The following is a 57671-nucleotide window of genomic DNA, read 5'->3' as shown; positions in this document are numbered from 1 at the left end:
TGGCGGCCAGGGCCGCGTCGCGTTCCAGCTGGGCGGGCCCGTCGGGCAGATGGTTCAGCACCTCGCGGCCCCGGCTCATCAGCTGCACCTGCGAGGCCCGGGGCCTGCGGATCCTCTCGTAGCGGGCCAGCGCCTCCGCCGCCGTCTCACGGGTGGCCTCGCGCAGGCAGATCGCGAGCACCACCGCGTCCTCGACCGCCTGGGCGGCGCCCTGACCGAGGAAGGGCAGCATCGAGTGGGCGGCGTCCCCCAGCAGGGTCACCCGCCCCGACGTCCAGCGTTCCAGGGGAGAGCGGTCGTACAGGGCCCAGCGCTTGGTCTCGGTGGCCGCGGCGATCAGCCCTCTCAGCCGAGGGTCCCAGGTCTCGAACTCGCCCCTCAGGTCCTCAAGCCGCCCGTCGGCCGTCCACGACTCGACGCGCCACTCGCCCGCGGGCACGATCGCGACGACGTTGATCAGCTTTCTGTCCCTGATGGGATAGTGGACGAAGTGGCGCCCCGGCCCCAGCCAGAGTGTCTGCACCCGGCGCACCGCCAGCTCAGGGGCCCGCTCGGCGTCGATGAGGCACCGGTAGGCGCAGAGCCCGGAGAAGCGCGGGGGCTCCTCGTCGACGATCGTGGGCCGGACCGCCGAGTGGATGCCGTCGGCGCCGATCACCGCGTCGGCGACCACCGTCGCCCTCGCGCCTGTGGCCGTGCCGAAGGTCAGCTCGACCCCGTCGGGGGCCTGCCGTAGCACCTCCAGTCGCCGATCGGTCCTGATGACGTCCTCGGGCAGCGCCCTCAACAGCATGTCGAGCAGGTCGGCGCGGTGCGCGACGTAGAAGTCGCTGCCGTACAGCCGCCGGCACTCCTCGCCCATCGTCTGGGAGGCCAGCACCCGGCCGTCCTCCCAGCGCCTCAACTCCCAGGCGGCATCCATGGGGACGGCGAAGGAGGCCAGCCGCTCGCCGAGCCCGGCCCGCACCAGAGGGCGGACCATGTTGGGGCTCACTCCGATCCCCGCTCCCACCTCGCGCAGCTCGGCGGCCTGCTCGTACACGACGGCCTCGACACCGGCCTGCCGCAGGAGCAGGGCGGCGGTCAACCCGCCGAGACCTCCGCCGACAATGGCGACCTTCACTCAGGGGCTCCTCTCGTCGGATGGCGTCTCACCCCGAGGTACCGCTGTGCTCCCGGGGCGGCGTCCCGATGCTCCCGGCGATGTGAACCGCGGCGACTTCGAACGCGTCCGTACGGCACTCCCGGCTCACCCGGAGATCTTCGTCCATTCCATCCCGATCCGGTAGGGGGAAGGAGCTGTCGATCATGGCGAGGCGAGGTCCGGTGGTGGTTCCACGCGCCTGCCCCCGCCCCCGTTGGTCCCTGTACGCCCTCGTGCGTGTGGTGCGCCCGCGCCGCGCGATGTGACGAACGTGTTCGCCGTATCGGGGTTTGAACGCCTCAGTCGAGGAACTGTCGATGTATGGACGCACTCGCGCATGTCGACGCCTACTGGCGCGCGGCCAACTATCTGTCGGTCGGTCAGATCTACCTGCTGGACAACCCGCTGCTGACCGAGCCGTTGCGGCCCGAGCACATCAAGCCGCGGCTGCTGGGACACTGGGGGACCACTCCGGGACTGAACTTCTGCTTCGCCCACCTGAACCGGATCATCACCGAACGCGACCAGGACATGATCTATATCGCCGGTCCGGGCCACGGCGGCCCGGCGGCGGTGGCGCATGCCTGGCTGGAAGGTTCCTACACCGAGTGCTATCCCGACATCTCCCGTGACGGGGAGGGGATGCGGCGGTTGTTCCGGCAGTTCTCCTTTCCCGGTGGCATTCCCAGCCATGTGGCGCCCGAGACGCCTGGTTCGATCCACGAGGGCGGGGAGCTCGGGTACGCGCTGGTGCATGCCTACGGGGCCGCGTTCGACAACCCGGAGCTGGTGGTGGCGTGTGTCATCGGGGACGGAGAGGCCGAGACCGGGCCGCTGGCGGCCAGCTGGCACTCCAACAAGTTCCTCGATCCAAGCCGTGACGGCGTGGTGTTGCCGATCCTGCACCTGAACGGCTACAAGATCGCCAATCCCACCGTGCTGGCCCGTATTCCGGAAGAAGAGCTCCTCGCGCTGATGGAGGGGTACGGATACCGTCCGCACGTGGTGGCCGGGGACGAGCCCGAGGCGATGCACGAGCTCATGGCCCAGACGCTGGAGACGGTCTGGGAGCAGATCGCCGACTACCGGCGGGGACGGACCGACCGGCTACCGATGATCGTTTTGCGGACGCCGAAGGGGTGGACCGGCCCCAAGCGGGTCGACGGCCTGCCGGTGGAGGGCACCTGGCGCTCGCACCAGGTGCCGCTGTCGGGGGTGCGCGACAACGGCGAACACCTGGCGATGCTGGAGCAGTGGATGCGCTCGTACCGGCCGCAGGAGTTGTTCGACGCCGACGGGCGGCCGGTGGCCGAGATCCTGGCCACAGTGCCCGAAGGGCCGCTGCGGATGAGCGCCAACCCGCATGCCAACGGCGGCGAACTGCTGCGACCGCTGGCGTTGGGCGATTTTCGCGAGCACGCGGTCAAGGTCACCTCACCGGCCACCGCCAGCAGTGAGCCCACCCGGGTGCTGGGTGAGTTTCTGCGCGACGTCATCGCCGCCAATCCCGAGACCTTCCGGCTGATGGGCCCCGACGAGACCGCCTCCAACCGGCTGCAGGCGGTCTTCGAGGTCACCGACCGCGCCTGGAACGCCGAGATCCGCGATGGGGACGACCACCTCCAGGCGGGTGGCCGGGTGATGGAGGTGCTCAGTGAGCACCTGTGTCAGGGCTGGCTTGAGGGCTACCTGCTGACCGGCCGCCACGGGTTGTTCAACTGCTACGAGGCGTTCATCCACATCATCGACGCGATGTTCAACCAGCACGCCAAGTGGCTGGAGTCCTCGCGGAAGATCGGCTGGCGTCGCCCGGTGGCCTCGCTGAACTATCTGCTGTCGTCGCACGTGTGGCGCCAGGATCACAACGGTTTCTCCCACCAGGACCCCGGCTTCCTGGACGTGGTGATGAACAAGAAGGCCGAGGTGGTGCGGGTTTATCTGCCGCCGGACGCCAACACGCTGCTGTCGACGGCCGATCACTGCCTGCGCTCGCGCGACTACGTGAACGTGATCGTGGCGGGTAAGCAGCCGGTGCTGGATCTGATGGGGATGGACGAGGCGATCGCCCACTGCACCCGAGGGCTGGGCATCCTGGAGTGGGCCAGCACCGACGCCGGCGTCGAGCCGGATGTGGTGCTGGCGTGCGCGGGCGACGTGCCCACCCTGGAGACGCTGGCGGCGGCCGCGCTGCTGCGTGAGCATCTGCCCGAACTACGGGTCAGGGTGGTCAACGTGGTGGACCTGATGCGGTTGCAGCCGCCGTCGGAGCATCCGCACGGCATGTCGGACGCGGACTTCGACACGGTGTTCACCGCTGACCGGCCGATCATCTTCAACTTCCACGGCTATCCGTGGCTGATCCATCGTCTGACGTATCGGCGCAACGGTCACGAGAACATCCACGTGCGGGGTTACAAGGAGGAGGGCACCACGACCACGCCGTTCGACATGGTCATGCTCAACGACATCGACCGGTTCCATCTCGTGATGGACGTCATCGACCGGGTTCCCGGGCTGGCCGAGCGGTCGGCGCACCTGCGCCAGCACATGGTCGACGCCCGCCTGACCGCCCGCGCCTACACCCGCGAGCACGGTGAGGACCTGCCCGAGATCCGCGACTGGACCTGGCCCCACTAAAGAACCCGCCCCGGTGCCCCGCGTCCGCCCTGGGACGGGTGCGGGGCACGAGATGGCAGATCATCGTCGCGCGCAGACCATAAGTCCTCCTGTTCAGGGACTTTCGCCGCTGACGCCCCCAGGACCGCCTTGCGATGCTCGTCGTGAGGAGGTGCGTCATGAAGGTCAGGGAAGTCATGGGCGGCACGGCGATCGCGGTGCGGCCGGAGGCGACGTTCGCCGAGATGGTCGACGCCATGCGACGCTTCAAGGTCGGCGCGCTCACCGTCATCGACGCCGACGATCATCCCATCGGCGTGGTCTCCGACGATGATCTTCTGCTCAGGGAGACCGATTCGGGCGCGCGCGCCGGCGGCGTCTTCGACAGTCACAAAAGACGCCAGGAGCACCGTAAAGCCGCGGGCGGCACGGCCAGGCAGATCATGACCACCCCCGCGATCACCATCACGAAGGACGCCGCCGTCCGGGACGCGGCACGGCTGATGCACCGGCATCGGATCAAGCAGCTACCGGTGATCGACGCGGTCACCGGGCGTATCACCGGCACCGTTCACCAGAGCGATCTGCTCAAGGTCTTCGCCCGCCCGGCCGAGGAGATCGAACGCGAGGTCGCCGAGGTCCGTGACCGGCTCGCCGTCGCCCCGGAGGCGATGAGCGTGGCCGTCGAGGCGGGGGTGGTCACGCTGAGAGGGCAGCTCCCCTTCCGGTCGCAGATCGCGCCCCTGGTCGCGGCGGTCGGCGAGATCGAGGGTGTCCTCGAGGTCGAGAACGCCCTCACCTGCCGATCCGATGACCTCGTTCCCGTTCCGCCGTTCCTGTGACAGGGGTGAGACCGTGACTCCTCCGCTCCCTTCAGGGAGCGGCTTCTCGTTAAGCCGCTCGCGCGACGTCGCGAAGGGCAAGCCCTGCCCTGAGGATGTTGGTCGCCGCGTTCACGTCGGCGTGCGCGGCATGCCCGCACGATACGCACCGGAACTCGGCTTGGGTGGGGCGGTTGCCCTTCGTGCAGTGCCCGCATCGGGCGCAGGTGCGGGAGGTGTTGGCGGGGTTCACCGCGATCAGCTCTCGACCGGCGCTTTCAGCCTTGTCCGCGAGGATCGTCAGGAACACCCCCCAACCCGCGTCCAGGATGCTGCGATTGAGACCGGACTCGGCCGCCACGTTACTGCCGGGCGCCTGAGGCGTGCCGGACGCCGAGCGGGTCATGTTCGCGATCCGCAGGTCCTCGTGCACGATCACGTCGTAGTCGCGAACCAACGCGAGGGCGGCCTTGACGCGGGCGAAGAACGCGGCGAACGCCTTGTCCAGGCGGCGCAGGGTGGCCTGCTGGGAGACCGTATCGAATACCGGAAAGAGGCGACGCGGAATGCGCGAACCTGTCAGGCCACTACACACTCGGGCCTGGACGGCCCTCCCGCTCCCGATTCCCCCGTCGCCTGAAGGCGACGGTCCCCTCGGGAGGAACTGATGGACAAGGGGAAGATCATGAACGTCCGCACCGGCGAGGAGATCACCTCGGTGATCCGCACGGCGCTTCAGGCCGCCACGTGGGCACCGTCGGTGCACAACACCCAGCCGTGGTCCTTCGGTGTCGACGGCGACGAGATCGCGTTGCGCGCCGACAGCGACAGGAAACTGCGGATCGGTGACGCCGCCGGCCGGGAGATGCTGATCAGTTGTGGCGCGGCCCTGATGAACGTGCGGCTCGCGCTGCGCGCGCTCGGCTACGAGCCGCACGTGCGTGTGCTGCCCGACCCCGACCGCCCGGCGCTGCTGGCCACGATACGGCCGGGAGCGGCCATACCCGCCGACGAGAGCGCCCGGCTGTTGTATGCCGAGATCGAGCGTCGCCGCACCCACCGGGCCGGTTTCACCGAGCTGCCCGTCCCGGAGCGTCTTGTCGAGACGCTGGTGGCCGAGGCGGACGGTGAGGGGGCGCGGCTGACACCGGTCCGCTCCGAGGCGGCGATCCGGGTGCTCGCCGCGATCACCTGCGCCGCCCAGGACGTGCAGTCGCAGGACCGGGCGCTGTCGCTGGAGCTGATCCGCTGGGCGCGGCCGCCGGGTAGCGCCCGCGCGGACGGGGTCCCGGCCGAGGGCTACCCGCGCACTCCCCGGCGGACCCGCCCGCACTTCGCCCAGCGTGACTACACCCACGGCCATCCCTGGGGCAGCGAGAGCGACCAGTTCTTCTCCGTCTCCACCGGTGTCGTGGCGGTCCTGACCACGAAGGGCGACTCCCGCGAGGACTGGATCACGGCCGGTCAGACGTTGCAGCGCGTCCTGCTGCGCGCCTGCGCCCACGGTCTCAGCGCGGCCTTCCACACCCAGGCTCTGGAGATTTTTCACCTGCGGGAATTCCTGCGTCAGGAGTTGTGCTCGCAGGAGTACCCCCAGATGATCATGCGTCTGGGCGTCACCTTCGACGAGGGCAAGGGAGTCCGCCGGCCGGTCACCGACATGCTGGAAGAACGCTGACCGAACCGCGAGGCGGTCAGGAAGGCCGTGGATGCGCGCCTCGGGCGGCGTCGCCTTTCCCGGGTCGCGCGGGGTCACCGGCAGGCGTGCCGTGCCGCGAAGCCACCCTCGAGGGCCGGGCAGTGGTGATCGTCGGCGCTCACCCGGCCCGGTCGACGCCCCTGTGCACCCGAGCCGCGCGGTCGACGAGCTCACGCAGTGCGCTCTCGTCGACGTCGTCGAGCCTTTTCAGGTAGAGACAACCTTTTCCGGCTTTGTGAGGACCCAGCCGGGTGAGCACCGATGCGTATCGCTCCTCGAACCCGCCGATCAGGTAGACGACGAGATGCTGCTTTCGCGGCGAGAAGCCCACCAGAGGCCAGTCGCCCGTGCGCCCGCTCTCGTAGGTGCGATGGTAGCTGCCGAAGCCGACGATGCTCGGGCCCCACATCACCGCGGGCTCACCGGTCACCTCGCACAGGACCGCGCGCAGGCGCTCCGCGTCGGCTCGCCGGCGTTGGTCGGGGACCGTGGCCAGAAAGTCGTCGGCGCTCACGCCGGTCGGAACCGTCACCGGCTGTTTCGATGTGGCCATGGAGGCATGCTGCCACGCCGGTGCGACAAAAACCTCGTGAGGTACCGGGACCGCCGCAAGGCCGGCTTCCCTGTGACAATTGGTCTCATGGACAAGATCGCTCAAGCTCTGTCCGAGGTCGGGCCTCGCCTCAAGCGGCTCAGGATCCAGCGTGAGATCACCCTCGCCGCGCTGTCCGAGGCGACCGGGATTTCGAAGAGCACGCTGTCTCGCTTGGAGTCCGGGCAGCGCAAGCCGAGCCTGGAGCTGTTGTTTCCCATCGCCCTGGCCCACCAGGTGCCGCTGGACGAGTTGGTCGGCACGCCCGAGGTGGGCGATCCCAGGGTCCGGCTCACGCCTCGCCGCGCGCACGGCCGGATCGTGGTCCCGCTCACCCGTCAGCCGGGGGGCATCGCCGCCTGGAAGATCCTCGTTCCCGCGGACCAGACCGAGCCCGATCCCAGGGTTCACGACGGCTATGAGTGGCTTTATGTGCTCTCCGGGCGGTTGAGGCTCGTGTTGGCCGACCATGACCTCGTGCTGGTCGCGGGTCAGGTCGCCGAGTTCGACACCCGGCTCCCGCACTGGTTCGGCAGCGCGGGGGCGGGGGCGGTGGAGATCCTCAGCCTCTTCGGCCCCCAGGGGGAGCGCATGCACGTCCGCGCCCAGCCCCGGGCCAAAGGATAGCGCCGCACGGGAGGGTCTCTCCGTGCCGGTGGAGCGGAGGGCGGGTGCCGACGAGAAGAGAGGGAGGCCGGCGAATCGAATTGTCGCGGTCGAGGCCGTCGGTGGCCGTCGGCGCTTCCCGGGAGCCGCCCGGCGGGCACGGTCGGCTCGGGACGCACGGCCGGGCTCCCGTCGCACGATTCCGGGTGAGACTTTTTGTTAGCGTTAACACCTCGCGTCGGTTTTCACGCCACCTTCTTGGAAAAGTACGCCCTTGGGAAAACGTCTCGCGAAGGAAGGATGCGTGCCGCCGGGTGGCGGTGCGGCCATCGCGATGCGGGAGGCGGCCCGGTTACTGATATGTTTCAAACACGAGTTTTGTCGTTAACGTAACCGCTGTCAATACCCATTTTCCGCTCTCCGGTCTCGTGGTGGAGCCGAACCGGTATCGGGGTGGGGTGCGGAGCGCATGCCCGTGGCGGTCGGCGGAGAGCCTCGCGACCGCCGCCCCGCGTCGCCGCCCCTCGCGCGTTTTCCGGTGTTTCCGGTGGGCGGTGTATCCCGGTCCTGCTCCGTGTCCAGGTCGGCTCTCCCGGAGCCGGGAGTCATGGTGAGTAATGTCCTCGCCTGTGGCAGTGGATGGTCGAGGTCTAGCAGAGCCCAGGTTTCCGGTGTGATTAGACCGTAATAAGGCGACCGCTTGACGGCACGGTTGTTAGCGTTCACAGTCTTGTCCAACGCAAGATGAGGAGCGGCCGTGCAGACAGGTGTGGAGCTCCAACCGCCGGTAACGGCCGAGGCGAGCATGTCGCGCCAGACGGTCGCCCGGCTACACAACGGACCTTCGGGCGCGTGGGAGAAAACACGCGACCGGAGACTGCGGAACTGTGAAGTGGTGTGGTATCGACGTGCCGTCATAGCAGGTCCAGGCGTCGGGCGTGGTGCGCGGACATCCATCGCGTGCCCTCGATCGCCTTGCGGGTGAGCGGCACTTCGTCGACGCGGCCGTCAACCCGGACGACCGGCGCCAATCATGGTCCTCCGTTCAAATGTTAACGCTCACATAGAAGGACATCCCCCCATGTTCCGAAAGATCTCAGCGCTCGTCCTGGCGGGCGTCATGGCCGCGGCGATGACAGGTTGCAGCAGTACGGAAGGACCGGACACCGCCGACGCCGGCGGCGCCGGAGCCGGTGCCAACGACACGATCGTGATGGGCTTCTCCCAGGTGGGTGCCGAAAGCGGGTGGCGCACCGCCAACACCAAGTCGGTGCAGGAGTCGGCGAAGAGCGCCGGCATCGAGCTGAAGTTCTCCGACGCCCAGCAGAAGCAGGAGAACCAGATCAAGGCGATCCGGTCCTTCGTCCAGCAGAAGGTCGACGTCATCGCGTTCTCGCCGGTGGTGGAGTCCGGCTGGGACACCGTGCTGAAGGAGGCGCAGAACGCCAAGATCCCGGTGATCCTGACCGACCGGGCGGTGGACTCCGCGGACAAGACCCTGTACAAGACCTTCCTCGGCTCCGACTTCGTGGAGGAGGGCAGGAAGGCCGGCCAGTGGCTGGTGGAGGAGTACAAGGACTCCACCGACCCGGTGAACATCGTCGAGCTCCAGGGCACCACCGGCTCGGCCCCGGCCAACGACCGCAAGGAGGGCTTCGGTGAGGTGATCGCGGCCGACTCGAAGTTCAAGATCGCCGCTTCGCAGACCGGTGACTTCACCCGGGCCAAGGGCAAGGAGGTCATGGAGGCGTTCCTGAAGTCCACCCCGGACATCGACGTGCTGTTCGCGCACAACGACGACATGGGGCTGGGTGCCATCGAGGCGATCGAGGGCGCGGGCAAGGTGCCTGGCAAGGACATCAAGATCATCACCATTGACGCCGTGAAGGACGGGATGCAGGCCCTGGCCGACGGGAAGATCAGCTACATCGTCGAGTGCAGCCCGCTGCTTGGCCCCCAGCTGATGGACCTGGCCAAGAAGGTCGTCGCCGGTGAGCAGGTCCCCGAGCGCGTGGTGACCGAGGAGACCACCTTCACCCAGGAGCAGGCGAAGGAAGCCCTCCCCAACCGCCAGTACTGAGCCGCCCACCTGGGAAAGAGAGGAGAGCGCGGCATGGACCAACCGGCACCGATCGTACGGATGAGCGGAATCGGCAAACGATTCCCCGGCGTCAAGGCCCTGGATGATGTCGGCTTCCGTTTGCTGCCGGGCGAAGTGCACGCGCTGATGGGAGAGAACGGCGCGGGGAAGTCGACACTGATCAAAGTCCTGACCGGCGTGTACGGCGTCGACGAGGGCGAGATCGAGCTGGCCGGGAAGCCTGTCGCCTTCTCCAGTCCGTCCGCCGCCCAGCAGGCCGGTATCAGCACGGTCTACCAGGAGGTCAACCTGTGCGGGAACCTCTCGGTGGCGGAGAACATCTTCGTGGGCCGCGAACCCCGCCGTTTCGGCCGCATCCGGTGGCGGGAGATGCGCCGCCGGGCCGAGGAACTGATGGACGGCCTGGATCTGCACATCGATGTGTCGGCGCCGCTGGCGTCGTGCTCGCTGGCCGTCCAGCAGATGGTGGCGATCGCCAGGGCGGTCGACATCGAGGCCAAGGTGCTGATCCTCGACGAGCCGACCTCCAGCCTCGACGCCGGCGAGGTGGCCCAGCTGTTCCGGGTGATGCGCCGGCTGAAGGAAAAGGGCATCGCCATCCTGTTCGTCTCGCACTTCCTCGACCAGATCTACGAGATATCGGATCGCATGACGATCCTGCGCAACGGGAAGCTCGTGGGGGAGTACCTCACCCGCGAGCTCTCCCAGGTCGACCTGGTCGCCAAGATGATCGGGCGGGAGCTGGCCGATCTGGAGAAACTCGAAGGAAAGCCGCCCGCTCGGGTCGCGGAGCCGCTGGTGGAGGCGAGCGATCTCGGGCGGGCGGGCGGTGTCAACCCCTTCACGCTCACCATCAGGCAGGGTGAGGTGATCGGGCTGGCCGGGCTGCTCGGCTCCGGCCGTACCGAACTGGCGCGCCTGCTGTTCGGCGCCGACCACGCCGACAGCGGCTCGCTGCGGGTCGAGGGCAGGCGGATCGCGCTGCGCACACCGAGGGCGGCGATGAACCATAAGATCGCCTTCTGCTCGGAGAACCGCCGGGCGGAGGGACTCGTCGACGAGCTCACGGTGCGGGAGAACATCGTCCTCGCGCTGCAGGCCGCGCGCGGCTGGAGCAGGCCGTTGTCCCGGCGCAAGCAGGACGAGCTGGTCGCCAAGTACATCGCCACGCTGAACATCCGGCCGGGTGATCCCGAGCAACCGGTCCGCACCCTCAGCGGAGGCAACCAGCAGAAGGTGCTGCTGGCCCGGTGGTTGATCATGGAACCCCGGCTGCTCATCCTTGACGAGCCCACCCGGGGGATCGACGTCGGTGCGAAGGCGGAGATCCAGCGGCTGGTCGTCGAGCTGTCCGACGGTGGCATGGCCGTGCTGTTCATCTCCGCTGAGCTGGAGGAGGTCCTGCGGCTCAGCCACCGGGTCGGGGTGCTGCGCGACCGTACGCTGATCGCCCAGCTCGACAACGACGACGCGCTCACCACCGATGTCCTGATGCAGAAAATCGCGAGTGGAGCACCGGTATGAGCCCTGTGGGAAACGGCGCCTTCGGTGCCCTCGGCGCGCTGACGCGGCACCGGCTGCTCTGGCCCGCCGTGATCCTGGGCGCGTTGCTCGCGCTCAACGTGGTGTTCACCGACAACTTCCTGAACGTGCAGATGAGGGACGGCCACCTCTACGGCAGCCTCATCGACATCCTCCGCTTCGGGGCGCCGCTGATCCTGGTCTCGCTGGGCATGACGCTCGTCATCGCCACCGGCGGCATCGACCTGTCGGTCGGATCGGTGGTGGCGATCAGCGGGGCGCTGGCCTGCATGCAGATCAGCGACCTGGCCGATCAGAACGCCGTCGGCGGGGTGCTGTCGGCGATCGGCCTCACGCTGTTGGTGATACTCGTGCTCGGGGCCTGGAACGGGTTCCTGGTGGCCGCCATCGGCATCCAGCCGATCATCGCGACGCTGATCCTCATGGTCGCGGGACGGGGTCTGGCCCAGCTGATCACCGACGGGCAGATCATCACGATCAACAGCAGCCCGTACAAGCTGATCGGCGGCGGCTACTGGCTCACGCTCCCGTTCGGCATCCTCATCGTGATCGCGCTGATCGCGCTGACCGCCTTTCTTACCCGGCGGCTCGCATTGGGCATGTTCATCGAGTCGGTCGGCGGCAACGCCGAGGCCAGCAGGCTGTCCGGGATCCGCTCCCGGGGCGTGCTGATCGTGGCATACACCTTCTGCGGGCTGTGCGCGGGCATCGCGGGTCTGATGATCAGTTCCAACGTGTCCAGCGCGGACGGCAACAACGCCGGCCTGTGGATCGAGCTGGACGCGATCCTGGCCGTCGTCATCGGCGGCACCTCGCTGGCGGGGGGCCGGTTCTCGCTCAGCGGCACCGTGCTGGGGGCGCTGATCATCCAGACCCTGACCACCACGATCTACTCGATCGGCGTGCCGCCCGAGACGACGCTGCTGTTCAAGGCCCTCGTGGTGACCATCGTGTGCCTGCTGCAGTCGCCCGCCTTCCGGCAGAAGGCGTTCGGGTGGAGCAGACGTCCTGCCCCACCGCCTCCGGTTCCCAAGGAGGAGCCCGGCCGCCCCTCCGCGGGTCCGGGCGCCGTCGCCGAGCAGGCGCGGGAAGAGGGCGGGCAGGCAAGGGAAGAGACTGTGAGGAACAGATGACGACGGACACCATCACGGCCGGTCCTGCCGGGCGGCTCGCGATCCCCCGCAGGTACGTTCCGGTCGCGGTGACCGCGGGCCTGCTCATCGCGATGTTCACGGTCGGCGGCATCCGGTACGAGGGGTTCGCCAGCGGCCAGGTGATACTCAACGTCTTCGTCGACAACGCCTTCCTGCTCGTCGTCGGCGTCGGCATGACGTTCGTGATCCTCGCCGGCGGCATCGACCTGTCGGTGGGCGCGGTGGTGGCGCTGTCCACGATGATCACGGCCAGTCTCGTCACGAACCAGGGCTGGCCGGCGCCGGTGGTGATCGTGCTGGTGCTGGCCGTCGGCGCGGCGCTGGGAGCCGGGATGGGGGCGATCATCCATTACTTCCAGGTCCAGCCCTTCATCGCGACCCTCGCCGGGATGTTCCTGGCGCGCGGTCTGTGCTACACGATCGGCACCGACTCGATCCCGATCACCGACGGTCTCTTCACCGCCTTCGCGCAGACCAGGATCGACCTGGTCGGAGAGATGTGGATCTCGCCCAGCGTGGTGATCGCCACGGTGGTGGTGCTGGTCGCCGCGTACGTGCTGCACTACACGCGTCTGGGCCGCACGGTCTACGCCGTCGGCGGCAGCGAGCAGTCGGCGCTGCTCATGGGTCTTCCTGTGGGACGGACGAAGATCGCCGTCTACACGATCAGCGGGTTGTGCTCCGCGCTCGGCGGGATCCTGCTGTCCTTCTACATGCTGTCCGGGTACGGCCTGCACGCCGTCGGCATGGAACTGGACGCCATCGCGGCCGTGGTCATCGGCGGCACGCTGCTCACCGGCGGTTCCGGGTATCTCTTCGGCACCGTTCTGGGCATTCTCGTCCTCGGCCTGACCCAGACGATCATCAGCTTCGAGGGAACCCTCAGCTCCTGGTGGACCAAGATCTTCATCGGCCTGCTGCTGTTCGCCTTCATCCTGCTGCAGCGGCTCATCGGCGTCCGGCGGACCTGAGACTCGGCACGGCCGTCCAGGACCCCGGACGGCCGTGCCCGACTCTGCGTCCTCCTCCGGCGCGCAGGCGCGGGTCCTGGCCCGGGGAGCCGACGGCGGCGCGGAAGGCGGCTTCACTCCAGAAGCTGGCGGGCCAGCGCCTCGCCCCACCACCGCTCGACGCGGCCGGGTGACCAGCCGCGCTCGACGGTGAGCGTGGTGTAGACGTCGACGTTGCACAGGGCCGCATAGACATCGACGGCGGACCGTACGTCCAGGCCGCTCCGCAGGACGCCGTCCGGCCAGGAGGAGAACACCAGTATCCGGGTCTCATCGCCTCGCCTGCGGCCGTCGTGGTAGGCCGTCGCCAGCTCGGGCTCGGTGCGGGCCGCCTCGCGTACCAGCGCGATGACGTCGCCCGCGCGTTCGAACAGCCGCCGGTCGTAGGCGGCCATCGCCGCGAGTTGCCGCTCGGGGGACGCGGTCGAGGACTCCAGCTCTTGCAGCATCCGCGAGGCGTCGGCCGACAGGTCGGCCGAGTCCGCCAGCGCCCGGGTGAGCCCCGCCTTGTTCCCGTACGCGGCGTAGACCGTCGGTGTGGAGACTCCCGCCTCGCGGGCGACGTCTCGCACGGTGGTCGCCGCCCACCCCTGGGAGACGAACAGCCCGCGGGCGGCGCGGGCGATCTCCGCCCGGGTCTCCCGCGCCTGCGTCGCCCGGCGCAACGAGTCGTAACGGCGCCGGTCCGGCTCTGCGCTCACTGGCTTCCTTCAATCATTTTACGCTGCTTATAATGAATAAATGTTACGTCAAACGTTCGGAGGGGCCGCCCTGGGCTTCTCCCGGATCACCGGTATCGCCGCCCTCGGCTTCGCCGGTGCGATCGTCCTCGCCAACGCGATTATGGTCCCCGCGGGTCTGCCGCTCACCAGTGCCGAGATCGGCGAGGTCAACGCGTTCTTCGGCGCCAGGGGCGACGCCGTCGCCGTCGCGTCCGCCCTCACTCCCGCAGCCTGGCTCCTGGCGACCCTGTTCGGCGCGGGCGCGGTCTCCGCGCTGCGGCGTTCGGAGCGCGACCGGGGCGAGGCGTGGTCACTGCTCGGATTCGCCGGCCTGGCGCTGCAGAACGCCACCTTCGCCGCGGTGATCGCGATCCGCCTCGCGCTCACCTCGACGGCCGCGCCCGGCAATGCCACGACCGGGGGGTTGTGGGTCCTGCACGACGCGCTGTTCACCCTCAACGGCACGTTCCTCGCGCTCGCCCTCATCGGCCTGTCCGTCGCCGGCCTGCGCGCCGGTCTCATCCGGCCGTGGCACGGCACCCTGGGGCTGACAGCGGCCGCGCTGCTGTTCGGCTCCGCCACCCTCACGCCCCTGATCATCGACCACGCCGGTCCCCTCGGTCTCCTCGGTCTCGCCGGTTGGCTGATGTGGGTCGTCTGGATCATCGCGTACGGCCTCACCCTGATCCGGCTGAACCCCGCCCCGTGACGTCGCGGCGAGCGGTGCGGGTGCGGGCGGACCGGCGGTCGCCCGGTCGCGCAGGTCGCCCGCGGCTTCGGTCGTGCCCAGAACGGTTCGCGGCGCGCAAGCGGCTCTTTCGTCCCGTACGGGTGCGGCCACCGGAACCGGGCCCGGCTCGACGGGCCGGTGAACGAGAGGGCTTTGACAGGAAAGTCGCGGATAAGCATACTCGGATGCGCAATAGTGAACGAAAGTTCGCACAGCGAACGCATGGCGGGACGGAGTGTCGTGCGCAGGGACAAGGTGGTCGCCGACGCCGCGGAGGCGCTGGCGGATGTGCGTGACGGCGCGTCGTTCGCGGTGGGCGGGTTCGGCCTGAGCGGCATCCCGAACGTGCTGATCCAGGCCCTGTACGACACGGGCGTACGCGGCATCGGCGTGGTGTCGAACAACTGCGGAGTGGACGGCGGCGGCCTGGGCGTCCTGCTCGCGGCCGGGCGGATCGGCCGGGTGACGGCCTCCTACATCGGTGACAACAGGGAGTTCGCCCGGCAGTATCTGAACGGGGAGCTGGAGGTGGAGCTGACCCCGCAGGGCAGCCTGGCCGAGCGGCTGCGCGCGGGAGGCTGCGGCATCCCCGCCTTCTACACCCCGGCCGGAGTCGGCACGCCGGTCGCCGAGGGCGGGCTGCCGCTGCGGCACGGCCCGGACGGCTCGGTGCTGCTCGCCTCGCCGCCCAAGGAGGTGCGCGAGTTCGGCGGACGGGACTACGTGCTGGAGTACGGCATCACCACCGACTTCGCGCTGGTGCGGGCGGCCAGGGGAGACCGGTACGGCAACCTCGTGTTCAACAAGGCCGCCGCGAACTTCAACCCGCTGGCCGCGATGGCCGGCCGGGTCACGATCGCCGAGGTCGAGGAGCTGACCGAGCTCGATCCCGACGAGGTCCACCTGCCAGGCGTGTTCGTCCAGCGCGTCGTGCGGCTCACCCCGGAACAGACCGCCGACAAGGCCGTCGAACGGCGCACCACCTCCGCTCCCGCGCCTCGGGAGGAGGACGCCTCATGAGCTGGAGTCGTGACCAGATGGTCGCGCGCGCGGCGGCCGAGCTGCGCGACGGCGACTACGTCAACCTCGGCATCGGCCTGCCCACCCGCATCCCCTCCTTCCTGCCGGCGGAGGTGGACGTGATCCTGCACTCGGAGAACGGCATCCTGGGCGTCGGCCCCTACCCCGCTCCCGACGACGTCGACCCCGACCTGATCAACGCCGGCAAGGAGACCGTGACCGTGCTCGCGGGCGCGTCGTTCTTCGACTCCTCGCTGTCGTTCGGCATGATCCGCGGTGGTCACATCGACGTGGCGGTGCTGGGCGCGATGCAGGTCTCGGCCCGCGGCGACCTCGCCAACTGGATGGTCCCCGGCAGGCTCGTGAAAGGCATGGGCGGCGCGATGGACCTGGTCCACGGTGCCCGCAGGGTCATCGTGATCATGGAGCACACCGCGAAGGACGGCTCGCCGAAGATCGTCGAGGAGTGCTCGCTGCCCCTCACGGGCAAGGGGTGCGTGCACCGGATCATCACAGACCTCGGAGTCCTCGACGTCACGGGGGAAGGACTGGCGCTGGTGGAGACCGCGCCCGGGGTGAGCCCGGCGCAGCTGCGCGATCGTACTGGCGCGCGGGTGAGAGAGTGAGGACGGTCTTCGCCGAGGACGCCGTACGCGCACCGTCCGGCCGTCAGGACGCCGACGATCCCGCCGCGCACGCCACAAGGACCCTCGCGTCCGGCTCCGGCCGGGACCCGGCCCTCGTTCCCGGAAGGTAGGAGTTCATGTCAACACCGCCCACGCAGGCCGACATCGACCGCGAGATCGCCGAGCTCCGCGAGCTCCGCGAGCCCCGCGAAGCCGGGGAGAGACACCACCCGTCCCGCGACTACGCCCCCTACCGCAGCACCGCGCTCCGTCACCCCGGGCAACCGCTGATCGCGCTCAAGGACCCGGACGCGGCCGAGCTCACCGGGCCGGTCTTCGGCGTCACCGACGTCACCGCGCTCGACGCCGACCTGACCAGGCAGCATCTCGGCGAGCCGCTGGGCGAGCGCATCACCGTGCACGGCCGCGTCCTCGACAGGAACGGACGCCCGGTGCGCGGCCAGCTCGTGGAGGTATGGCAGGCCAACGCCTCCGGCCGCTACCCGCACCAGCGCGACGACCACCCGGCCCCGCTCGACCCCAACTTCACCGGGGTCGGCCGCTGCCTCACCGACGACGACGGCGGCTACGCCTTCACCACGATCAAGCCCGGCGCCTACCCGTGGCGCAACCACGTCAACGCCTGGCGTCCCGCGCACATCCACTTCTCCGTCTTCGGTACCGCCTTCGCCCAGCGCCTGGTCACCCAGATGTACTTCCCGAACGACCCGCTGTTCCCCTACGACCCCATCCTCAACTCCGTGACCGACGACCGAGCCAGGCAGCGCCTGGTCGCCGCCTACGAGCACGACCTGTCCGTCCCCGAGTGGTCCCTCGGCTACCGGTGGGACATCGTCCTGGACGGCCCCGCCGCCACCTGGACGGAGGAGAGCCGTTGACCTCCTCCCCAGGGCCGAGGCCCGGGGCCTCCGCGCTCAAGGAGTTTCGATGAACCCGACCCCCTCGCAGACCGTCGGCCCCTTCTACGGCTACGCGCTCCCGTTCCCCGGCGGCGGCGACATCGCGACCGGCGGGATCATCGTGCACGGCTACGTGTACGACGGCGCCGGCGCCCCGGTGCCGGACGCGCTGCTGGAGTTCTGGCAGGCCGCCCCGTCCGGCGACCTCACCGGCGCGCCGGGCACGTTGCGCCGCGACGCGGTGAACGGCGCGGTCCTCGGCAGGAACGGTGTCGACTTCACCGGCTTCGGCAGGGTTCCCACCGACGCCGACGGCCGCTGGACGCTGCGCACCCTCGTGCCGGGCAACGGCTACATCAGCGTGTGCGTGTTCGCCCGCGGCCTGCTGCACCACCTCTACACCCGGATCTACCTCGCCCACGACGCCTTCCTCGACTCGATGCCGCCCGAGCGCGCGCACACGCTGCTGGCCACGCCGGAGCGAGAGGGCGTCCACCGCTTCGACGTCCACCTGCAGGGCGAGAAAGAGACGATCTTCTTCGACCTCGGCTGAACAGCGGCCGCCCACCGCGAGCGAGTCCGTCCGCCGCGCCGTGCGCGACGTCGGGCGTGTGGAGCGCCCATCCACCGCGAGCGAGTCCGTCCGCCCTGCGGTGCGTGACACCCGGCGCGGGAAGCACCTCCACGGTCATGGCGCCGGTGCCGGCGGGGTCGCGTGTCACCCGCGACCCCGCCGGCGCCGCGCGATCAGAGGGACCTGTACATGATGTGCAGTCCGACGTAGCCCTTGTCCGGATGCTCGAAGCCCTCCGGCAGGGTCGCCAGCACCTCGAAGCCCAGCGAGCGCCACAGTGCCACCGCCCGGGTGTTGGTCTCCACGACGGCGTTGAACTGCATCGCCCGATAGCCCTCGGCGCGCGCCCACTCCAGGACGTGCTCGCCCAGGGCCCGCCCGACGCCGCGCCCGGCGTGGCCGGGGTCGACCATGAAGCTCGCACTGGCGATGTGCGAGGCGGGCCCCATGTGGTTGGGATACATCTTGGCCGAGCCCAGGACGGTCCCGTCGGCGTCGACGGCGACGACCGTGCGGCCCGGAGGTTCGGGAAACCACAGCTCCCGGGCCCGCTCCTCGCTGACGTCGCGGTCCCAGGTGTAGGTCTCGCCGGCGGCCACGATCCGGTGCAGGAAAGGCCAGATCGCCGGCCAGTCGCCGGACGTCGCATCTCTGATCAGCATGACGCCCAGCATGCTGTTCGAGGTGGTGGAGCCACAAACCGTTTTTCGCGGAAAAGCGGGAAGGCGAGGGCGGCCCGGCGGCGGGCACCGCGCCACCGCTTCCTCCGCGGCATGGGCGGCCGTCTCACCGGCCACCCGTCGCCGTGATCGGCTCTGTGCGCCGGGTCCGCAGGGCCCAGCGCACGGCCGGTCCCATGGCGAGGCCGGCCAGCAGGAAAAGGCCACCGAGCACCAGCCAACCCGGAGTTCCCCAGGTGAGGATCAGCGTCGTGAGCAGTAGGGGGCCGAGCATCCTGGCGACCGCCGCACCGGACCCGAAGAAGCCCTGGTACTGGCCCTGCCTGTCGGCGGGGGCGAGATCGAATCCGATCTCCCAGGCGCCGGAGGCGTGCGCCATCTCGCCGAACACCTGAAGACAGGCCGCGAGGAGCAGGACGAACGCGGCGGCCCACGCCGAGGACCAGGCCGACGACAGGGCGAACACCGCGCACGCGGCGAACAGCACCGCACCCGCCCGCCGCACGGACCGGGAGGCGGTCTCCAGATCCGTGACCCGCCGGGCCACCCGTACCTGGAACAGCACGACGCCCAGAGTGTTGAGGACCAGCAGGGCCGAGACCGTCCAGTTCGGGGCCTCGGTCCGCTGGACGATCCACAGGGGGATGACCAGGCTGAGCAGTGGCATGTTCAGCAGCGTGACCATGTTGAGCAGGGAGATGAGCGCGTACGGCCTGTCCCTGAGCACCGCCAGTGCCGGTTCGCCCGCCGGTGCGGCCGCGGTGGGCGGCACCGGGGGAAGGCGGAGCAGGATCAGGGCCGAGAGCAGGAAGCTCAGCGCGTCCATCGCGAGGACCGCCAAATAGGCGGCCCGGGTGTCGAGGTGCAGTGCCACCCCGCCGAGCGCGGCGCCTACAGCCAGCCCGGCGTTCGCCGTCGCCTGCAGGTGGGCCCGGATCCGGGTGCGCCGCTCCCTGTCCACCAGGCCGGCGAGCAGCGCCTGCCTGGCCGCGGCGAGACCGCACTGCGAGGTCGCGTACAGGCAGGCGACCACCACGAACAAGGGAAAGGAGTGGACGAACAGAAACGAGCCCACCGAGGCGGCGGTGGCGACGGCGAGCAGGACCGCCGTGCCGCGAGGTCCACGGCGGTCGGCGAGGTGGCCGAGCGGGACCCCCGCCACGAAGCCGACGGCCCAGCCGAGTGTGAGCGCGAAGCCGACCTGGGTCGGCGAGAGTCCCACGATCCGGATGAAGTAGAGCGCCGAGCACACGTAGTACGCGCCGTCCCCGATGGAATTGGTGAGCTGTGCGAGGGCGAGGACTCTGGGCGGCCCGGCAGGGGGCATGATCCGGCTGAACACGGGACTCCTCGGTCGCTACGTGGCCGACATGGCTCCTCGCCGGCCCAGGGGCAACCATATGGAGCCGATTGACCCCGCATAAGATCCAATATGAGGGCAACTCATTGGGCCAATACGAGAGGGCGAGATGGACTTCCACGTGAGCCTCACCGGGCGCGGCGACCTGTCCGCCCGCATCTACCGGCAGCTCCTGGACGCCGTCCTCGACGGTCGCCTGCGCCCGGGGGAGCGCCTGCCCGCGACCCGGGAGCTGGCGCGGCGGCTCGACGTGTCGCGCAACACCGTGGCCGTCGCCTACGAGCGGCTGGCCGCCGAGGGGATTCTCGTCGGCCAGGTCGGGGCGGGCACCTTCGTGTGCACCGAGCCCCTCACCGGGCCCCTCACCGGGCCCCTCGCCGGAGTCCGCTCGAGGAACGCTCCCGCGGGCGGCGTACGTCCCCGCCGCCACTGGCGCCTTGAGACCGCACCGCCGGCCGAACCGGAAGGGGAGCCGGTCTACGACTTCGGGGTGGGCGTTCCCGACGCGCAGCTGTTCCCGCTCGAAACGTGGCGCAGGCTTGTCACCCGCGAGTTGCGCCCGGCGCTGGCGCGCTCCGCCGGTTACGGCGATCCCTCAGGACACGCGGGACTGCGAGAGGCGCTCGCCCGCCACGTCGGCGTCTCCCGCTCGGTGCGGGCGAGCGCCGACGACGTTCTCGTCACGCAGGGAGCCCAGCAGGCACTCGACCTGATCGGCCGCGTCATGATCGAGCCCGGCTGCCGCGTGGCCGTCGAGGAGCCCGGCTACCCTCCGGCCAGGCTGCTGTTCGAGTCGCTGGGCGCGCGGGTCGTCGGCGTCCCCGTCGACGGGGAGGGACTGGACGTGGCGGCCCTTCCCGACTCAGCCCGCCTCGTCTACGTCACGCCGTCCCATCAGTTCCCGCTGGGGATGCCGATGTCCCTCGGCCGCCGCGCCGCGCTGCTCGAATGGGCCGGGCGGCGCGGGGCCGTGGTGATCGAGGACGACTACGACAGCGAGTTCCGTTTCGAGGACCGTCCGCTCGAACCGCTCCAAAGCCTCGACCGCGGCGGTCACGTCGTCTACGTCGGCTCCTTCTCCAAGACGATGCTGCCGATGCTGAGACTGGGCTTCCTGGTCGCCCCCGCCTCGCTCCAGCCCGCCCTGCGCGCCGCCAAGCGGCTCACCGACTGGTGCGGAGACCTTCCCAGCCAGGCGGCGCTGGCCGCTTTCATCGGCGAGGGCCTGCTCGGGCGGCACGTCCGCAAGGCGACGCGCGAGTACGCGGCCCGCCGCGAGCGAATCGTCACTGTCCTGCGGCGTGACCTTCGCGACTGGCTGGAGCCGGTTCCCTCCGCCGCCGGCCTCCACCTCTGCGCCTATCTGACCCCGGCCGCAGGGGCCGACACGGCCCCTGTGAGGGCGTACGCGCGAAAGGCGGGTATCGCGCTGCAGGACCTCGCCCCCTACTACGGCGAGACCTCCGCGCGGGCGGGACTGCTGCTCGGGTACGGTTCGATCCCCACGGAGAGAGTCGAACCTGGTCTGAGGCTGCTCGCCGAGAGCTTCCGCGAGACGCGGAGGTCCCGGTGATCGGCGCAGGAGAACGTGGGGTGTCCGGCCGCTGACACGGTCCGCCGGATCCTGGCGCCGAGTGCCGGCGTCATCCGTCCGCGGCGTCCTCGGCCTGCCAGCGCAGCAGGTCTCCCGGCTGGCACTCCAGCACCTCGCAGAGCGCGGCGAGCGTCGTGAAGCGCACCGCCTTGGCGCGGCCGTTCTTGAGCACCGCCAGGTTGGCGGGCGTGATCCCGACGCGGTCCGCGAGCTCGCCCACGGACATCTTCCGCCTGGCCAGCATGACGTCGATGTCGACGGTGATCGGCATCAGATCACCTCCTCCAGCTCTGCCCGCATCCGCGCCGCCTCCACGTCGCGTGCGACGGCCTGGGCGAGCAGCATCCGCAGCACGAGCACGACGAGCGCCACCCCCAGGACCGCCGTGGCGGCCCCGCAGATCAGCAGGACCATGCCCGGGGGGACCGGGTCGCCCGGCGCCAGGAGGACCGCGAGCGCGAACACCAGGAGGGCGGCCGCCGTGATCGCGCCGATCACGGTGTGAACGTACCGGAAGGCGGCGTGGGAGAACACGGTTCCGCGTCGCACCATCGTCACCAGCCGCCACACACAGACCAGGACGACCTGGATCGTCACCACGCCCAGGAAGACGATCACGAGGAGCGGGGCGCGCAGGTACGCGACGTCCGCGTCGAGCGCCTCCAGGTCGACGGCGAACAACGGCACCATCACCGCCTGGACGAACACCGATCCGGCGAGCAACACCACGAGCACGGCGCGAAGCGCGAGCACCGTTAATCTTCCCATCGTCTCTCCCTCTATCGAGCAACGATGTAAATGTATCGATTTTCGATAGGTTCAGCAAGAAGTCGGGCTGCTCCGGGAGATGAAGAGCTGGAATTTTGCATAGTCATGCGTCGTGATGCATACTCTTGTCTCATGTCCAAGGTTCTCACCTCCTTGCCCGCGGGCGAGCGCGTCGGCATCGCCTTCTCCGGCGGCCTCGACACCTCGGTCGCCGTCGCGTGGATGCGCGACAAGGGTGCCGTTCCGTGCACCTACACCGCCGACATCGGCCAGTACGACGAGCCCGACATCGCCTCGGTGCCCGGCCGTGCGCTGGCGTACGGCGCCGAGATCGCACGCCTGGTCGACTGCCGCGCGGCGCTGGTCGAGGAGGGCCTGGCCGCGCTCACCTGCGGCGCGTTCCACATCCGCTCGGCCGGACGTCCCTACTTCAACACCACGCCGCTCGGTCGCGCCGTCACCGGGACCCTGCTGGTCCGGGCGATGATCGACGACGACGTGCAGATCTGGGGCGACGGCTCGACGTTCAAGGGCAACGACATCGAGCGGTTCTACCGCTACGGCCTGCTCGCGAACCCCCACCTGCGCATCTACAAGCCCTGGCTGGACGCCGACTTCGTCTCCGAGCTCGGCGGCCGCAGGGAGATGTCGGAGTGGCTGCTCGCCCACGGCCTGCCCTACCGTGACAGCACCGAGAAGGCATACTCGACCGACGCCAACATCTGGGGCGCCACCCACGAGGCCAAGACCCTGGAGCACCTCGACACCGGCATCGAGACCGTGAACCCGATCATGGGCGTGCGATTCTGGGATCCCGAGGTCGAGATCGCCACCGAGGTCGTGACCATCGGCTTCGAACAGGGCCGCCCGGTGACGATCAACGGCAAGGAGTTCGCCACCCCCGTCGACCTGGTGATGGAGGCGAACACGATCGGCGGGCGGCACGGCATGGGCATGTCCGACCAGATCGAGAACCGGGTGATCGAGGCCAAGAGCCGGGGCATCTACGAGGCGCCGGGGATGGCACTGCTGCACGCGGCGTACGAGCGGCTGGTCAACGCGATCCACAACGAGGACACCCTGGCGAGCTACCACAACGAGGGACGGCGGCTCGGCCGGCTGATGTACGAGGGCCGCTGGCTCGACCCGCAGGCGCTGATGCTGCGAGAGTCGCTGCAGCGCTGGGTCGGCACGGCGATCACCGGCGAGGTGACGCTGCGGCTGCGCCGCGGTGAGGACTACTCGATCCTGGACACCTCGGGACCGGCCTTCAGCTACCACCCGGACAAGCTGTCGATGGAGCGCACCGAGGACTCGGCGTTCGGCCCGGTGGACCGGATCGGCCAGCTCACCATGCGCAACCTCGACATCGCCGACTCGCGCGCCAAGCTGGAGCAGTACGCCGGCCTCGGCATGGTCGGCACCACCCACCCCGCGCTCATCGGCGCAGCCCAGGCGGCCTCGACCGGGCTGATCGGCGCGATGCCACGCGGTGGCGCGGAGGCCATCGCCTCGCGCGGCGAGGTCTCCGACGACGACGAGATGCTCGACCGCGCCGCGATGGAGTTCGGCACCGACTGACAGAGACGATGTAGGTGAGCACCTTCCGCCGGGGGCTGACCCACCGAGTGACCGGCTTGGGGTCTTCGACAGGATCCGTCCTTCGAGGACTCACCCGCCGGCCTCTCGGTCGCCCGCGTGCGGGAAGAGCGGGCGCGCGTCCGCCGTCCGGGACGGGGCCCGCCGGTGGGATACCGTTCCAGCGTGGACAGGGCCGTACCGGCCGCGGCGGGACCGCCGCGGCCTTTCGTGGACGCGGCGGCCGCGCTCGTGGTCGTCGGGACGTTCTGGCTCCCCCCGGTCATCGGCGCGGCCGGCCTCTGGCGCCCGGCAGCCGGGATGGCGCTGGCCACGGTCGCGGTGGCGGCGATGCTGCTGCGCTGGCGGTGGCCGGTGCCCGCGGTGGCGGCGGCCGGGGCCGCGACGGTGGTCGCGACCTTGCTGGGGGTGTGCCAGGATCCGATGCTCGCCACGGCCTGGTGCCTGTACCCGCCGGCGCTCACCCGCGCGCCGCGGGTTCGCGGGCTCGCCCTCGTCGCGGTCGGTGCCGTCGCGGTCCTGGCGGCCGTGACGGCCGTCCCGCAAGACGGCCTGGGCGGCTCGGGCCGACGGGTGGTGATCGCGATCGCGGCACTGAGCGTGTCGTGGTTGCTGGGGGTCGCCGTCGGCAGGCGGATCGAGTCCGTCCGGGAGGCCGAACGCGCCCGGGCGGTCGAGCGAGCCGCTCGCACGCAGCTCGAGGTCGCCCGCGAGGTGCACGACGTGGTGGGGCACGCCCTCGGGCTGATCAGCGCCGAGGCCGGGGTGACGCGGAGCCTTCCCGACGCGAGCGAGCGGGAGCTTCGCGACGCGCTCGCCGACATCGAGGATCACGCGAGGACGGCGCTGGAGGACGTCCAGTCGCTGGTCCGCTCGCTTCGGGCGGGGTCCGGCGAGGAGCGGACGGACACGGCCGGGCCCGTCCCCGGCGTCTCGGACGTGCGTTCGCTCGTCGCGGCCACGCGTGCCGCGGGAGTACGTGTCGAGGCGCGGATCGCGACGCCGGGGCAGGGCGGCGAGATCGGTGAGGCCGCCGCGGCGGTCGCGTTCCGTATCGTTCAGGAGGCGCTGAGCAACGTGATACGGCACGCGCCGGGCGCCGCCTGCACCGTGGAACTCCATCCGGATGGCGACGCGCTCGTCGCGCGGATCCGCGACGACGGCCCCGGCGGGAAGGACGAGGATGTGTCCGGGTTCGGCCTGCTGGGGATGCGGGAGCGGGCGCGGCTGGCCGGTGGCACCGTGGCGTGGCGGAACCTGCCGGAGCGGGGATTCGAGGTCGAGGCCCGGCTGCCGCTGGGGGAGGATCGAGCCGGTCGGGAATCGGACGACGGCGACCGGGGGAGGAGATGACACCTGTCAGCGTGTTCCTTGCCGACGACGACGGCCGTTTCCGCGGCGTGTACCGGAAGCTGTTCGACCGCACCGAGGGGTTCCGCGTCGCGGGGGAGGCGGCCGGTGGCGTGGAGGCGCTGCGGCTGATCCTCGCGCTGCGGCCCGACGTGGCCCTGCTCGACGTGCAGATGCCGGACGGCGGCGGACTGGAGGCGGCCCGTGGCGTCCTCGCCGAGGCGGAGGGCACCCGGGTGATCATGTTGACCACGTTCGATCTCGACGAGTACGTCCACGAGGCACTCACCCTGGGCGCGTCGGGGTTCCTGCTGAAGAACGCCTCACCGCAGGAGGTGCTCCACGCGGTCCGTACGGTCCACGCGGGCCATGCCATGCTCGCACCGGAGGTCACCGCGAGGCTGGTGCGCCGGTTCGCGCCGGAGCGGTCGCGGCGCCGGCACGCGTTCGCGGAGGAGGTGCTCTCCGCCAGAGAGGTGCAGGTGATCCGGCTGGTCGCCCGCGGATACTCCAACCAGGAGATCGCCGGTGAGCTCTTCCTGAGCACGGAGACGGTGCGCACGTATCTCAAGCGCGTGTTCGCCAAACTCGGCGTGAACGACCGCACCCGCCTGGCCGTGCTCGCCTACGAGGCGGGACTGCTGCACGAGCCCCGCTGAGGTGTCCCCTTTCGGGGGACGCGGCCCCGCACCCCGTCGCCGCAGGCTGGAGGACGTCGTCCAACGCGAGGGATCGGGGTGTGCGGTGATCGAGATCAACGGGCTCAGCAAGCACTATCGGAACAGGAAGGCGGTCGACGACGTCACGTTCACGGCCAGGCCGGGCCGTGTCACGGCGTTCCTCGGCCCGAACGGGGCGGGAAAGTCCAGCACGCTGCGCGTGCTGCTCGGCCTGGACGCGGCCACCGGAGGACGGGCACTGATCGGGGGGAGGCGCTACCGGGACCTGCGATACCCGCTGCGCACGGTCGGCGCCCTGCTGGACGGCGCGGGACCGGTGCCCGAGCGCCGCGCGATCGACCACCTGTCGTGGATCGCCCGGTCGAACCGGATCCCCCGGGAGCGGGTGCGGGAGGTCCTCGATCTCGTCGGCCTGGCGGACGCCGCGAGACACCGGGTGAAGAACCACTCGCTGGGCATGAGGCAGCGACTGGGGATCGCGGGGGCGCTGCTCGGCGAGCCGGAGGTCCTCGTCCTGGACGAACCCGTGAACGGGCTGGATCCCGACGGTATCCGCTGGGTCCGCGACCTGCTCAGGGAGCACGCGGCCCTGGGGTGTACCGTGCTGCTGTCGAGCCATCTCATGAAGGAGACGGCCGACACCGCCGACGACGTGGTGATCATCAATCGCGGCCGCATCGTCGTCCGGGGGACGCTCGCCGAGGTGACCGCCGGCCACGCCTCGCTGGAGGCGGCGTTCTTCGCGCTCACCGGCGACCGGGCCGGGGCACGCCGGTGAGCGGGATCTCCGCGGCCACTCGGGCGGAACTGAGCAAGATCCTCACCCTGCCCGGTGCGTGGATCGCCGCCGGTGTCATCCTCGCCCTGCACGTGCTGGTCCAGATCCCGCCCGCCGGACTCTTCGCCGACGCCGTCGCGAACATCACCTCCGAGGGCGTCATCGAGATCTTCGCCGGGCAGCCTCAGCCCGCCACCGAGGCGATCCTCGGCCTTTACGCCGGGGCGTCGCTGCAGATGGGCCTGTTCCTGCCCGTGCTCGCCTCCGTGATCGCGGGACAGGAGTTCCGCTCGCGGCAGCTCGGCCTGACCGTGCTCGCGATGCCGCGGACGGTTCCCCTGCTGGTCGCCAAGCTTCTCGCCACGGCACTGTACGTGTCCGTCGTCGCGATCCTCATCGCGGGCATCAGTTCCGCGTTCGTCTACGCCGCCGTCAGGGACTGGAACCCGGGCCTGCTCGTCACCGGGGAGGCGCTCGTCGGCCACGGCCGGTTCGTCGCCTTCGCGGTCCTGTTCTGCCTCACCGCGTTCGCCGTCACCCTCACCGTGCGCGACACCCTGATCGGCGTCGTCGTCACCGTGGTGCTGATCACGGTCACGATGACCCAGGTCCTGGCCGGGATCGCGCCCGAGGTGGACGCGCTGTTCCCGCTCAGCGCGGCGAGGAATTTCATGCTCGACCCCGGCGTCAACGACCTCACGGCCGGCCGGGCGCACGGTCTGCTCGTCCTCGCCGGATGGGCCGCCGTGACCGCCGTCGCCGCGGGCGTCACGCTCGGCGCGAGGGACGCGCGATGAGCACCCGGACGATGGCGGCCATCCGGTTCGGCGACGTCCTGGCCGCTGAGCTGATCAAGATCACCACCCTCCCCGCCAGCTGGATCGCCCTCGCCCTCGGCTTCGGCGCCAACGGCCTGCTCGGGATCGTCGCGGCCACGGACACCGTCCGCGTCGCCGGTCAGGACGGTGGGATCCCGATCGCCGAGCTCGGCACCCTCACCCTCTCGCCGGTCTACGCGTTCGTCGCGATCGCGGTCTTCGCGGCCGGTGGCGAGTACCGTGGCGGCCAGTTGCGCGTCAGCCTCGCCGCCGTCCCCGGCCGCGACCTGCTGTTCGCCGCCAAACTCACCGCGAGCGCGGCCTTCGGCCTGGTCGCGTCGATTCCGGCCGTCCTGCCGGGACACCTCCTGCGGCACCTCCCGGCGATTCGGGCCGGGGAGACGGGAGTCGATGACGCCGCCGCCGGCCTCCTCGCGCTCCTGGTCGCCTATCTCCTGCTCGGCCTCGTCGGGTTCGGTCTCGCCGTCGTCACGAGAACGGTCGTCACCCCGCTCGTCACACTCCTCCTCACGCCCGTTCTCGTCTCACCGATGTTGCAGGGCGCCCTTCCCCACGTGGTGAGCCTTCTTCCGCACGAGGCGGCACTCAGCCTCATCGGCATGCCCGCCACCCCCGCCACCGCGCTCGGCCCGGTCGCCGGTCTCCTCGTGTCGGCCACCTGGGCGACCCTCTCCGTCGTCGCAGCCTGGCAGACCTTCGTACGCAGGGACACAATGTGATGATCATCCAGATTCGCCGTGGAGCGCCGCGCTCGTCGGCGACGTCGGCACGGGGGGCGTGATGAGCCGGAGGCGCAGGGTGTGGCGGTGGTTGCCGGTCGTCGTCGCCGGGCTGTTCGTGGCCGTGGTGGCGGGCATCGCGCTCGCCTTCCCCTCGGTCGCGGCCACGACCTGTCCGACCTGTTACGGCATGAGACAGGTCAGGCCGGGCCTGTATCTGGAGTCCGGCCTGCCGACGGCCAGGGAGCGGCAGGTGGCGGAGGTGATCGACGCGGCCGACCGGCGGGTGGCGGACTTCTACGGTGGGCGCCGGAGCTCTCCCGACATCCTGGCCTGCCTGACCGCCTCGTGTTATCGAAGGATCGGCGGCGGCGGGGAGCGCGGGATCGCCGTGCTGAACCGTGCGATCATGCTGTCACCTGGCGGTGTCAACCCGGTGATCGCCTCACACGAGATGTCGCACGTCGAGTTGCACGCCCGCCTTGGGTCCGGTGCGGTGCCGCTCCCGCAGTGGTTCGACGAGGGGCTGGCCGTCGTGGTCTCCGACGACCCGCGCCACCTGAAGCCCGACACGGCCGGCGACCGGTGCCGGGTTCCCGAAGGGGAGGCGCCGCCACAGACGCTCGATGACTGGCTGCGCACGGCGAAAGCCGACCCGGACGCGTACGCCAAGGCCGCGTGCCGGGTGAGCCGGTGGCTTCGGGCGAACGGCGGTCCCGGAGCCGTCCTCGAACTGATCGAGCATGTTGCCGGCGGCGGTGAGCTGCCCGCCCCTCTGCGAACCGCGTCGCGCGAGGCTCCTTCGTGACGGTGTTCGGGACGGTGTTCGGGACGGCGTTCATGGCGGGGGCGGGGCCGTGCCGTCTGCCGTCCGCGGCGAACCGCGTGGGGTTCAACACCCGGGTGACATCTCGCGATCGTGGGCCACTTCGGGGAGTGGCAGCACTTCACGTGCTTCATGTCCTTCGCGTTCCTCGCCTCCGGATGGGGTGCGGTAGTCGCGCAGGGGGCGGTTGACCATGCCGACGGCGACGACGCAGAGCGCGGCCGCCAGGCCGCCCGCGACGAGCGCGACGGGTGCGGACGTGAGGGAGGCGAGGAGTCCCCCGCGGAAGTTGCCGGCCTCCGGGCCGGCGACGCCGATGACGTGCTCGACCGAGGAGACCCGCCCGCGGTAACGGTCGGGCGTCTCGAGCTGGACCAGTGCGCTGCGGGTGACCACGGCGACGGTGTCGGCCGCACCGGCGATCACGAGGCAGCCGAGGGCGAGCCAGAGCGGCCCTGCCAGGCCGAAGCCGGCCAGGGCGAGGCCCCAGAGTGTGGCCGCGACGAGCTGGACGAGGCCGCCGCGGTGTAGCCGGGTGACGGTTCCGGACAGCAGGCCCGCGCCGAGCCCGCCGACCGCGATCGCGGACAGGAAGAGTCCCAGGGTGCGGGGGTCGCCCTCGAAGCGGATCTCGTTGATCAGGGGGAAGAGCGCGATCGGCATGGCGAGGAGGGTGGCGGCGAGGTCGGTGGCGAAGGCGCCCCACAGGGTGGGGCGCCGCAGGATGATCCGCCAGCCTCCCCTGGCCGGACCGCGCGGCCGGGGCGCGCCGTCGACGGGCGGCCGCTCGTCGACGGCGCGCGAGACGGCCATCGCGGGCAGCCGCATCACGGCGATCAGCGACGCGACGCCGGCGAGGGCCTGGATCGCGTACGCGGCGGGATAGTGCCACTGGGCGAGCACGAGGCCGGCGAGGGCCGGCCCGGCGAGCATGGAGGCCTGGAAGGCGACGTTCTGCAGGGCGAGTCCGGCGGCGACCTGGTCTGCGGGGAGCAGCCGGACGGGGAAGGTGCGCTTCGCCGGGGCTCCGAGCGCCGCGCAGCCGGACTGCGCGGCGATCAGGGTGAGCAGCAGCGGGACGGAGCGGTTGTCCGCGGCGGCCTGCGCCACGAGGCCCATGGCCACCAGGACCTGGCCCGCGGTGGTGGCGCGGACCAGGTTTCTGCGGTCGACGGCGTCGGCGAGCGATCCGCCGACCAGTCCGAGCACGAGGAGGGGTACGGCTGTGGCGAGGCCGATGGCGCCGGTCCAGAGCGGGCTGCGTGTGAGGTCCCAGACCTGCAGGAGGACGGCGACCCCGGCGACCTGCTGACCGAGTGAGGCGAGGGAGGATCCGATCCACAGGTCGCGGAAAGGCCTGCTGGTGCGCAGAGGGCGGACGTCGATCAGCCGTTCGCGCCAGGTCACGGAGACGGCTCCGCCGGGGCGGCGGGCGGCTCGTGGAGGTGGGCGAGGATTCGATCTCGCATGGGCCGCCGCGCCAGGGCGCGCTCCAGTTCGGCGACGACGGCACTGAGCGCGTGCGGGATCTCGTCGTCGAGCTCGGCGACGGCGGCCTCGGTCGCGCGCCACTCGGCCTCGAGGAAGGGGATGAGGGCGCGGCCGCGGCCGGTCAGGGTGATGCGGCGTGTGCGGGCGTCGGTGCCGAGCTCGGAGTCGACCAGCCCTTCGCGTCGCATCGCCGTGATCGTCTGGCTCATCGCCGAGTGCGAGCGGCCCAGCGAGTCCGCGAGTTCACGGATCGTCAGCGGGCCGGTGTGGGCGAGGCGGATCAGCGGATAGGCGAACCTGGGGCGCACTCCCTCGATGCCCCGCTCGACGTACACGGTTTCGATCTGGGCGTCCAGGGCGGCCAACATGGCGTGGACCGCGTCCCATCGTCCGGGGGAGGCGGTGGGGTCCAAAGATGTCACAGCGCTAATATAACAGTGCTCATATAAAATGGCGCAGGGTGAGCCGGAAGGCGCAGCCGCCGGCCGGATGGGGAGGATCCAGCGTGAGGTCGCCGCCGTGGGCCAGGGCGATCTGCCTGGCGATCGGCAGGCCGAGACCGGTGCCGGGGACGTCGCGCCGGCCACCAGAAGCGCTGGAAGACGTGTTCCCGTTCGTCGGCGGGGGTGGTCGGTCACGATCAGCGTCGCCTCGGTGTCGCCGACCTCGACGTCGATCTCCACCCGCGAGCCGGCCGGGGCGTATCTGATCGCGTTGTCGACGAGGTTGGAGATCGCACGGTTCACGGTGGGCTCGTCGACGGGGCACACGGCGGTGGACGGGCCGGTGACCGACAGGCCGATCTCCTTGCCGGCCGCCAGCACGCCGGCGTGTTCGACGACGCCGCGTACCAGGGCCATCAGGTCGGTCGGCCGCCGGTCGACGGCGCGGGCCCGCGCGCGGGCGTCGACGCGGTGGGGCGCAGCACGAACTTGAACGACCTGCGCACCACACCCCCCTCGCTCGAACCTTTGTTCCCACCGTATCGAATGCCGGAAAGAGGCGACGCGGAATGCGTGAACCTGTCAGGCCACTCCACGCTCGGGCCTTAGCGGCCCTCCCGCTCCCGATTCCCCCGTGGCCCAAAGACGACGGTCCCCTCGGGAGGAACTGATGGGAGCGAAGCTAGGCTCTGCCCTGCAAACCCGATGTGAACGACTCCGCGTGCCCGGGCGGTCCGCTCGCTTCGACGGCGCGCCCGGTTCTACCGGGTCAGCTCGCGAGCCGGGTGCCGTCCTCGTCGAGGAGGACGGGGGCGCCGGTCGCGGCGGAGAGGTTCGCCGAGATCCCGACCATCACGCCGGCGACGCCCGCGAGGTGCCCCGCCTGGCGGCCCAGCGGATCCTCACCCGCGCCGCGGAAGACGTCGTTCAGCATGAGGGCGTCGCCGCCGCCGTGACCGCCCGCGCCCGAGGGGATGGCGACCTCCTCCGGTTCGCTCCAGTGCCGGTGCAGGACGAGCCGCTCGAAGGCGCCGGGGGCGTGGGCCTTGTCGGCGGCGGTAGGGTCGATCGCGGCTCGCGGCGGGGTCCAGGCGCGTTCGACGACCTCCAGCTCCAGCCGTCCCGCGGTGCCGTTGAAGGCCACCCGGTAGCCCTCGAAGGGGCCGTGGGCGTTGAGTGAGTAGGTGAGCGTCGCCCCGCGGGAGTAGCCGACGAGGACGGCCATGTTGTCGTCGATGCTCACGCCCTCGCCGAACACGTCCTGGTCGCGGATGTAGCCGTCCTCGTGCTCGGCGTCCAGGTACAGGCGCTTGAGCCGGGGATCGGCGGAGATGTCGAGGAGGTAGGGGTCGGTGCCGAGTTCCGGCGCGCCGTGAGCGCGTTGTGGCCGGTCGCGCAGGCCGCGGGCGCGGGCGTTGGCGGCTCCGTAGAACCGCAGCGCCGACCGGGCGTAGACGGAGCGGGCGGTGTCGGCCAGCCACCAGTTGACCAGGTCGAAGTGGTGGGTGGACTTGTGCACCAGCAGCCCGCCTGAGCTGGACCTGTCACGGTGCCAGCGGCGGAAGTAGTCGGCTCCGTGGATGGTGTCGAGCACCCACTCGAAGTGTACGGAGGCGACGTCGCCGATCGCCCCGTCGGCGATCAGCCGGCGGACGGCGCTGTTGCGCGGCGAGTAGCGGTAGTTGAAGGTGACGACGAGCCGGCCGGTGCTGCGCTCGGCGGCCTCGACGATGGCCGCGCAGTCCTCGGCGGTGGTGCACAGCGGCTTCTCCACGATGACGTCCTTGCCCGCCTCCAGCGCGGCGACGACGTAACGGGCGTGGGTGGCGTCGACGGTGGCGACCACGACGGCGTCGGCGAGCTGGAGCAGCTTGCCGAACTCGTGCGGCGCGAAGCACGGGACGTCGCGTCCGATCCGGTCGAGGTAGTAGCCGATCCGGGTCCGGTTGACGTCGCAGAGGGCGGCGATCTCGCCGGTGTCGCCCCACTCGCCGAGCAGCGCGTCGATGTACAGCTGCACTCGGTGGCCGAGTCCGACGAAGGCGTATCGCATCAGGAACTCCATCAGGGGGACGGGAAAGGGACAGGTGTGCCGTACGGCTCGGCGCGAGCCGTACGGCACACGTCAGGGGAGGCCGGTTACTGGGAGATGGCGGCGTTGGCCTCGTTGAGGAAGGCCTTCACCGCGTCGTCCGCGGAGGCCTTCTCGAACAGCACCGAGTCACTGGCGCGCTTGAGGATGTCCTCCATCTCCATCGCGCCCTTCGGCGGGATCACGATCGGGCTCAGCTCGCTCTTGATCGAGTCGATGAAGGCGAGCACCTTCTGGTCGGTCGGGGTGAGCTTGTCCTTGATGGCGTCGACGACCTTGGCGTTGGTCGGCAGGCCGCGGTCACTGAGCAGGATGGCGCCGGCCTCGGGGTCGTTGACGAGGAATTCGACGAACTTCTGCGCGGCCTCGGCCTGCTCGGTCTTCGACGAGATCGTGTAGTACATCGCCGGCTGCAGGAACATGCCGGCGGTGGTCGCGCCCTCGGCCTTGGGCATCCGCAGCAGGTCGAGTTCCTGGCCGGAGCCCTTGTTCAGCGCGGTGAGCTGGTTACTCCACCAGCTGCCGAACGCGCTCGCGTTCGTGGCGAGCAGTGCCTGGTCGACCTTGGTGCCGGTCTCCAGCATCTGGGCCGCGTCAGGACCGGCCTTGGTGGAGACGATCTTCTGCAGGAGTGCCCACCAGTCCTTGATGGTCTGCTCCGACATGCCGATCTTGCCGTCCTTGTAGAACTGCTCCCCGCGCTGGGCGGCGAACAGCTGCAGGAAGGCGGGGTTCACGTTCCACTCGGTGCCCCAGATCTTGCCGTCGCCCTTCTCGGTCACCTTCTGGGAGATCGAGATGTAGTCGTCCCAGGTCCAGGTCGTGTCGTCGGGGACCTTCTCGCCCGCCTTCTCCACCGTCGCCCTGTTGGCGATCATCGGGAAGGTGTTGACGCCGGTGGGGATGGCGTACTGCTTGCCGTCGACCTGACCGGCCTTGAGCACCTCCTGGTCGAGGTCGGCGGTGTTCAGCTTGCCGGTGAGGTCGGTGAGGGTGGCGCGGCCCGCGTACTCGGCGAGACCGCGGATCTCGATGGACATGACGTCCGGGGCGTCGCCGGCCGCGGTCTTGGTGGCCAGTTTCTCGTAGTAGCTGTCCCAGTCGGAGAAGTCACCTTCGATATCGATCGTCGGGTTCTTCTTCTCGAAAGCGGCGATGGCCGACTCCGTCAGCTTCTGACGGGCGTCGCTGCCCCAGTACGAGAAGACGACCTTCGTCTTCCCGCCGGAATCACCGCTGTCGTCGCTGCCGCAGGCGGTGGCAGACACGGCGAGCAGGGTGATGGCGGTGGCCGCCAGGATGCGCTTCATCGGGATACCTCCGGGGGGTGGGGGATGGGGGAGGGTTATTTGAGACCGGTGGTCGCCATACCGCGGATGAGATACTTCTGGCCCGCCAGGAAGAATCCGAAGATCGGGCCGAGGGAGATGATCGACATCGCGAACAGCGGCCCCCAGGAGGACTCGCCGCTGGAGTCCATGAACTGCCGGAGCGCGACGGGAACGGTGAGGTTGTCGGAGTTGGTCAGGTAGAGGTTCTGGGTGAAGAAGTCGTTCCACGTCCAGATGAAGGTGAAGATCGCGGTGGTCGCGAGCGCCGGGACGCACAACGGCATGATCACCCGGGTGAACGTGCGCCACTGGCCCGCGCCGTCGATCGCCGCCGCCTCGTCCAGTTCCCGGGGAAGGGTGCGGATGAACTGCACCATCAGGAAGATGAAGAACGCGTCGGTCGCGAGGAACTTCGGCGCGACGATCGGCCAGATCGTGTTGATCCAGTCGATCTTGGCGAACACGATGTACTGCGGGACGACCGTGACGTGGTGCGGAAGCATGATCGAGCCGAGCATGATCGCGAACCACATCTTCTTCAGCGGGAACTCCAGCCGGGCGAAGGCGTAGGCCGCGAGCGAGCAGGCGGCCAGGTTGCCGACCACAGCAAGGGCGGTGAGGACCGCCGAGTTCCACAGGTAGTAGCCGAAGGAGTGCTTGAGCGCGCCCCAGCCCTCGGTGTAGTTCTCGGCCGTCACCGCGGTCGGCATCAGCCCCGGCTCCCGGAAGATCAGCTCCTCGGGCTTGAACGAGCTGGAGACCATCCAGAGCAGCGGGTAGAGCATGAGCAGCCCGGCGGCGATGAGCAGCAGGTGCCTGACCAGGCGCGGGGCGGGCCGGAAGAGGGCCGGTACGCGCTTACTTGTCGTCGCCATAGAAAACCCAGAATCGAGACATGAGGAAGTTGACGGCGGTCAGTGCGGCGATGATGAGCAGCAGCACCCAGGCCATGCCGGCCGCGTAACCCATTTCGTAGTTCTTGAAGCCCTTGATGTAGAGGTAGAGCGTGTAGAACAGGGTCGAGTCGACCGGTCCGCCGTTGCCGCCGCTCACGATGAACGACTGGGTGAAGGACTGGAACGACTTGATCACCTCCAGCACCAGGTTGAAGAAGATGATCGGGGTGAGCAGCGGCAGGGTGATCGAGCGGAACTTCCGCCACCTGCCGGCGCCGTCGACCGCGGCCGCCTCGTACAGGCTCTGCGGGATCTGGCGGAGCCCGGCCAGGAAGATGACCATCGGGGCGCCGAACGTCCAGACGTGCAGGATGATCAGCGTCCACAGCGCGGTGTCGGGGCTGGTCACCCAGCCGTGGCCCTCGTAGCCGAACAGGCCGAGGAACGAGTTGACGATGCCGTCGGTCCCGAAGATCTTCCGCCAGAGGATCGAGATCGCCACGCTGCCCCCGAGCAGCGACGGCAGGTAGAAGATCGAGCGGTAGAACGGCAGGCCGCGCAGTCCCCTGTCCAGCACGAGTGCGAGCGCCAGGGCGAAGGCGAGCTGCAGCGGGACGGACACCACCACATAGGTGGTCGTCACCTGCAGCGAGGCCATGAACCGGTCGTCCTGGGTGAACATCTTCTCGTAGTTGTCCAGGCCCACCCAGTGGGCTTCGCTCAGCAGGCTGTAGTCGGTGAACGACAGGTAGAGCGAGGCGATCATCGGGCCGAGCGTGATCGCGAACAGGCCGATGAACCAAGGGGCCAGGAACAGATAGGCGGCCAGCGCCTGCGATCGGCTGCGGGAGCTCTTGAGACGCCCTGGGCGGGGGGCGCCCGCCTTTTCCCGGGGCGCGACCGGTATCTCGGCCGTCCCCGCCGGTGCGGGACTCAGCGTCATCACTGGCCCTTCGGGGAGTTGGTGAATGGGATGCGCTTTTCCTATAGCGTTACGAACTAATACGTCAACCCTTTGCAGTGAGCTAGCTCACGAATCGTAACGCTCGCTTTTAGTGTTATCGCAGCTCAGAGGGGATATTCGCCGCCGAGGCCTGAATGGAAAAATCTCGCACTGAGACGAGTTTGTACAACCGATTGCAGTTGCGGGCGTAGACACGCCCCCGTTGTGGCGAGCGGAAAACGCCTGGTGAACGCCCCTGCGGGCGCTCCCGCCGCACCTGTTTCCGGCATAGGGCGGCGCCGGGCCGGGTGCCTTGTGGCGGCTTGGGCCTCATCGGCGGGGGAGTCGCCCCTTCAGGCGGGCGCGCCTTCCCCGGGGGGTGTGGTCGCCGAGGGCGGCGCCCGTCTCAGCCGATCGATCGGTGGGGCGGGCGCGGCACCCGTCCCGGCCGACCGGTGGGCAGGGCGGCCTCCTGGAGGTTCACGGAGTTTCCCTGGGGGGCGCGGTGGACTCGCGGACCACCAGGTGAGTCTCCAGGACGGTGGTTGCGCTCATCGACTGGATGAGGAGGTCGACCGCCATCCGGCCGGCGTCGCTCGCGGGCATCGCGACCGTGGTGAGTTTGGGGCGGTGCAGCCGCCCGGTGATGCTGTCGTCGAAGCCGATCACGCTGACGTCGCCCGGCACGTCGACGCCGAGGACCTCCAGTCCTCCGATGAGGCCGATGGCGACGAGGTCGTTGTAGGCGAGCACGCCGGTCACCCCGGCCTCGGCCACCTTGGCCGCGGCGGCGATGCCGCCCTCCTCGGTGGGGGAGTTGGGGCCGATGACGACCGTGTCGAGATCGGGGATCTCCGCGACGGCCTTGCGGATCTCGCCGCTGGTCCACGATCCGGCGGGACCCGTCACCAGGGCGACGCGCCGGTGACCGAGTCGCACGAGATGATCCATCGCGACGCGGGCGCCGTGGGCGACGTCCATCACGACCGTGGTCAGCCCGCGGATACGCCGGTTGACCAGCACGAACGAGACGCGTTCCGAGAGCTTCTCCAGAGCCTTGTTCGACAGTCGCGGGCTGCACAGCACGATGCCGTCGACCTGCTTGGAGAAGGCCAGTACGAGGTTCTCCTCCTCGGTGGGGTCCTCGCCGGTGTCGGCCACGAACAGGTGGTAGTCCTGGCGGCGGGCGGCGGCCTGCGCGGCCTTGATCAGCGGAGGGAAGAACGGATTGGCCAGATCGGCCACGATCAGCCCGATGTTGTTGGTGCGGCCCGTCTTGAGGGAGCGGGCCGCCCGGTTGGGCCGATAGTCGAGCTTCTCGGCCGCCGCGAGCACCCGGGTTCGGGTCTCGGCGTTCACCAGATGAGGTGCCGAGAAGGTTCGGGAGACCGTCGACACGTGAACACCTGAGGCGTGGGCGACGTCCCGAATGGTCACTGACATGCCGCACACCCTAACGCAATCGTTTGCAGATCAACTAACCATCCTGAGACCGGTTGCGGGTGATTGACCCCGCTCACTTGACGTATTGTCTCGCCTGACGCGATTGTTTACTGCAACTGATTGCAGTCTTCAGAAGGAGTCCACACGGTGAGCAGAGTGCTCGTCACCGGTAGCGCGGGCCGGCTCGGCCGCAGCGTGGTCACCTCGCTCGCGGCGGCCGGACATGAGGTGATCGGCGTGGACAGCGCGCCGGGCACCCCGCGAGAGGCCGCCTCGGCCCTTCCCGCGGATCTCACCGATCTGGGGGAGGCCCACTCGGTGATCACGCGGTTCCGGCCGCAGGCGGTGGTCCACCTGGCGGCCATCGCGGTGCCGTTCAGCCGCTCCGAGCCCACCACGTTCCGCGTCAACACCCAGCTCGCCTTCAACGTCTGCACGGCCTCGGTCGCCCTCGGGGTGGAGAAGCTCGTCGTGGCCAGCAGCCCCACGGTGATCGGATACGGCGCGCCGGGCGGATGGACCCCCGCCTACCTGCCGCTCGACGAGGACCACCCGACGGAGCCCTGGAACGCCTACAACCTGTCGAAGGTCGTGGCCGAGCAGACCATGCGGACCTTCGCCCGCACCACCGAGACCACCCGGATGGCCGCGTTCCGCCCCTGCTTCGTCGTCGCGCCCGAGGAGTGGGAGGGCGCGCCCACCCAGTCCGGGCACACGATCACCGAGCGGCTGAACCGGCCCGAGATAGGCGGAGCCTCCCTGTTCAACTACCTCGACGCCCGCGACGCCGGCGACTTCGTCGACACACTGCTCACCAGGCTCCCCCTGCTGGAGACGAACGGCGAGGTCTTCTTCGCCGGCGCCGGCGACGCCCTGGCGCGCGAGCCGCTGGCCGAACTGCTGCCGGCCGTCATGCCGGAGACGAAGACGTTCGCCGCCCATCTGACCGGTACCGCCCCCGCCTTCTCCTCCGCCAAGGCCGAGCGGCTGCTCGGCTGGACCGCCAAGCGCGGCTGGCGCACCGAACTCTCCTGACTCTGCAGAAAGAGACCCTGATCATGAATCTCGACGGTGTCCTCTTCTTCCCCGTCACCCCCTTCGGCCCGGACGGCGACCTCGCGCCCGGCGTGCTGGCCGACCACGTCCGGCGAGGCCTTGAGCACCGGCCGGGCGGCGTGTTCGCCGCCTGCGGGACGGGCGAGTTCACCGCGCTGTCGCAGGCCGAGCACGCCGAGGTCGTCCGGGTGGCGGTGGAGGCGGCGGCCGGGGCCGTCCCGGTGTTCGCCGGAGCGGGCGGGCCGATCGGCGCGGCACTCGCCCAGGCGCGGGCCGCCAGGGAGGCGGGCGCCGACGGGCTGCTGCTCATGCCGCCCTACCTCGTCCAGGGGCCCGGCTTCCCCGCCTACGTACGGGCGATCGCCGCCGAACTCCCGGTGATCATCTACCAGCGCGGGCCGATCGCGCTCGAACCGGAGGCGGCGGTCGAGCTGGCCGCGATCCCCGGTGTCGTCGGGCTGAAGGACGGCCTCGGCGACATCGACCGGATGCAGCGGATCGTACTGGCCGTCCGGGAGACCCACCCGGACTTCCTGTTCTTCAACGGGCTGCCGACCGCCGAGCTGACCCAGCCCGCCTACCGGGCGCTCGGCGTCGGCCTGTACTCCAGCGCGGTGTTCTGCTTCGCGCCCGAGATCGCCAACGCCTACCTGAACGGCGACGAGCGGCTGATCGCCGAGTTCTACGCGCCGCTGGTGCGGCTGCGTTCCAGGGTTCCGGGCTACGCGGTGTCGCTGGTCAAGGCCGGGGTGCGGCTGCGCGGGCTGGACGCGGGTGAGGTCCGGCCGCCACTGGTGCCCGTCGCGCCCGAGCACGAGGCCGAGCTGGAGGCGCTGATCAAGTCGGGGCTCGCCCTGGTAGCGTCATGATCAAGGACTTGACGGTCACGCCACGGTCGGTACCCCTCACCCGGCCCTGGGGCCCGGACGTCTCTCACAACCACGTACTGCTGGTCACGGTCACACTGGACGACGGGCGGCGCGGCACCGGGATGGCGTGGACGCCACAGATCGGGGCCCAGGCGATCAGGGCACTGCTGGAGCACGACATCCGCGAGGCGGTGATCGGCCTGCCGCCGCATCCGGAGCTGGTGTGGGACCGGCTGTCGGCTCACCTCGGTGAGGCGGGCCGGGCCGGGATCGTCCCGATCGCCCTGGCCGGGGTGGATCTCGCCCTCTGGGACCTGCGCTGCGGGGAGCGACCGCTGGTCGAGATCCTCGGCGCGCGGCGCGAGAGCGTCCCCGTCTACGGCAGCGGAGTCAACCTCCACTACCCGCTGGAGGAACTCCGGGCGCAGGCCCGGCGATGGGTCGCCGCCGGATACACCGCGGTCAAGATCAAGGTCGGGCGCCCCTCGCCGGCCGAGGACGTCGAGCGGGTGGCGGCGGTCCGTGAGGTGATCGGCCCCGACCGGTTGCTGATGGTCGACGCCAACCAGCGCTGGGATCTGCACCGGGCCCGCGTCGCGCTACGGGCACTGGAGCGCTACGACCTGTTCTGGATCGAGGAACCGCTGCCCGCCGACGACCTGGCCGCCCATGTGGAACTGCGGCGCAACGTCGCCGTCCCGATCGCGGTCGGTGAGAACGTCGCCACCGTCCACGGGTTCCGCGACCTGCTGACCGGGGGCGCCTGCGACGTCGTCCAGCCGAACCTGGTGCGGGTCGGCGGTATCACGCCGTTCCTGCGGATCGCCGAGCTCGCCCGCGCCTTCGGCGTCCCCGTCTATCCGCACCTGCTCACCGAGCTGTCGGGCCAGCTCGCCCTCGCGCTGCACCACCCCGCGATGGTGGAGAGGGTGGAGGAGGCCGCACTGACCGACCTCGGGCTGCTCGCCCCGCCCTTCCCGGTGGAGATCAGCGGGCCGGAGCTGCGGGCGACCGGGGCACCGACGAGGTGGGCGTCGTGAAGCCCGTACGAGTGGTGGTCGCCGGAGTGCACGGCTACGGCAGGAACCACCTGGCGAACGTCCGGCGGCTCGCCGCGGCGGGCCGGGCCGAGCTCGCCGGGGTATGCGACACCCTGCCGCCCTCGCCCGGCCTCGACGTGCCGTTCTCGGCGGACCTGCCGTCGCTGATCGCCGAGACCGGTGCGGAGGTCGCGGTGATCGCGACGCCGATCCACACCCACGCTCCGCTCGCCGTCGCGGCCCTGCGGGCCGGCGCGCACGTGCTGCTGGAAAAACCGCCCGCGCCGTCGGTGGAGGAGTTCGAGCGGATCTCCGCCGCCGTGGCGGAGACGGGGCTCGCCTGCCAGGTGGGCTTCCAGTCGCTCGGCTCGGCCGCCGTTCCCGCCGCGGCCGGAGCGCTGGGCGAACCACTTCGGGGCATCGGTGTCGCCGGATCCTGGACACGCCCGTTCACCTACTACTCGCGCGCCCCCTGGGCGGGACACCGCAGGCTGGACGGTGTGGACGTCATGGACGGCGCGCTCACCAATCCGTTCGCGCACGCGACGGCCACCGCGCTGGCCGTCGCGGGGGCCGACACGGCCTCCTCGGTCGAGGGCGTCGAGCTGGAGCTGTACCGGGCCAACGAGATCTCCTGCGACGACACCTCCAGCGCGCGGCTCCGCCTCGCCGACGGCACCGTCATCGCGATCACCGTGAGCCTGTGCGGCGACCGCAGGACCGAGCCCTACCTGCACCTGCACGGCGAGAGGCGCTCTGCCCTGCTCTTCTACACCCTCGACGAGATCGAGGTGGACGGTGTCCGCATCGGCTTCGACCGGGTCGATCTGCTCGGCAACCTCCTGGCGCACATCAGGGAGGGGGAGGAGTTGCTGGTGCCGCTGGAGCGGACCGGGGGCTTCACCCGGCTGCTCGACGAGATCCGGCGCGCTCCCGATCCGCTGCCCGTCGACGGCTTCCGCATTGAGCCGTCCCGGCTGGTACTGCCGGGCATCGAAGGTCTGGCCGCGCGCGCGGCGGCCGAGCTGAAAACCCTCTCGGAGCTCGGTTTCCCCGGCGGACCCGGCTCCCAGGCGGCGACCGGACCAAAGGCGGTCTGGCCCGAGACGGTGCTGAGGGCCGGTTCGCGGCAGGTCGCGACCTACCTTCAGCGGGGCGACCTGCAGCCGACGGACGCGCCGCGCCCCCACCTGCATCCGGTCCTCACCCTTGGCGGAACGGTCGTGACCGAGAGCCGGCCCGCCGACCACGTGCACCATTTCGGGGCGAGCGTGGCGATCTCCGATGTCAACGGGGTCAACTTCTGGGGCGGCTCCACCTACGTACCCGGCACCGGCCCGCGGATCCTGCCCAACCACGGGCGCCAGCGGCGGCGCTCCCTGCGTCCCGTGCACGGAGGCTTCGCCGAGAGCCTCGACTGGGTCGGACCGGACGGCACCGTCCTGGCCGTGGAGGAACGGACCCTCACCACCCGTGTCCTGCCCGGCGCCTGGGCGCTGGACGTCGCCTTCACGCTGGACAACCGGACCGGTGCGCCGCTGTCGATCCAGAGCTCGGCCTGCAAGGGCAGGGCCGGCGCCGGCTACGGGGGATTCTTCTGGCGGGCGCCCAAGGACTCCACCGGGCTGGACGTCTTCACCGACGGCGCCTCCGGCGAGCGGGCCGTGCACGGTGGCCTCTCGCCCTGGCTCGCGCTCATCTGTGACGACTGGAGCCTGCTGTTCGTGCAGACCCTCGGGCTCGACCCGTGGTTCGTTCGCGTCGCCGAGTACCCGGGTGTCGGACCGGCTCTGGCCTGGGACGCGCCCCTGAGCGTCCCAGGCCGGTTGGAACGCGCGATCACCGTCGTGGTCGCCGACGGGCGGCTCACCACGCAACGAGCCTCGGACCTCGCCGCGGAGCTCGTCACCTCGTGACGAACCTCGCCGCGGGCGGCCTCGGTGATGACCGCGAAGGCGGTGGCGGCGGGCCTCGCGCGTGCCTCACCGTCGCGCCCGAGGCCCGCGGGGAGGGTCGTGCCGGAGGCGAGAGCCCCGTCTCGCCGGCACCCCGGGCCCCGCCGGTCTCATACTCGGCCGGCCTCGCCGGTCGGCCGCGGCGGGCGCCCGGCGCGAGTGAGCTTCGCCGCGGCGGTGCGCAGCACCCCGGGCACCAGCAGGCGATGGACGGCGGACAGCGGAGGCCACACGGTGTGGGCCAGGCTCCGGTCGTAGCGCAGGAAGGTCCCCAGCGACACCCGCCCTTCGGCCGTCCGCACGAGGAGGTTGCCGCTCAGAAACCAGGAGGCGGCCTCAAGCCGGATCCAGTCCTCGCCGCGCTCACCGATCCACCATCCGGCCACGGTGTCCGGTGACCGTCCCGGGCTGAGCCGGAAACCGAGGAGAACACGCCAGATCAGCAGCTCGGCGATGCTGGGCACGTCACCGAACATCGCACGGGCCCACTGCTCAGGTGTCGCGTCCGCGTCCGTGGAGAGGGTGAAGAGGTCGACGTAGTCGATGCGGGAAAGCGAGCTGAGAGCGCGGACGGATTCGGGGACGCTGTGCGTCCCCACGGCACGGTCGACGAGGCCGACGGTCATGTCTCGCTGTCTCCATTCGTATATACGCTACCGTATAACGCGAGGCTAACTCATTTATACGGTGGCGTATATACGAACAGAGAAGTGAGGTGGGACAACATCGTGGGCGCGACTCGCACGCCGCGTGACAGGTGGGTCGAGGAGGGGCTGCTGGCGCTCGCCGCCGGCGGTCCCGACGCCGTCCGCGTCGAGACGCTGGCGAAAAGGCTCGGCGTCACCAAGGGGGGGTTCTACGGCTACTTCGCCGACCGTGACGCGTTGCTGAAGGCGATACTGGACGCCTGGGAGCGAGAGAGCACCGACGAGGTGCTCGACCGCATCGAGCGCGAGGGCGGCGACCCGAGGGACAAGATCCGGCGCGCGGGCGTCCTCACCTTCTCCAGCGGCCGCCTGCTCCCCATCGACCTCGCGATCCGGGACTGGGCCCGGCGCGACGAGGAGGTCGCCGAGCGCCTGCGACGGGTGGACAACCGGCGCATGGCGCTGCTGCGAGAACTGATCGGCACCTTCTGCTCCGACCCCGACGAGGTCGAGGCCCGCAGCATGCTCGCCTTCTGCGTGGCGATCGGCGAGCACTTTCTCGCCGCCGACCACGGCGACCGGACCCGGGCCCAGGTCCTCGCCCGCGCCGCCGACCTGCTGCTGAACCGCCCCCGCGAAGAGCACAACCGCTGAGCCGCGTGGCCGGGAAGTCCGAGTCAGGGATCATGTCGGTCGCATGCCACGCCACCCCGGCGGGTACGTTTGTGCGAGCCTCACAACTCCGGCCGCGAAAGACGCTCAGTCCCCGCCATTTCCGGGGGCGGGGAACGACCGGGAGTATGTACCACGATCGGGGCGGGGACGGCCGCCGTGTTCACCGCTTCGAAAGGTTCGCTCAGTGTTCAGTCGTGTTGCCATCGTCAACCGCGGTGAAGCCGCCATGCGGCTCATCTACGCCGTTCAGGACCTAGCCGCGGAGACGGGAACACGGATCGAGACCGTCGCCCTGTACACCGACTCCGACCGGACGGCCACGTTTGTCCGCGAGGCGGACATCGCCTACGACCTGGGGCCCGCCGCGAACCGGCCCTACCTGGACCACGCGGTCCTCAAAAAGGCCCTGGTCGAGACCGGCGCGGACGCGGCCTGGGTCGGCTGGGGCTTCGTGGCCGAGGACCCGGCGTTCGCCGACCTGTGCGCCGAGATCGGCGTGACGTTCGTCGGCCCGGGTGCCGATGCGATGCGCAAACTGGGCGACAAGATCGGCTCGAAGCTGATCGCCGAAGAGGTCGGTGTGCCCGTCGCGCCGTGGAGCCGCGGCCCGGTGGAGACGCTGGAGGAGGCGAAGGAGGCGGCGGAGCGGATCGGCTACCCGTTGATGCTGAAGGCGACCGCGGGCGGCGGCGGCCGCGGCATCCGGATGATCTCCGGCCCCGACGAGCTGACCCTGGCCTACGAGCTGACGCGCCAGGAGGCGGCGCGCGCGTTCGGCAGCGGCGTCGTGTTCCTGGAACGCCTGGTGACGGGCGCCCGTCACGTGGAGGTACAGGTCATCGCGGACGGCCAGGGCACCGCGTGGGCGCTGGGCGTGCGCGACTGCTCCGTGCAGCGGCGCAACCAGAAGATCATCGAGGAGTCCGCCTCGCCGGTCCTCGACGCCACGCAGGTCGCCGAGCTGAAGGCGGCGGCCGAGCGGCTCGTGCTCGCGGTGGACTACAAGGGCGCGGGCACCGTCGAGTTCCTCTACCACCCCGGCGAGCGGCTGTTCGCGTTCCTCGAGGTCAACACGCGCCTGCAGGTCGAGCACCCGATCACCGAGATCACCACCGGCGTCGACCTGGTGAAGGCCCAGCTGCACGTCGCGGCGGGCGGCAGGCTGGAGGGCGAGGCCCCCGAGGAGTGGGGGCACGCCGTCGAGGCGCGCCTCAACGCCGAGGACCCCGACCGCGACTTCGCGCCCTCACCCGGCAGGATCGCGCGGCTCGCGCTGCCCAGCGGTCCCGGCGTCCGGGTGGACACCGGGTTCGGCGAGGGCGACACGATCCCCGCCGACTTCGACTCGATGATCGCCAAGATCATCGCACACGGCCGTGACCGTACCGAGGCACTGGCCCGCCTGCGTCGCGCGATGACGCAGACGACCGTCATCATCGAGGGCGGTGTGACGAACAAGGGCTTCGTCCGCATGCTGCTCGACGAGCCCGAGGTGATCGACGGCTCGGCCGACACCGGCTGGATCGATCGCGTGCGCGCCCGGGGCGCCCTCGTGTCACACCGGCACTCCGCGATCGCGCTGATCGCCGCCGCCGTCGAGGCGTACGAGGACGAGGAGGCCGTGACGCGGCAGCGATTCCTGGCCGCCGCGCACGGCGGCCGCCCGCAGTCGCAGCACGAGAGCGGCCGCGCGCTGGAACTCAAGCTCCGCGACGTCGGCTACCGCGTCCAGGTCGCGCGCACCGGCGGCCACCGGTTCCGCGTCGGCATCTCGGCGGGCGGCCTGCGGCACACGGCCGACGTCGACATCGAGCGCTTCGACGAGCACAGCGGCCAGATCACCGTGAACGGCGTCCGCTTCAAGGTCGTCACGAGCACTCACGGCCCGATCCACCTGGTCGAGGTCGACGGCGTCACCCACCGGATCAGCCGCGACGAGGGCGGCATCGTGCGCTCGCCCGTGCCGGCGCTCGTGGTGGCCACGCCGCTGCAGCCGGGCGACGAGGTCGAGGCCGGCGCGCCGCTGCTCGTGGTCGAGAGCATGAAGATGGAGACCGTGCTGCGCGCGCCGTTCCGCGGACGCGTACGGGAGCTCGCGGTCTCGGTCGGCAGCCAGGTGGAGGCGGGCGCCCGCCTGCTCCGCCTGGAACCGCTGGGCGACGGCGCGGCCGGTCCCGTCGCCGAGGTGCGGGAGATCGAGCTGGACCTGCCGCCGGAGCCGGTGGACGTGCCCGCGGCCGAGCGGGCCGCGCGTGGCCTGCAGGACCTGCGCGGCCTCCTGCTGGGGTTCGACGTCGACCCGCAGGACGAGAAGCGCCTGCTCACCGGCTACCTCGCCGCGCGCGCCGAGCTTGTCGCGAAGGGCGACCACGAGCCGGCCGGTGAGGTCGAGCTGCTGCACCTGTTCGCCGACCTGAGCGAGCTGAGCCGCAACCGGCCCGCCGGCGAGGAGTCCAAGCCCGACTCCTCGGTGCACAGCCCTCGCGAGTACTTCCACACCTACCTGCAGTACCTCGACCCCGACCGGTCCGGGCTGTCGGAGAACTTCCAGCAGCGGCTCACGCACGTGCTGTCCCGCTACGGCGTCGAAGGCCTGGAGCGCACGCCGCAGCTGGAGGACGCGGTCTTCCGAATCTTCCTCGCCCAGCGGCGCGCCTCCGCCGACGTCGCCGTGGTGACGACCCTGCTGCGCCAGTGGGCCAAGGAGGCCCCGCCCGCCCAGGCCGACCGCGTCGCCGTCGGCGTGGTGCTGGAGCACCTGATCGCCGCCACCCAGATCAGGTTCCCGGCCGTCGCGGACCTGGCGCGCGGCGTGGTGTTCGCCTGGTTCGTCCAGCCACTGCTGCGCCGCACCCGCGCCAAGGTCTACACGGCCGTACGCAAGCACCTGCGCCACCTCGACCAGCACCCGGACTCGCCCGACCGCGCCGAGCGGATCTCCGCCATGGTCGCCAGCGCCGAGCCGCTCGTCCGGCTGGTCGGCCAGCGGATCGGCCGCGAGGACGTGGACCCCGTGCCGCTGCTCGAGGTGCTGATCCGCCGCTACTACGGCAACCGCGCGCTCAGCGGCATCCGGACGAGCAAGGTGGCGGGCTGCACGTTCGTCGTCGCCGACCACCGCACCACGAGCGGTGAGGGCCGCGTCGTGGCCACCGCGGTCGACTTCCTGGCGCTGGCCGAGGCCGTCAAGGCGGTCGACGAGTTCGCCGGTGCCGGCGAGCTGGTGGCCGACATCTACCTGACCTGGCCGGACGCTCCCGAGGACCCCGAGGAGATGGCCGCGCGCCTGCGCGAGGTCATGGCCGCGCAGCAGCCGTCGCACCGGATCGGCCGCATCGCCGCGACCGTCACGGGCGACAGCGGCGCCGTGATGCACCACCACTTCACCTTCCGGCCGTCCGCGGACGGTTTCGTGGAGGAGCGGCTGCTGCGCGGCCTGCACCCGCGCATCGCCGAGCGCATGCAGCTGGAGCGGTTGCGCGACTTCGACCTCACCCGGCTGCCCGCGCCCGACGAGGAGATTTACCTCTTCCGGGCCTCGGCGCGGCAGAACCCGTCCGACGAGCGCCTCGTCGCCCTGGGGCAGGTCCGCGACCTGACCCCGTTGCGCGACGACGAGGGAGGACTCGTCGCGCTGCCCGCGGCCGAGAACGTGCTGGCCACCTGCCTCGACGCGATCCGCCGGGCCAAGAAGCCCGGCGCGAAGACGTCCGCCACGAACCGGATCGTCATCTACGTGTGGCCGCCGAACGATCTCTCGCCGGACGACCTGAACACCGTGGCGAAGCGCGTGCTGCCGACGACGGCGGGCGCGGGCCTGGAGGAGGTGTTGTTCCTGGGCAGGCGCCGCGACGGCGTCACCGGCGAGCTCGTCGACATCGCCGTCCGGATCGGCTACGACGTGGGCTCCGGGGTGCGGCTGTCCATCGTGCCGCCGCCGACCGAGCCCGTCGAGCCGCTGGACGACTACCGCCAGGAGGTGCTGCGCGCGCACAGCCGCGGCACGCACCACCCGTACGAGCTGACCGACATGCTCGCCGGGCCGTTCGGCTCCTTCACCGAGTACGACCTGGACGAGTACGCGAGGCTGGTGCCGGTGAACCGGCCCAAGGGGCGCAACGGCGCCGCGCTCGTCGCGGGTGTCGTCAGCACGCCCACGCCGCGCTACCCGGAGGGCATGACCCGCGTCGTGCTGCTGGGCGACCCGACGAAGGCACTCGGCGCGCTGTCGGAGCCCGAGTGCGCACGGGTGATCGCCGCGCTCGACCTCGCCGAGCGGATGCGGGTGCCGCTGGAGTGGTTCGCGCTCTCCGCGGGCGCCCGGATCTCGATGTCGTCCGGCACCGAGAACATGGACTGGGTGGCGGCCGCGCTGAAGCGGATCGTGACCTTCACCCAGGACGGCGGTGAGATCAACATCGTGGTCGCGGGCATCAACGTCGGTGCCCAGCCGTACTGGAACGCCGAGGCCACGATGCTCATGCACACCAAGGGCATCCTGGTGATGACGCCGGACTCCGCGATGGTGCTGACCGGCAAGCAGTCGCTCGACTTCTCCGGCGGCGTGTCGGCCGAGGACAACCACGGCATCGGCGGCTACGACCGGATCATGGGCCCGAACGGCCAGGCACAGTACTGGGCGCCGGACATCCGCGGCGCGCGGGAGATCCTGATGTCGCACTACGACCACAGCTACGTCGCGCCGGGGGAGAGCGGGCCGCGCAAGGCGATCACCGGCGACCCGGTGGACCGCGACGTGTCGACGTTCCCGCACGCCGTGCCGGACAGCGACTTCACGACGGTGGGTCAGATCTTCTCCGCCGAGTTCAACCCGGACCGTAAGAAGCCGTTCGACATCCGCACGGTCATGCGCGCGCTGTCCGATCAGGACCACCCGGTGCTGGAGCGGTGGGCGGGCATGGCCGACGCCGACACCGCCGCGGTCTGGGACGTCCACCTCGGAGGCCGGCCGGTGTGCCTGCTGGGCATCGAGTCGCGGTCCGTGCCGCGCCGCGGATTCCCGCCCACCGACGGCCCGGACACCTACACCGCGGGCACCCTGTTCCCCCGGTCGTCCAAGAAGACCGCCCGGGCCATCAACGCCGCGAGCGGGAACCGTCCGCTGGTCGTGCTGGCCAACCTGTCGGGGTTCGACGGCTCACCCGAGTCGATGCGCAAGCTGCAGCTGGAGTACGGCGCGGAGATCGGCCGCGCGGTGGTGAACTTCAAGGGCCCGATCGTGTTCTGCGTGATCTCGCGCTATCACGGCGGCGCGTTCGTGGTGTTCTCCAAGGCGCTCAACCCGAACCTGACCGTGCTCGCGGTCGAGGGCTCGTTCGCCTCGGTGCTCGGCGGCGCCCCGGCCGCCGCGGTGGTCTTCGCGCGAGACGTCGACAAGCGGACCGGCAACGACCCCAGGGTGCTCGCGCTCGCCGCCCGCGTCGCGGAGGCGCCGGCCGCCACCCGGGCCGCGCTCGCCGCCGAGCTGGCCGAGCTGCGCTCGTCGGTGCGGGCCGAGAAGCTGACCGAGGTGGCCACCGAGTTCGACCGCGTGCACAGCATCCAGCGGGCGGTCGACGTCGGCTCGGTGGACGCGATCATCAGCTGCTCCGAGCTGCGGCCTCGAATCATCGAGGCGGTCGAGAAGGGCATCGCCCGGCAGGTCTGACCCCTTCCGAACGCCCCGGACGCCCGCCTCTTTTCCCGGTGGGCGTCCGGGGCGTTCGTATCGCGGGCGGTGACCCGAGATGACGGATGTGCTTTTGTGCTGCGATGATCGTTGTTGCGCGGATAAGATCGCCTCTTGGTAGACATGGCCGGACGGTGGGCAGGCAACCGGCCAACGAGCCAGATCGTCGTCCGGGCAGTCGGTCTCCCGGCGACCGCGGAGGGGAGCCGGCTCCGGTGGGAAGATTCGACCTGAACCGCGAGGCGCTGGCCAAGCTGCGCGTCACGGTGAACACCCAGGGGGGAAGACTCGCCGGCGTCGGCGACGACTTCCCGGCCAAGGGCGGCGCGAGTTCCTCGATCTTCGGGACCATGGCAGGTGCCCAGGAGCTCGCCGACGCGATCGGCAGGGTCGAAGGGTACGCCGACAGGGAGCTGGGCACGGTGAAGAGCCGCCTTGACGGCGTCGAGCGTGCCCTCGACACCATCGAGGAGAACGTGACCAGGGCCGAGCGGAACACCGGTAACCACCTGCCCGCCCTATGACCGACATGAACGCCGTGGCGGCGCTGCCCGGAGGGCAGGCCCTGGCCGCGCTGGTGAAGAGGACGGACGGGGACCCCGCCGCGATCCGGGCGATCGCCACCCGGTGGCGTAGGGCGGCCGGCTCGTCCGCCGAGCCGTTCACGCTCCTGAAGAAGGCGGTCGACCAGGTGGACACCGCCTGGAAAGGGGCCTCCGCCGACGCCTTCGTGGCGTACATGCGGCGCTACAACAGTGCGGGCGCCTCCCTGCGAGACACGATGGGCGACTGCGCGACCTCCCTGGAGGCCGCCGCCGACGCCGTCGAGACGGCGAGGACGAACGCCGAGCGTGTCTGCGACGACCTGCTGACCCGGGTGGCGGAATACCGGCGTCGCAACCCGCACGCCACTCCGGAGCAGCTCAAACCGGGCATCGGCGAGGAGGTCGGGAGGGCGGTGTTCCTCGTGCGGGGGCACGTCGACTCGGCCGAGACCGCGCTGTCCACCGCGCGGCGTGAGATCGACAAACACCTCGGCGACGCCACGGTGTTCTCCGCCATCCCGGCCGCGGGAGAGCAGAACTTCGTCCCCGGCCCCGGGCGCCTCACCCCGTGGGTGCCGGTGGCCGAGGGGGACGAGTCCCGCACCACCACGCTCGCCGGTACTGAACCCGGCTCGCAGGGCGGCGGGGGAGGCGGGCAGGGTAACGGCGGGGGGGCGCCTTCCGGGAGCCACACCGGAGACTCGGGCGGCGGCGGTGGAGGAGGCCGGACGATCCCGTACACGGTGACCGGCGACGGCACCGGAGCCGACATCGTGGCCGCCGCGAGGAGCCACATCGGCAAGCCCTACGTCTGGGGCGCGGACGGCCCCGACGCGTTCGACTGCAGCGGCCTGGTGCACGTCTCGATGAACGAGGCGGGAATCAAGATCGGAGACAACACCGCCGCCGGATACCAGGCGAGCGGCAAGCCGATCACCGGTCCGCCGCAGCCGGGCGACATCGTCTTCTTCGGCTATCCGGCGAGCCACTGCGGCGTCTACATGGGCGACGGCATGATGATCGCCGCCCCGAAGCCGGGAGACCACGTCAAGATCCAGTCGGTGGCCGGCGCGCACCCCATCACCTACCGGCGTTTCACCTGAGCGTCCGTACGAGGCTCGCGTGAGGATGACCGGCCTGGCCGGGCACTGCGGTGCCGCCGGGCCCGACACCGCCTCGGCGGTCGACCGACCTCGGGCCGCTCCTGGAGGCACGCGTGTCATGTTCAGGGGCTCGTGTGTCGTGCGGGGCGGCTTCCGCTTCTAAGCTCAGGGGGTGGCGAAATACTTTGATGTGCATCCGAGCAGTCCCCAACCCCGGCTCATCGGGCAGGTGGTCGATCTTCTGCGTGCGGACGGGCTGATCGCGTATCCGACGGACTCGGGCTACGCGCTGGGTTGCCGGCTGGGCAACAAGGAGGGCATCGACCGGATCAGAGAGATCCGCGACCTCGGAAGTGACCATCACTTCACCCTGGTTTGCAGGGACTTCGCGCAGTTCGGTCAGTTCGTGCATGTGAGCAATGCGCTGTTCCGCTCGGTCAAGGCGGCGACCCCCGGCGGTTACACGTTCATCCTGCCCGCGACCAAGGAGGTGCCGCGGCGGCTGCTGCACCCCCGGAAGAAGACGGTCGGAGTCCGGATCCCCGATCACGTCGTCGTGCAGGCGCTGCTGGCCGAGCTCGGCGAACCGCTGGTGTCGAGCACGCTGCTGCTGCCCGACGAGGCCGAGCCCCTGACACTGGGCTGGGATATCAAGGAGAGGCTCGACCACGCGGTGGACGCCGTCATCGACTCCGGCGAGTGCGGCGCCGTCCCGACAACGGTCGTCGATCTCTCGCAGGACGAGCCCGAGGTCCTCCGCCGGGGCACAGGAGACCCGTCCCTCTTCGAGTAGGGGTGCCGCGCGTGGCGCGGTGGGTGGATGCCGATCTCGACGGCGACGCGGTAGGTCTGCCGGTGGTGGGCGGCGTCGCAGGACAGCGGCCCGCCGCCACGTCGACGGCCGGTGATCCCGATCGAGTCTTTCATGCTGTTTCGTGGAGCAGCGGGGAGCGGGTGGCCGCCAAGGCGGGCACCCGCTCCTCGGTCCGTGGTCCGGCCCCCGGTGTCAGGCGGTGCCGGGGGCCGGACCACGGAGGTCGGGTCCGACGGGGCGAAGGATCAGGGCAGGTAGATGTTCGGCTGCGGCGGGGTGGACATGCCGTCGCCGATGAAGAAGCCCGGGTGCGGCGGCTGGTTGTAGGCGGTGTTCTGCCAGGCCAGGGCGACCCGGTACTGCGGGTCGTGCAGCAGGGTGTGGATCTTGGTGGTGGTCACGGTCGGCGTGCTGTAGATCCGCAGCGCGGTGTTGTTCGAAGTGGGCCAGATGACCTCCTCGCGCCAGTCGCCGAGCAGGTCGCCCGAGAGGGACGGGGTGGACTTGGTGCCGTTGTTGGAGTGCACCCCGGAGGCGGTCAGCAGCCGGGTGTCCCCGCCGGTGCCGTACTTGTCGATGCGGGTGGCGTCCACCAGTTCGCGGACCGGGTCGCCGTCCCACCAGGCGAGGAAGTTGGCAGAGGAGGGAGTGCGGCCGACCGAGGCCCCGGAGGAGTTGTACAGGTTGCCCATGTTGGTTCCCGCGCCCCAGAACTCCGCTCCCGGGCTGCCCGCGTAGATGTCGGCGGCCACGCCGCGGCCGGGTCCCTCCACGCCGCCGTTGCCCGGACGCTGCCAGATGACCTGCCCGGTGCGGGCGTCGTGCACGTCGGCCGCGGGCTGGTCACCCGCCTCGTGGATGGTGAACACCTCCAGGCCCGACCGGCTCGGGATCAGGTCGCCCACGTGCAACGCGTCGCCGTGCCCGAAGCCGGTGCGGTACATGCCGACGCCGTTGTCGTCGATCGTGGCCGAGCCGTAGATGATCTCCTGCCTGCCGTCGGCGTCCACGTCGGCGATGGACAGGCTGTGGTTGCCCTGCCCGGCGTAGCCGCCGTTGCCCGAGGAGTTGGAGTCGAACGTCCAGCGGCGGGTCAGCGAGCCGTTGCGGAAGTCCCAGGCGACGATGACCGATCGGGTGTAGTAGCCGCGCGCCATGATCAGGCTCGGCCGCCGTCCGTCCAGGTAGGCGGTGCCCGCCAGGAACCGGTCCACCCGGTTGCCGTAGTTGTCGCCCCAGGAGGAGACGGTGCCGCGTGGCGGCTCGTAGTTGACGGTCGACATCGCCGCGCCGGTCTGGCCGTTGAACATCGTCAGGTACTCGGAACCGGCCAAGATGTATCCGGAGGAGTTGACGTGGTTGGCGCCGGCGTTGCCGATGGTGGTGCCGCGGCCGTCGACCGTGCCGTCGGCGGTCTTCATCGCCACCTCGGCCCGGCCGTCGCCGTCGTAGTCGTACACCTGGAACTGGGTGTAGTGGGCGCCGGCGCGGATGTTGCGGCCCAGGTTGATCCGCCACAGCCGGGTGCCGTCGAGTTTGATCCCGTCGATGTAGACCGGGCTGGTGGTTCCCGACTGGGAGTTGTCCTTGGCGTCGTTGGGCTCCCACTTGAGCACCAGGTCCAGCCTGCCGTCGCCGTCCAGGTCGCCCGTGCTCGCGTCACTGGCCGTGTGGGCGCCGCTGGGCGGGCTGATCGGCACGTCCAGGTAGCCGTTGCCGAAGCGCAGCGAGGTCTCCGAGTCCGCCTGTTCGGTGCCGCCGACCACGGCGCGCACCGTGTACGAGGCGTCGGCCGAGGCGCCCTGGTCCAGGTAGTTGGTGGAGTTGGTGACGCCGGCGATCTGGGTGCCGCCCCGGTAGACGTTGAACGTGGTGTCGCGGGATTCGGTGCCCAGCAGGCGCCAGGAGACCAGGTTGCCGTTGCCGGAGCGCACGCTGATCAGGCCGCGGTTCAGCTTCTCCATCTGCTTGGCGTCGCCGGGGACCGGGTCGGTGCCGCCGATCCTCACGAGTTGCCACTGCTGGTTGGCGCCGTTGAGGTCGGTGTACTGGGAGATGCGGCCGCCGTCGGCGGTGGACCATTCCCAGGACTCGAGGGCTTTGCCGCTGTTGCGGTTGATCAGGCGGATATGGTTGGCGTCGCTGTCGACGACGCGAAACTGCTGGTTGGTGCCGTTGTTGTCACTCCACTGCACGACGTTGGCGCCGTCGGCGGTGGAGCGGGAGGCGATGTCGATGACCTTGCCGCTGTGGCGGGAGCGCAACCGGTAGTAGCCGCCACCGGAGTCGACGAACTGCCACTGCTGCCAGGCGCCGTCGTTGCGGGACCACTGGACGAGGGGGGCGCCGTCGTTGGTGGCGAGGTCGAGGACGTCGATGGCCTTGCCGCTGTGCCGGTTCACCAGGAGATACCAGGCACTGGTGTCGATCGTCGCGGCGGCGGCCGGGCCGGCGGCCACCAGTGACTGGCACAACGCGAGCAGCAGCGCGACGGCTGCCGCGCAGGCGGCGCCGGTACGGCGGCGCACGCGTCGCGGGGGAGGGCTGGCGGGTCTGTTCACGGGGGGGTACCTCTCGTTACGGACGATAGGTCCACGAACGCGCGACGGATGCTGATGGCGCTGATGTTTCCGCCGGATGCCTGGAACCTCACAGGCGGGAAGGCGGATGTGTGCCAAGTGTTGGCATCGGCGTCACGGCCGTCAAGAGAGGTGCGAGATTCCCGGAGTCCCTGACGCGCGGCCGGTGTTCCGCATGGCTCTCGCGGTCATCGCGGGCCGGTGGCCACTCCGTGCGTCACCTGCGCTTCCCCGGCGGCCGGAGCCACGGGCCGACCTCGTCTCCCCGCTTCGCGGGGGAGTCGGCTCGGTACTGAAAGTTTCAGGGTGGCCCGGCCGGGAGCGCGACTCCTCCTGGCCGCCCCGTCCTGGGCGGCCAGGAGGAGTTCGTCGCTCAGTCGTCGTGCTGGCCCTCCGGGACGCCGTCCGAGGTGATGGCGCCGTCTCCGGGAGTGCTCGTCAGGTAGGTGTGCTGGTGGCCGTTGCCGGCGTCGACGTTGAGCTGGTCGAGCTGGGTGGCCGCGACGGACCACACCGTGACGGCGGTGGAGCGCTGGCGTGCGGCGAGGTCGAGGAGGTCCTTGCGGGACCCCTCGGGGAGCCGCAGGCCGGCCGCGTAGGTGTCGACCGCAGTGACCAGGGCGTTCACCGCGCTGCGGAGCCCGCCGCGCGCCACGTTGGTCCCGGTCGCTCCCGAGGGGGTGGGAGCGTGCTTTTCCGCGGTCTCGCGGAGGATCCGCTGCCAGTCGTCGACCCGCTCCTGCGTCGCCGGTGGCGCGTCGGAGGCCCCGTCCACCGGGAGTGCCTCGGCGAGCCCGGCCAGGACCTTGTTCAGGTCGTCGGCACTCGTGCGCGCCAGGGTGGTCAGCTCGGTGATCTGCTGGGCGTCTCGCTTGGCCTCCGCCTCCCGCATCTCGGTGATGGCGCTCTGGGTGGCGTCGGGGCGGCCGCTGTTGTAGCCGATCAGGGCTCCGAGCGATCCGGCTATCAGGGTGGCGGCGAGGGCGGCGGCGACGTAGCCGGTCGCGTTCGACCGGCGGGTGCCGGCCTGGGATCGGGCCGCCGGTCCGACCGTCTTTCGAGCCACCTTCTGAGCCACTGACGACTCCTTTCCCTGATCCGCCCGCTCTCCTCCGGGAACCCGGCGGACAGCTGACGCCGAGATTACTGTTTTCCAGGATCTCCGTCCATTTTTGGCCGTATCATCCAGCGCCTTCGCCGCCGAGAGGGCAAAAGGCCGGTGAGCGGGGGAGGACATCACCGCCGACGGCGCGTGAACGGCATCGGCCGGAGCGGAGCGAGGCTCGAAGTCCTGTTAGCGTTACCGCATGGGGGTTGAGCTGCTTTGAAGGCGAAATCGAATGACGGCCTGCCACGTTCCAGGCCCGCGGTGCTGGAAGACGTCGCCGCGCTCGCCGGGGTGTCGGCGATGACCGTGTCGCGGACGCTGAACGCGCCCGAGCGGGTGCAGGCGAAAACCCGGGAGCGGGTGCTGGCCGCGGTGCGGGAGCTGGACTACCGGCCCAACACCGCCGCACGTCAGCTCGCCACAGGACGGTCCGGGGTGTTGGGCGTGGTCAGCATCGACACCACCCTGTACGGCCCGGCCTCGACCCTCTACAGCATCGAACGTGCCGCCAGGCTCAACGACTACTCCGTGAGCATCGCGAGCCTGAGCATGCTCACCCGTCGCTCGATCGAGGAAAGCCTGCGCCAGTTTCAGTCCCAGTCGGTGGACGGCGTCATCATCGTCGCGCCGCACGAGTCGGCGGCCGACGGCCTGCGTCACCTGTCGTCGAAGATTCCGGTGGTCGCGGTCGACGCCGGGGCGGGCCTTTCCGTTCCCGTCGTCACGGTGGATCAGCGGGCGGGAGCCGCGAGGGCGACCAGGCACCTGCTCAGCCTCGGTCATGAGACGGTGTGGCATCTGGCGGGCCCGGCGAGCTGGATCGACGCCAACGGCCGGGTCGAGGGCTGGCGCGAGGTGCTGGAGGCCGGGGGGCATCAGGTTCCCGAGGTGTCGCGCGGGGACTGGAGTTCGCGCTCCGGTTACCAGCTCGGCCGGCGTCTGGCGCAGGACTCCGAGGTCACGGCCATCTTCGTGGGCAACGACCAGATGGCGTTGGGGGTGCTGCGGGCGTTGCGCGAGGCCGGGCGGCGCGTTCCCGAGGACGTCAGCGTGGTGGGTTTCGACGATGTGCCGGAGTCCGCCTATTTCTGGCCTCCGCTCACGACGGTCCGGCAGGATTTCGAAGAGGTCGGCAGCCACGCCTTCCACGTGTTGCTCGACCAGATGGCGGGCAGGTCGAGCCAGGTGCGGCGGCTGGTGGAGCCCGAACTCATCGTGAGGGAGAGCACCGGACCCTCGCCGGGCTGACGTGCCGCCCGGTCGCCTTCGGGCGGCCGCGGTCGGTGCCGGGGCCGCGGTCTTTCCGGCCGCCGCGATGCCGGGGGCGTGCGCCGGTGGGGAGGCCGGGTGAGCGGCTAGCTGATCGGGCTGAAACTTTTCGGAAGCGGGGACGTCGTCGACCCGCTCATGTCTGAGCTGCGGGTGAGGCGTGCCGACCTTCGCAGGTGACAGAGTCATCTGACTGATCCCTTGACGAGCCTTTGTAAGGCGCCTATATTTCCGCAATATTAATAGAAAATCTTGAAAGTTTCAGTCTCCGGATCTTCGATGCTTCTGTCCGGCAGCGTCAGGTGACGCCGTCGCAGGCCGAAAGGATGGCATGCGAGAAAGGGAACTCCACGACCTGGATTCCGCGTCGAATGGGTTCGCCCGGTGAAAGGGGCCCCGGGGAGCACAGACCTCTCCTGCCGGACGGGCCGAGCCGTCAAGGGCACCGGATGAGGCCGGGGACTCGAGAGTGAGCGCGACCAGGACGATCGACGTCTCGCCCGAGAATCAGGATCCGCGCGAGGTGAGGCCCGGACCCGTCCACCGGAAGCGCACTTCGGGCCGCACCTGGCGGCAGGCGTTGCGTCACGACTGGCAGCTGTACTCGCTGGCG

General features: G+C 70.3%; 51 protein-coding genes (2 of these 51 only partly in view). 33 read left to right on the top strand and 18 right to left on the bottom strand.

Features of this window, described 5'->3' with window-relative positions; genetic code table 11:
* A protein-coding gene (locus ACIBH4_RS33730) for an FAD-dependent monooxygenase (RefSeq protein ID WP_362511186.1) crosses the window boundary here: on the bottom strand, positions 1-1123 show its 5' portion. 65 nt of this gene lie to the left of the window's left edge; only the first 1123 of its 1188 coding nucleotides appear in the window; its start codon is at positions 1121-1123; the stop codon falls past the left edge of the window.
* A 342-nt stretch (positions 1124-1465) separates the two neighbouring features.
* On the opposite strand from ACIBH4_RS33730, the gene ACIBH4_RS33725 reads away from it, so the two are divergent.
* The gene (locus tag ACIBH4_RS33725; protein WP_362765384.1) at positions 1466-3781 is read left to right on the top strand and encodes a phosphoketolase family protein; all 2316 of its coding nucleotides are present in this window, start codon (positions 1466-1468) and stop codon (positions 3779-3781) included.
* A 158-nt stretch (positions 3782-3939) separates the two neighbouring features.
* A complete protein-coding gene (locus ACIBH4_RS33720) occupies positions 3940-4602 on the top strand; it encodes a CBS domain-containing protein (RefSeq protein WP_362765381.1) in 663 nt (220 codons plus the stop codon).
* A gap of 49 nt (positions 4603-4651) precedes the next feature.
* On the opposite strand, the gene ACIBH4_RS33715 is transcribed toward ACIBH4_RS33720, so the two are convergent.
* Complete coding sequence (locus ACIBH4_RS33715; RefSeq protein WP_362765379.1) at positions 4652-5176, bottom strand: transposase; 525 nt, start codon at positions 5174-5176, stop codon at positions 4652-4654.
* Between the two features lie 72 nt (positions 5177-5248).
* Here ACIBH4_RS33715 and ACIBH4_RS33710 point away from each other — a divergent pair, with 72 nt between their 5' ends.
* The gene (locus tag ACIBH4_RS33710; protein ID WP_362511174.1) at positions 5249-6259 is read left to right on the top strand and encodes an Acg family FMN-binding oxidoreductase; all 1011 of its coding nucleotides are present in this window, start codon (positions 5249-5251) and stop codon (positions 6257-6259) included.
* A gap of 139 nt (positions 6260-6398) precedes the next feature.
* Here ACIBH4_RS33710 and ACIBH4_RS33705 read toward each other — a convergent pair whose 3' ends face one another.
* Entirely contained in the window at positions 6399-6833 is a 435-nt protein-coding gene (locus ACIBH4_RS33705) for a DUF1801 domain-containing protein (protein WP_362765376.1), read from the bottom strand.
* An 87-nt stretch (positions 6834-6920) separates the two neighbouring features.
* Between ACIBH4_RS33705 and ACIBH4_RS33700 the strand changes: the two genes are divergently transcribed.
* The 5 genes from ACIBH4_RS33700 (at position 6921) to yjfF (ending at position 13246) form a co-directional block, all read left to right on the top strand.
* Complete coding sequence (locus ACIBH4_RS33700) at positions 6921-7499, top strand: XRE family transcriptional regulator (protein WP_362765374.1); 579 nt, start codon at positions 6921-6923, stop codon at positions 7497-7499.
* A gap of 1060 nt (positions 7500-8559) precedes the next feature.
* The gene (locus tag ACIBH4_RS33695) at positions 8560-9558 is read left to right on the top strand and encodes an ABC transporter substrate-binding protein (RefSeq protein ID WP_362511165.1); all 999 of its coding nucleotides are present in this window, start codon (positions 8560-8562) and stop codon (positions 9556-9558) included.
* 33 nt (positions 9559-9591) lie between these two features.
* Positions 9592-11103: a sugar ABC transporter ATP-binding protein gene (locus tag ACIBH4_RS33690; RefSeq protein ID WP_362511161.1), complete on the top strand. Its 1512-nt coding sequence runs from the start codon at positions 9592-9594 to the stop codon at positions 11101-11103.
* The gene (locus ACIBH4_RS33685; protein ID WP_362511158.1) at positions 11100-12254 is read left to right on the top strand and encodes an ABC transporter permease; all 1155 of its coding nucleotides are present in this window, start codon (positions 11100-11102) and stop codon (positions 12252-12254) included. Before ACIBH4_RS33690 ends, ACIBH4_RS33685 begins: the two co-directional genes overlap by 4 nt.
* Positions 12251-13246 (top strand): galactofuranose ABC transporter, permease protein YjfF, encoded by a 996-nt coding sequence (yjfF, locus tag ACIBH4_RS33680; protein ID WP_362511155.1) that lies wholly within the window; start codon positions 12251-12253, stop codon positions 13244-13246. The genes ACIBH4_RS33685 and yjfF overlap by 4 nt, the downstream gene beginning before the upstream one ends.
* 113 nt (positions 13247-13359) lie before the next feature.
* Here yjfF and ACIBH4_RS33675 read toward each other — a convergent pair whose 3' ends face one another.
* Entirely contained in the window at positions 13360-13986 is a 627-nt protein-coding gene (locus tag ACIBH4_RS33675) for a helix-turn-helix domain-containing protein (protein WP_362511152.1), read from the bottom strand.
* Between the two features lie 40 nt (positions 13987-14026).
* Between ACIBH4_RS33675 and ACIBH4_RS33670 the strand changes: the two genes are divergently transcribed.
* The 6 genes from ACIBH4_RS33670 to pcaG all read left to right on the top strand — a co-directional run bounded on the left by ACIBH4_RS33670 (position 14027) and on the right by pcaG (position 17856).
* Entirely contained in the window at positions 14027-14716 is a 690-nt protein-coding gene (locus ACIBH4_RS33670; protein WP_362765371.1) for a hypothetical protein, read from the top strand.
* A gap of 261 nt (positions 14717-14977) precedes the next feature.
* Positions 14978-15757, top strand: a complete 780-nt coding sequence (locus ACIBH4_RS33665; RefSeq protein ID WP_362511146.1) for a CoA transferase subunit A — start codon at positions 14978-14980, stop codon at positions 15755-15757.
* Positions 15754-16383: a CoA transferase subunit B gene (locus ACIBH4_RS33660; RefSeq protein WP_362511143.1), complete on the top strand. Its 630-nt coding sequence runs from the start codon at positions 15754-15756 to the stop codon at positions 16381-16383. The genes ACIBH4_RS33665 and ACIBH4_RS33660 overlap by 4 nt, the downstream gene beginning before the upstream one ends.
* Complete coding sequence (locus ACIBH4_RS33655; protein ID WP_362511140.1) at positions 16380-16514, top strand: hypothetical protein; 135 nt, start codon at positions 16380-16382, stop codon at positions 16512-16514. The genes ACIBH4_RS33660 and ACIBH4_RS33655 overlap by 4 nt, the downstream gene beginning before the upstream one ends.
* Before the next feature lie 6 nt (positions 16515-16520).
* Positions 16521-17282, top strand: coding sequence for a protocatechuate 3,4-dioxygenase subunit beta (gene pcaH, locus ACIBH4_RS33650; protein WP_362511137.1), 762 nt, complete (start codon positions 16521-16523; stop codon positions 17280-17282).
* Between the two features lie 49 nt (positions 17283-17331).
* The gene (gene pcaG / locus ACIBH4_RS33645; RefSeq protein ID WP_362511134.1) at positions 17332-17856 is read left to right on the top strand and encodes a protocatechuate 3,4-dioxygenase subunit alpha; all 525 of its coding nucleotides are present in this window, start codon (positions 17332-17334) and stop codon (positions 17854-17856) included.
* 194 nt (positions 17857-18050) lie between these two features.
* On the opposite strand, the gene ACIBH4_RS33640 is transcribed toward pcaG, so the two are convergent.
* Together ACIBH4_RS33640 and ACIBH4_RS33635 are read right to left on the bottom strand one after the other, a co-directional pair.
* Positions 18051-18539: a GNAT family N-acetyltransferase gene (locus ACIBH4_RS33640; RefSeq protein ID WP_362511131.1), complete on the bottom strand. Its 489-nt coding sequence runs from the start codon at positions 18537-18539 to the stop codon at positions 18051-18053.
* 124 nt (positions 18540-18663) lie between these two features.
* Positions 18664-19899 (bottom strand): MFS transporter, encoded by a 1236-nt coding sequence (locus ACIBH4_RS33635; RefSeq protein ID WP_362511128.1) that lies wholly within the window; start codon positions 19897-19899, stop codon positions 18664-18666.
* A 127-nt stretch (positions 19900-20026) separates the two neighbouring features.
* Here ACIBH4_RS33635 and ACIBH4_RS33630 point away from each other — a divergent pair, with 127 nt between their 5' ends.
* Positions 20027-21490, top strand: a complete 1464-nt coding sequence (locus ACIBH4_RS33630) for a PLP-dependent aminotransferase family protein (protein WP_362765365.1) — start codon at positions 20027-20029, stop codon at positions 21488-21490.
* A gap of 70 nt (positions 21491-21560) precedes the next feature.
* Here ACIBH4_RS33630 and ACIBH4_RS33625 read toward each other — a convergent pair whose 3' ends face one another.
* Positions 21561-21782 (bottom strand): helix-turn-helix transcriptional regulator, encoded by a 222-nt coding sequence (locus tag ACIBH4_RS33625; protein WP_362511123.1) that lies wholly within the window; start codon positions 21780-21782, stop codon positions 21561-21563.
* Complete coding sequence (locus tag ACIBH4_RS33620) at positions 21782-22279, bottom strand: DUF2975 domain-containing protein (RefSeq protein WP_362511120.1); 498 nt, start codon at positions 22277-22279, stop codon at positions 21782-21784. The genes ACIBH4_RS33625 and ACIBH4_RS33620 overlap by 1 nt, the downstream gene beginning before the upstream one ends.
* Positions 22280-22411: 132 nt before the next feature.
* Here ACIBH4_RS33620 and argG point away from each other — a divergent pair, with 132 nt between their 5' ends.
* The 7 genes from argG to ACIBH4_RS33585 all read left to right on the top strand — a co-directional run bounded on the left by argG (position 22412) and on the right by ACIBH4_RS33585 (position 29052).
* Complete coding sequence (gene argG / locus ACIBH4_RS33615; RefSeq protein WP_362511117.1) at positions 22412-23860, top strand: argininosuccinate synthase; 1449 nt, start codon at positions 22412-22414, stop codon at positions 23858-23860.
* A gap of 183 nt (positions 23861-24043) precedes the next feature.
* Complete coding sequence (locus tag ACIBH4_RS33610; RefSeq protein ID WP_362765362.1) at positions 24044-25231, top strand: sensor histidine kinase; 1188 nt, start codon at positions 24044-24046, stop codon at positions 25229-25231.
* Positions 25228-25887, top strand: coding sequence for a response regulator transcription factor (locus ACIBH4_RS33605; RefSeq protein ID WP_362765359.1), 660 nt, complete (start codon positions 25228-25230; stop codon positions 25885-25887). Before ACIBH4_RS33610 ends, ACIBH4_RS33605 begins: the two co-directional genes overlap by 4 nt.
* Before the next feature lie 85 nt (positions 25888-25972).
* Positions 25973-26686, top strand: coding sequence for an ATP-binding cassette domain-containing protein (locus tag ACIBH4_RS33600; RefSeq protein ID WP_362765356.1), 714 nt, complete (start codon positions 25973-25975; stop codon positions 26684-26686).
* Positions 26683-27483 carry an ABC transporter permease gene (locus ACIBH4_RS33595; protein ID WP_362765353.1) on the top strand — a complete coding sequence of 267 codons (801 nt, stop codon included), beginning with the start codon at positions 26683-26685 and terminating at the stop codon, positions 27481-27483. Before ACIBH4_RS33600 ends, ACIBH4_RS33595 begins: the two co-directional genes overlap by 4 nt.
* The gene (locus tag ACIBH4_RS33590) at positions 27480-28244 is read left to right on the top strand and encodes an ABC transporter (RefSeq protein WP_362765350.1); all 765 of its coding nucleotides are present in this window, start codon (positions 27480-27482) and stop codon (positions 28242-28244) included. The genes ACIBH4_RS33595 and ACIBH4_RS33590 overlap by 4 nt, the downstream gene beginning before the upstream one ends.
* A 61-nt stretch (positions 28245-28305) precedes the next feature.
* Positions 28306-29052, top strand: a complete 747-nt coding sequence (locus ACIBH4_RS33585; RefSeq protein WP_362765347.1) for a hypothetical protein — start codon at positions 28306-28308, stop codon at positions 29050-29052.
* A gap of 84 nt (positions 29053-29136) precedes the next feature.
* Here the strand turns inward: ACIBH4_RS33585 and ACIBH4_RS33580 are convergent, their stop codons facing one another.
* From ACIBH4_RS33580 to ACIBH4_RS33550, 7 genes are all read right to left on the bottom strand, one after another.
* Entirely contained in the window at positions 29137-30477 is a 1341-nt protein-coding gene (locus ACIBH4_RS33580) for an MFS transporter (RefSeq protein WP_362765344.1), read from the bottom strand.
* On the bottom strand, positions 30474-31421 hold the full coding sequence (locus ACIBH4_RS33575) for a MarR family transcriptional regulator (RefSeq protein ID WP_362765341.1): 948 nt from the start codon (positions 31419-31421) through the stop codon (positions 30474-30476). Before ACIBH4_RS33575 ends, ACIBH4_RS33580 begins: the two co-directional genes overlap by 4 nt.
* Positions 31422-31773: 352 nt before the next feature.
* On the bottom strand, positions 31774-33069 hold the full coding sequence (locus ACIBH4_RS33570) for a Gfo/Idh/MocA family oxidoreductase (RefSeq protein ID WP_362765338.1): 1296 nt from the start codon (positions 33067-33069) through the stop codon (positions 31774-31776).
* A 74-nt stretch (positions 33070-33143) separates the two neighbouring features.
* On the bottom strand, positions 33144-34406 hold the full coding sequence (locus ACIBH4_RS33565; protein WP_362511086.1) for an extracellular solute-binding protein: 1263 nt from the start codon (positions 34404-34406) through the stop codon (positions 33144-33146).
* Positions 34407-34441: 35 nt separating this feature from the next.
* Positions 34442-35302 carry a carbohydrate ABC transporter permease gene (locus ACIBH4_RS33560; RefSeq protein ID WP_362511083.1) on the bottom strand — a complete coding sequence of 287 codons (861 nt, stop codon included), beginning with the start codon at positions 35300-35302 and terminating at the stop codon, positions 34442-34444.
* A complete protein-coding gene (locus ACIBH4_RS33555) occupies positions 35286-36266 on the bottom strand; it encodes a sugar ABC transporter permease (RefSeq protein ID WP_362511081.1) in 981 nt (326 codons plus the stop codon). Before ACIBH4_RS33555 ends, ACIBH4_RS33560 begins: the two co-directional genes overlap by 17 nt.
* Positions 36267-36746: 480 nt before the next feature.
* Positions 36747-37709, bottom strand: coding sequence for a LacI family DNA-binding transcriptional regulator (locus ACIBH4_RS33550; protein WP_362511078.1), 963 nt, complete (start codon positions 37707-37709; stop codon positions 36747-36749).
* Positions 37710-37856: 147 nt separating this feature from the next.
* Between ACIBH4_RS33550 and ACIBH4_RS33545 the strand changes: the two genes are divergently transcribed.
* From ACIBH4_RS33545 to ACIBH4_RS33530, 4 genes are read left to right on the top strand one after another with little or no spacing between them, the layout of a single operon-like run.
* Positions 37857-38744, top strand: a complete 888-nt coding sequence (locus ACIBH4_RS33545; protein ID WP_362511075.1) for an NAD(P)-dependent oxidoreductase — start codon at positions 37857-37859, stop codon at positions 38742-38744.
* 23 nt (positions 38745-38767) lie between these two features.
* The gene (locus ACIBH4_RS33540; RefSeq protein WP_362511071.1) at positions 38768-39634 is read left to right on the top strand and encodes a 5-dehydro-4-deoxyglucarate dehydratase; all 867 of its coding nucleotides are present in this window, start codon (positions 38768-38770) and stop codon (positions 39632-39634) included.
* Complete coding sequence (locus ACIBH4_RS33535; RefSeq protein ID WP_362511068.1) at positions 39631-40674, top strand: mandelate racemase/muconate lactonizing enzyme family protein; 1044 nt, start codon at positions 39631-39633, stop codon at positions 40672-40674. The genes ACIBH4_RS33540 and ACIBH4_RS33535 overlap by 4 nt, the downstream gene beginning before the upstream one ends.
* On the top strand, positions 40671-42590 hold the full coding sequence (locus tag ACIBH4_RS33530) for a DUF6807 family protein (protein ID WP_362765336.1): 1920 nt from the start codon (positions 40671-40673) through the stop codon (positions 42588-42590). Before ACIBH4_RS33535 ends, ACIBH4_RS33530 begins: the two co-directional genes overlap by 4 nt.
* 149 nt (positions 42591-42739) lie before the next feature.
* On the opposite strand, the gene ACIBH4_RS33525 is transcribed toward ACIBH4_RS33530, so the two are convergent.
* Entirely contained in the window at positions 42740-43255 is a 516-nt protein-coding gene (locus ACIBH4_RS33525) for a hypothetical protein (RefSeq protein ID WP_362511062.1), read from the bottom strand.
* An 84-nt stretch (positions 43256-43339) separates the two neighbouring features.
* Here ACIBH4_RS33525 and ACIBH4_RS33520 point away from each other — a divergent pair, with 84 nt between their 5' ends.
* From ACIBH4_RS33520 to ACIBH4_RS33500, 5 genes are all read left to right on the top strand, one after another.
* A complete protein-coding gene (locus ACIBH4_RS33520) occupies positions 43340-43930 on the top strand; it encodes a TetR/AcrR family transcriptional regulator (RefSeq protein WP_362511059.1) in 591 nt (196 codons plus the stop codon).
* Positions 43931-44135: 205 nt separating this feature from the next.
* Positions 44136-49619 carry a carboxyl transferase domain-containing protein gene (locus ACIBH4_RS33515; RefSeq protein ID WP_362765330.1) on the top strand — a complete coding sequence of 1828 codons (5484 nt, stop codon included), beginning with the start codon at positions 44136-44138 and terminating at the stop codon, positions 49617-49619.
* Positions 49620-49855: 236 nt separating this feature from the next.
* On the top strand, positions 49856-50164 hold the full coding sequence (locus ACIBH4_RS33510) for a hypothetical protein (RefSeq protein ID WP_362511053.1): 309 nt from the start codon (positions 49856-49858) through the stop codon (positions 50162-50164).
* On the top strand, positions 50161-51288 hold the full coding sequence (locus ACIBH4_RS33505) for an NlpC/P60 family protein (RefSeq protein WP_362765327.1): 1128 nt from the start codon (positions 50161-50163) through the stop codon (positions 51286-51288). Before ACIBH4_RS33510 ends, ACIBH4_RS33505 begins: the two co-directional genes overlap by 4 nt.
* A 172-nt stretch (positions 51289-51460) precedes the next feature.
* Positions 51461-52081: an L-threonylcarbamoyladenylate synthase gene (locus tag ACIBH4_RS33500; protein ID WP_362511047.1), complete on the top strand. Its 621-nt coding sequence runs from the start codon at positions 51461-51463 to the stop codon at positions 52079-52081.
* A 266-nt stretch (positions 52082-52347) separates the two neighbouring features.
* On the opposite strand, the gene ACIBH4_RS33495 is transcribed toward ACIBH4_RS33500, so the two are convergent.
* Positions 52348-54663, bottom strand: coding sequence for an RICIN domain-containing protein (locus ACIBH4_RS33495; RefSeq protein WP_362511044.1), 2316 nt, complete (start codon positions 54661-54663; stop codon positions 52348-52350).
* A 391-nt stretch (positions 54664-55054) separates the two neighbouring features.
* Positions 55055-55759, bottom strand: a complete 705-nt coding sequence (locus ACIBH4_RS33490; protein ID WP_362511041.1) for a hypothetical protein — start codon at positions 55757-55759, stop codon at positions 55055-55057.
* 294 nt (positions 55760-56053) lie between these two features.
* Here ACIBH4_RS33490 and ACIBH4_RS33485 point away from each other — a divergent pair, with 294 nt between their 5' ends.
* Together ACIBH4_RS33485 and ACIBH4_RS33480 are read left to right on the top strand one after the other, a co-directional pair.
* The gene (locus ACIBH4_RS33485) at positions 56054-57037 is read left to right on the top strand and encodes a LacI family DNA-binding transcriptional regulator (RefSeq protein ID WP_399173489.1); all 984 of its coding nucleotides are present in this window, start codon (positions 56054-56056) and stop codon (positions 57035-57037) included.
* 490 nt (positions 57038-57527) lie between these two features.
* On the top strand, positions 57528-57671 hold the beginning of the coding sequence (locus tag ACIBH4_RS33480; protein ID WP_362511035.1) for an ABC transporter permease subunit. Its footprint extends 849 nt past the window's final position; 144 of the gene's 993 nt are visible here — the first part of the coding sequence; the start codon lies at positions 57528-57530; its stop codon lies beyond the right edge, outside the window.

This window comes from Streptosporangium sp. NPDC050284 (assembly GCF_044459525.1).
Classification (GTDB): domain Bacteria; phylum Actinomycetota; class Actinomycetes; order Streptosporangiales; family Streptosporangiaceae; genus Streptosporangium.
This window is presented reverse-complemented; position numbering and strand designations above follow the sequence as displayed.

Bases quoted from the DNA above. Each gene is read 5' to 3' on its own strand.
- ACIBH4_RS33710 (WP_362511174.1), top strand. From the start codon at position 5,249: ATGGACAAGGGGAAGATCATGAACGTCCGCACCGGCGAGGAGATCACC.
- ACIBH4_RS33585 (WP_362765347.1), top strand. From the start codon at position 28,306: ATGAGCCGGAGGCGCAGGGTGTGGCGGTGGTTGCCGGTCGTCGTCGCC.
- pcaH (WP_362511137.1), top strand. From the start codon at position 16,521: ATGTCAACACCGCCCACGCAGGCCGACATCGACCGCGAGATCGCCGAG.
- ACIBH4_RS33555 (WP_362511081.1), bottom strand. From the start codon at position 36,266: ATGACGCTGAGTCCCGCACCGGCGGGGACGGCCGAGATACCGGTCGCG.
- ACIBH4_RS33685 (WP_362511158.1), top strand. From the start codon at position 11,100: ATGAGCCCTGTGGGAAACGGCGCCTTCGGTGCCCTCGGCGCGCTGACG.
- ACIBH4_RS33525 (WP_362511062.1), bottom strand. From the start codon at position 43,255: ATGACCGTCGGCCTCGTCGACCGTGCCGTGGGGACGCACAGCGTCCCC.
- ACIBH4_RS33535 (WP_362511068.1), top strand. From the start codon at position 39,631: ATGATCAAGGACTTGACGGTCACGCCACGGTCGGTACCCCTCACCCGG.
- ACIBH4_RS33560 (WP_362511083.1), bottom strand. From the start codon at position 35,302: ATGGCGACGACAAGTAAGCGCGTACCGGCCCTCTTCCGGCCCGCCCCG.
- ACIBH4_RS33670 (WP_362765371.1), top strand. From the start codon at position 14,027: ATGTTACGTCAAACGTTCGGAGGGGCCGCCCTGGGCTTCTCCCGGATC.
- ACIBH4_RS33565 (WP_362511086.1), bottom strand. From the start codon at position 34,406: ATGAAGCGCATCCTGGCGGCCACCGCCATCACCCTGCTCGCCGTGTCT.
- ACIBH4_RS33725 (WP_362765384.1), top strand. From the start codon at position 1,466: ATGGACGCACTCGCGCATGTCGACGCCTACTGGCGCGCGGCCAACTAT.
- ACIBH4_RS33590 (WP_362765350.1), top strand. From the start codon at position 27,480: ATGAGCACCCGGACGATGGCGGCCATCCGGTTCGGCGACGTCCTGGCC.
- ACIBH4_RS33550 (WP_362511078.1), bottom strand. From the start codon at position 37,709: ATGTCAGTGACCATTCGGGACGTCGCCCACGCCTCAGGTGTTCACGTG.
- ACIBH4_RS33540 (WP_362511071.1), top strand. From the start codon at position 38,768: ATGAATCTCGACGGTGTCCTCTTCTTCCCCGTCACCCCCTTCGGCCCG.
- yjfF (WP_362511155.1), top strand. From the start codon at position 12,251: ATGACGACGGACACCATCACGGCCGGTCCTGCCGGGCGGCTCGCGATC.
- ACIBH4_RS33605 (WP_362765359.1), top strand. From the start codon at position 25,228: ATGACACCTGTCAGCGTGTTCCTTGCCGACGACGACGGCCGTTTCCGC.
- ACIBH4_RS33625 (WP_362511123.1), bottom strand. From the start codon at position 21,782: ATGCCGATCACCGTCGACATCGACGTCATGCTGGCCAGGCGGAAGATG.
- argG (WP_362511117.1), top strand. From the start codon at position 22,412: ATGTCCAAGGTTCTCACCTCCTTGCCCGCGGGCGAGCGCGTCGGCATC.
- ACIBH4_RS33575 (WP_362765341.1), bottom strand. From the start codon at position 31,421: ATGGCCCTGGTACGCGGCGTCGTCGAACACGCCGGCGTGCTGGCGGCC.
- ACIBH4_RS33620 (WP_362511120.1), bottom strand. From the start codon at position 22,279: ATGGGAAGATTAACGGTGCTCGCGCTTCGCGCCGTGCTCGTGGTGTTG.
- ACIBH4_RS33700 (WP_362765374.1), top strand. From the start codon at position 6,921: ATGGACAAGATCGCTCAAGCTCTGTCCGAGGTCGGGCCTCGCCTCAAG.
- ACIBH4_RS33705 (WP_362765376.1), bottom strand. From the start codon at position 6,833: ATGGCCACATCGAAACAGCCGGTGACGGTTCCGACCGGCGTGAGCGCC.
- ACIBH4_RS33570 (WP_362765338.1), bottom strand. From the start codon at position 33,069: ATGGAGTTCCTGATGCGATACGCCTTCGTCGGACTCGGCCACCGAGTG.
- pcaG (WP_362511134.1), top strand. From the start codon at position 17,332: ATGAACCCGACCCCCTCGCAGACCGTCGGCCCCTTCTACGGCTACGCG.
- ACIBH4_RS33720 (WP_362765381.1), top strand. From the start codon at position 3,940: ATGAAGGTCAGGGAAGTCATGGGCGGCACGGCGATCGCGGTGCGGCCG.
- ACIBH4_RS33695 (WP_362511165.1), top strand. From the start codon at position 8,560: ATGTTCCGAAAGATCTCAGCGCTCGTCCTGGCGGGCGTCATGGCCGCG.
- ACIBH4_RS33640 (WP_362511131.1), bottom strand. From the start codon at position 18,539: ATGCTGATCAGAGATGCGACGTCCGGCGACTGGCCGGCGATCTGGCCT.
- ACIBH4_RS33690 (WP_362511161.1), top strand. From the start codon at position 9,592: ATGGACCAACCGGCACCGATCGTACGGATGAGCGGAATCGGCAAACGA.
- ACIBH4_RS33630 (WP_362765365.1), top strand. From the start codon at position 20,027: ATGGACTTCCACGTGAGCCTCACCGGGCGCGGCGACCTGTCCGCCCGC.
- ACIBH4_RS33505 (WP_362765327.1), top strand. From the start codon at position 50,161: ATGACCGACATGAACGCCGTGGCGGCGCTGCCCGGAGGGCAGGCCCTG.
- ACIBH4_RS33660 (WP_362511143.1), top strand. From the start codon at position 15,754: ATGAGCTGGAGTCGTGACCAGATGGTCGCGCGCGCGGCGGCCGAGCTG.